We start from the raw sequence: 54,748 nt of genomic DNA on the forward strand, positions 1-54,748 counted from the left end.
GTCTAGCCCCGCCCCTGCGTGCCCGCCTCCGTGGCGCGCTGCGCCACGACCACCAAGAACGCGTCGGCCTCCAGGTCCATCACGACCTCCGCCGGGCAGCCCTCCGCCCGCCGCGCCAGTGCGAACTCCTCGGCCGGCCAGCTGCCCCTGGGGCCGCCGGCCGGGAACTGCTCCAACACCATGCGACTCATTCGCGCACCCCGCTCCCATGTCTGCCGAACTGCTGCTCCAGTTGCCCCAACGAGCCTCCGCGCGCGTGCGTCACGGTCCCGTCTTCCGCCAGGGCGCCTCTCCCCCTGTTCGACGCCGCCGGTGCCCCCGACCGTTGCCCCTGGCATGCAACAGCATCGGCACGGTTGTGTGCCCAAACGGTCGCGGGCACCATGCGGTGACCCCGGGTTTCCGTGGCACGGTGTCGCGGGCAGGCCACAGGGGGCGACGGAAGAGGGGGAACCGTGATCGTCTGGATCAACGGTGCGTTCAGTGCGGGCAAGACCAGCGCCGCGCGCGAACTGATCGATCTGATCCCGAACAGCACCTTCTACGACCCCGAACTGATCGGCGGGGGACTGCGCAATCTGCTGCCGCAGAAGCGGCTGGCGGAGGTCAGCGACTACCAGGACCTCCCCATCTGGCGCCGGCTGGTCGTGGACACCGCGGCCGCGCTGCTCGCCGAGGTGGGCGGCATGCTGGTGGTACCCATGACGCTCCTGCGCCAGGAGTACCGCGACGAGATATTCGGCGGGTTCGCCGCGCGTCGCATCCCGGTGTGCCACGTACTGCTCTCGGCCGACGAAACGATCCTTCGTGAACGGATCGCGGCCCGCGAGGAGATGCCGGACGACCCCGAGGGAAGCGAGCGCGTACGGCAATGGGCGTACGAGCACATCGAGCCGTACCGCGCCGCGCTCAGCTGGCTGGCGGGCGACGCGCACCTCGTCGACACCAGCGCGCTGACACCGGCCGAGACGGCCGTACGGATCGCCGAGGCGGTACGGTCCGGGGCGGCCGGGAGCTGCGAGATCGTGCAGACGCCCGAGCCGACCGCCGAGACCGTCGCCGCGGGCGTCCTGCTCTTCGACGAGGCGGACAGGGTGCTCCTCGTCGATCCCACCTACAAGCCCGGCTGGGAGTTCCCCGGCGGGGTCGTGGAGCGGGGGGAGGCGCCCGCGCGCGCCGGGATGCGCGAGGTCGAGGAGGAGATCGGGATAGAACTCGCCGAGGTGCCGAGGCTGCTGGTCGTCGACTGGGAGCCGCCGAGACCGCCGGCGTTCGGCGGTCTGCGCCTGATCTTCGACGGCGGCCGGCTCGACAGCGCGGCGGCGGGCCGGCTGGTCCTGCCCGGCTCGGAACTGCGCGGCTGGCGCTTCGTCACCGAGGAGGAGGCCGCCGGCATGCTGCCGCCCAACCGCTACGAGCGGCTGCGCTGGGCGCTGCGGGCCCGCGAGCGGTCAGCCGTGCTCAACCTGGAAGCCGGAGTCCCGGTCGGCTGATGCCCGCAGAACGGCAGCCGTGTCCTCGGTCAGCGGGTCGCCGTGACCGAAGCAGGCGACGGCGGGGGCGAGCGCCGCCAGGCGGCGGAACGAGTCCAGGGCGCGCTCGCGGTCGGTGTTGAACACGCCCAGCATCACCTGGCCGACACCCGCCACGCAGTCGCCCGTGAACAGCACACCGTGCCGCGGCAGGTGCACGCCGATGCTCCCGTCCGTGTGGCCGGGGGCATGGACGACCCGCGCGCCGTCGCCGAACCCGAGCAGGTCGCCGTCCTCGGCCTCCCGGTCCACCCGGGTGGGCGGGGCCGGCGGCACGGTCAGCCCGTGGGCGTACAGCGGGCGCTCCCAGTCCAGCAGTACGGGCTCCGGCACCGGCCGCTCGCCGCGGATCACGGGGGCGTCGAGCCGGTGCGCGATCACCTCGGCGCCGTACCGCCCGGCCAGCTCGCCGGCGGCGCCGACGTGGTCGCGGTGGCAGTGGGTGAGGACGATCCGGCGGATGTTCTCCGGGCGCAGGCCGAGGCTCCGTATCGCCTCTTCGACGTCGGCCGCCGCGTCCTTGTCGCCGGCGTCGATCAGGGTCAGCTCCGCACCGTCGCACCAGAGGTACGCCTGGCCGATACGGAAGCGGAACATGTACAGGCGGTCGGGGAGCACTTCGACGAGATCCATGCGGCGAACGTACGACGGGCGGCCCGCCCGCCGCACGGATCTACGCTTTCGGCGATCTCAGCCGAGAGCTCAACCCTGCTTCGAGTGGGCGTAGTTGCGGAGGAACAGTGCCTCGGCCACGGACAGCCGCTCCAGCTCCTCGGGCGAGACGCTCTCGTTCACCGCGTGGATCTGGGCCTCGGGCTCGCTCAGCCCGATGAGCAGGATCTCGGCCTTCGGATAGAGCGCGGCCAGCGTGTTGCACAGCGGGATCGAGCCGCCCATGCCGGACGTCTGCATCTCCTCGCCCGGGTACGCGACGCGCATGGCCTCCGCCATCGAGGTGTACGCCGGACTGGTCACGTCCGCCTTGAACGGCTGGCCCTGGCCCACCTGCTCCACCGAGACCCGCGCGCCCCACGGGGCGTGCGCCAGCAGGTGCGCGGTGAGCAGCTTCGTCGCCTCGGCGGCGTCCTGGCCCGGCGGCACCCGCAGGCTGATCTGCGCCCGCGCGCTCGCCTGGAGGGACGGCGTGGCGCCGACCACCGGCGGGCAGTCGATGCCGACGACGGTGACGGCGGGACGGGCCCAGATGCGGTCGGCGACCGTGCCGTCGCCGATCAGGCCGACTCCGTCGAGCACCCGCGCGTCCTTGCGGAACTCCTCCTCGGGGTAGTCGAGGCCGTCCCACGCGGAGTCGGCGGTCAGCCCGTCCACGGTCGTCGAACCGTCCTCGGCGCGCAGCGAGGCCAGCAGCTGGATGAGCGCCGCCAGCGCGTCGGGGGCCGCTCCGCCGAACTGGCCCGAGTGGAGGTTGCCTTCGAGGGTGTCGACCCGCACGCGCAGCATGGTCATGCCACGCAGCGTCGCGGTGACCGTCGGCAGGCCGACGCGGAAGTTGCCGGTGTCGCCGATGACGATGGTGTCGGCGGCGAGCAGCTCGGGGTGCGCCTCGGCGTACTGCTCCAGACCGCCCGTGCCCTGCTCCTCGGAGCCCTCCAGGACGACCTTCACCGAGACGGGCACGCCGCCGTTCTCCCTGAGGGCGCGCAGCGCGAGCAGGTGCATGATGAAGCCGCCCTTGCAGTCGGCGGCGCCGCGCCCGTACCAGCGGCCGTCGCGCTCCGTCAGCTCGAACGGCGGCGACACCCACGCGGTCTCGTCCAGCGGCGGCTGCACGTCGTAGTGCGCGTACAGCAGGACGGTCGGCGCGCCCGCCGGGCCCGGCAGGAAGCCGTACACCGACTGGGTGCCGTCGGGGGTCTCGAGCAGCGCGACGTCCTGGAAACCCTCGGTCCGCAGGGTGTCGGCGCACCAGACGGCGGCCGCCTCGCACTCGCTCTTGGGGAACTGCGCGGGATCCGCCACCGACTGGAAGGCCACCAGCTCGGCGAGCTCCGTCTTCGCGCGGGGCATCAGCGAGGCGACGGTCTCGGCGATCGGTTCGGCGGTCATGGGCACGCTCCTCGTGAGTGCGACGTTGTAGTGCGAGTGGGTGTTCGTACGGGGTGGCCGACAAGCACCGCCCGATCCTCCCACAGAGAGATCGGCGGCTCCTGCGCCGTAGGATGCGACAGCAGTACGGATCACCGGGCGGATCAGGAGCAGAAGCACATCGTGAGCAGCGAGAACGCAGACGCCGGACGTGAGCGTGAAGAGCCGGTGTGGGACGTGGTCGTGGTCGGTGCCGGGCCCGCCGGGGCGTCGGCGGCATATGCGGCAGCGGCCGCGGGACGGCGTGTGCTCCTCCTGGAGAAGGCGGAGCTCCCTCGGTACAAGACCTGTGGCGGCGGCATCATCGGGCCTTCGCGCGACGCGCTGCCGCCCGGTTTCGAACTGCCGTTCAGAGACCGGGTGCACGCCGTCACGTTCTCGCTGGGCGGCAAGCTGTCCCGGACACGCCGTTCGAAGACGATGCTCTTCGGGCTCATCAACCGGCCGGAGTTCGACGCCGCGCTGGTCGAGGAGGCGCGGAAGGCGGGCGCCGTGGTCCGTACCGGAGTGACGGTGGCGCGGGTCGAGCAGCACGGCGCGGCCGTGCCGGACCGGCGCACGGTCGCCGTCGTCCTGGCGGACGGCGAGACGGTGCTGGCGCGGGCGGTGGTCGGAGCGGACGGCAGCGCGAGCCGCATAGGGGCGCACGTCGGGGTGAAGCTCGACCAGGTGGACCTCGGCCTGGAGGCGGAGATCCCGGTGCCCGAGACGGTCGCCGAGGACTGGGCCGGGCGGGTGCTCATCGACTGGGGGCCGCTCCCGGGCAGTTACGGCTGGGTGTTCCCCAAGGGCGAGACACTGACGGTGGGAGTCATCTCGGCCCGCGGCGACGGCGCGGCCACCAAGCGGTACCTGGAGGACTTCATCGCCCGGCTGGGGCTGGCCGGTTTCGAGCCGGCCGTCTCCTCCGGGCACCTGACGCGGTGCCGCAGCGACGACTCGCCGCTGTCGCGCGGGCGGGTGCTGGTGTGCGGCGACGCGGCCGGGCTGCTGGAGCCGTGGACCCGGGAGGGCATCTCGTTCGCGCTGCGGTCCGGGCGGCTCGCGGGGGAGTGGGCGGTGCGGATCGCGGAGGCGCAGGACGCCGTGGACGCCCGACGGCAGGCGCTCAACTACGCCTTCGCCATCAAGGCGGGCCTCGGCGTGGAGATGGGCGTCGGACGGCGGATGCTCGCCCTGTTCGAGCGGCGGCCGGGACTGCTGCACGCGGCCATAACCGGATTCCGCCCGGCCTGGAAGATGTTCGCCGGGATCACGCGCGGGTCGACGACGCTGGGCGAGATCGTCCGTACGCGCCCGGTCGTCCAGCGCGCTCTGAGCGCGCTGGACAAGGCGTAGCCGGGGCGGTCCGCGTCACTTCTCGACGGTGATGCGGAAGACGGGGTGGTCGGGGGCGGCTGCCAGGAGTTCCTCGTCGGAGGACCTGGCGGTCACCCCCTTGAAGTACTGGTTGACCTCCCAGCCCCAGCGCTCCAGGTAGGTGCGGAGCACCAGCGGCTTCTCGTGGTCGGGGATCTCGGCGGCGGTGAAGGGGCGGACCGTGCGGCCGACCTTGAGCTCGCCCCGGCCGGCGGCGCGCATGTTGCGGACCCACTGGGAGTGGCCGCGGGCCGAGACCAGGTACTGGGCTCCGTCGTGGGTGTGCGGGTTGACGGGGATGCGCTGCATCTGGCCGCTCTTGCGGCCGCGGACGGACATCTCGGCGGTCCCCAGCAGGCTGAACCCGTGGCGGGCGAGCCATCCGACGGCGTTGTTCAGCCTGATGGCCATGGGGCTGCCTTTGAGGTAGTACGGCTGGGGCTCCGGCATGACGGCCTCCATCGACGATAGGGAGAGCACGGCTCTCGCTTGAGAGCAGTGTGCACGGGATCGGTGATCCAAGGCAAGAGCAGTGCTCTCGTTATTGGGCAGTGCTCTCTTTCATGGCAGACTGCTCTCCTATGAGCACCACGCGCGGAGCAAGAGAACGGGCCCGGGCCGAAGTCACGGCGGCCATCAAGGACGAGGCCCGCAGACAACTCGCCGCCGAAGGCGCCGCGAAGCTGTCCCTGCGCGCCGTCGCCCGCGAGCTCGGCATGGTCTCCTCGGCGCTCTACCGCTACTTCCCCAGCCGCGACGACCTGCTGACCGCGCTGATCGTCGACGCGTACGACGCCGTGGGCGCCGCCGCCGAGACCGCCCTCGCCCGGCAGCCCGCCCACGCCCCGCAGCCGGCCCGCTGGACCGCCGTCTGCCGGGCCGTACGCACCTGGGCGCTGGCGCACCCCCATGAGTACGCCCTCATCTACGGCTCGCCCGTGCCCGGCTACACCGCCCCCATGGCGACCGTCGGTCCCGCGTCCCGGGTGGGCCGCGCCCTCGTCTCCGTCGCGCGCGACGCCCACCGGGGCAACGGCCTCGCCGTCCCGCCGCTGCCGGCCGCCCTCAGCGACGAGGCCCGGCGGATCACCGAGGACGTGGCTCCGGACCTGCCCCCGCCGGTCGTCGCCGCCCTGGTCGCCGCCTGGTCGCAGCTCTTCGGCCTGGTCTCCTTCGAGCTCTTCGGCCAGTTCAACCGGGTCGTCGAGGAACGCGAAGCGTTCTTCGACCACGCCGCCACCACCCTGGCCCATGCCGTGGGCCTGATCGACGGCCGGCCCGCGGGCCCCGCCCCCGGCGGCGACAGCACCTGACCCCGGCGGCGCTCCTGGCGCGAAGGCGGACGCTCGTACCGGCCTACGCGCCGGGGCTGGTGCGTCCCGGCTGGCCCGGCCTCGTGCCGGGCGCGCCGCGGTAACCCCGCAGTACGTGCACGACCCGCAGGACGAAGACGACCGAGGCCGGTACGCCGCCCGCGAGCAGCACGGCCGGGCCGAGGCCCGGCGAGGCGAGCAGCCACGGCGCGGTGATCGCGGCGAAGGTGACACCGGCGAGGACCGCGGCGCTCAGCAGGGCGTAACCGATCTCGATCGTCATCGCGTCGCGCTGTGCCCGCGTCCTTGTCCCCATGGCGGCACAGTCTCACAGCGTGTGCGGCCGACGGGCAAGGCGCCCGTCGGCCGCACACGTACCCCCTCGCAGGTCAGTCGCGGGCGCCGACCCGCTCCGGCGCGGGCTCCGTGGTTCCGGGCACCGACTTCATGAGAACGACGCTCCGGCGCGCGCGGGGAGCGCGCAGGCCGGTGAGCGTGATCAGCAGTCCGGCCGCCGCGACCACCGTCACCACGACCAGGCCCGGGCGGAAGCTGTCCAGTACTTCCTGGGGCGTGCCGCCCTCGCCGCCGCCCGCCGTGATCACGGCGGTCACCACGGCAAGGAAGACCGCCCCGCCCACTTGGAGCGAGGTGTTGAGCAGGCCCGACACCATGCCCTGCTCATTGTCGGCCACACCGGTGGTGGCCTGGATGTTGAGCGAGGGGAAGACCAGGGCGCAGGCCGCGCCGATGAGCAGCATCGACGGCAGGATCACGGCGGCGTACTGCGGAGTGAGGGTGATGCGCAGGAACAGTACGTACCCGATCACCAGGAGGGCGATGCCCACCGCGATGACGCGCGGCGTGCCGAACCGGTCCACCACGGCGCCGATCGTGGTGGAGGAGAGCGCGACCAGAACTCCCGCGGGCAGGAAGGCGAGCGCGGTCTCCAGCGCCGACCAGCCGAGCAGCGACTGCATGTACTGAACCACCAGGAACTGGAAGCCGACGTAGCTGCCGAAGAAGGTGGCCGCGCCGAGCTGCGCCCTGATCTGGTTGCCGGAGCGCAGTACGCCGAGCCGGATCAGCGGGCTGGCGGTGCGCCGCTCGATGAGTACGAACACGGTGAGCAGTACGGCCGCCGCGAGGAACGACAGGAGGGTGCGGGCGGAGGCCCAGCCGGCCTCGGGCGCCTCGACCACGGTGAAGACGAGCAGCAGCATGGCGGCCGTGCCGGTGACGGCGCCCGGCAGGTCGTAACCGCCGTTGGAGTCGTCGCGGTCGCTGTGCGGGATCATCCTGATGCCCGCGACCAGGGCGATCAGGGCGATGGGAGCGGGCAGCAGCATCGTCCAGCGCCAGCTCAGTTCGGTCAGCAGGCCGGACAGCACGAGGCCCATGGAGAAGCCGGTGGCGGCGCAGGTGGTGTAGATGGCGAGCGCCCGGTTGCGCTGCGGGCCCTCCTTGAACGTCGTGGTGATGATGGACAGGCCGGCCGGGGCGGTGAACGCGGCGCTGAGGCCCTTGATGAAGCGGCTGGCGATCAGCAGCGGGCCGGAGTCGACGAGTCCGCCGAGCAGGGAGGCCAGGGCGAAGACGCCGAGCGCGACGAGGAAGACGCGGCGCCGGCCGAGCAGGTCGGCGGCGCGGCCACCGAGCAGCAGCAGGCCGCCGTAGCCGAGGATGTAGCCGCTGACGATCCACTGCAGCGTCGAGGTGGACAGGTCGAGATCGGCGGCGATGGACGGCAGGGCGACGCCGACCATCGACACGTCGAGGGCGTCGAGGAACATCGCGGCGCAGAGTACGAGCAGGGTGCCCCACAGGCGGGGGCTCCAACGCTCCTGCGGCTGGGGGACGTTGAGCGGAGAAGTCATGCGCAGCACAGTACATGCACGTGCATTGAATGCAAGCGCATTTAATTCCGATGCAACAATGAGGTGGGTTCTGGTAACGTGCGGCCATGGTGCGGAAGAAGTCCGAGCGGGCGCTCGTCGACGAGTGGCGGGGGATCCTCGCCCTGCATGCCAGCACGCTCTGCGAGCTGGACCGCGCGCTGCATCCGCACGGTTTGGGCGCCAGCGACTTCGAGGTGCTGGACGTGCTGGCCGAAGGCGCCGCCGAGGACGGCGGCAGCGCTTACCGCGTCCAGGAACTGGCGGACCGGGTCCATCTGAGCCAGAGCGCCCTGTCCCGGCTGGTCGGCAGGCTGGAGAAGGACGGCCTGGTCCACCGCGGCATGTGCAGCGAGGACCGCCGGGGCGTGCGGGTCGGGCTCACCGACGCGGGGCGGGCGCGGCACACCGAGGTCCGGCCCCTCCAGCGCGCTGTGCTGGCGCGGATGCTGGCGGACCGGACCGGGGAGTGAGGCACTGCGGGAGGTGACCGTCGCGGGCGGTGGTTCCCGCCGCGGCCGCCCCGGCCGCGACGCTCAGACGACCTGCGACGTCTCCCGCCACAGGCGCGCGAGCGCCTCGTCACCCGACACGGCGATCGCGGAGTGCGGCAGCCGGTTCCACAGGGTCAGGTAGAGGCGCTCGGCGGGGCCGCTCAGCTCGCAGTCGGCGGCGGCCTGCGGGGAGCCGTCCACGTCGAGTTCGGTGCGCGGCGGCCCCTCGGAGAGGCGTACCGTCCACGCCTGCTCGTAGTCCGTCGGCCGTACGCGCAGGACGCGCGGCTCCCCGGTGCGCACCCGGCTGCGGTCCCGGGCGTGGAAGCCGCGCAGCAGCTCGTCGACGCCGTCCGCGGCGAACTCCACCGGCAGCGCGGTGACTTCGGGGCCGAGCGCCGCCTCGGCGTCCACCCGGTGGATCGCCGTCTCGTGCGCCTGCCGCCGCGCCCAGAAGGCGAGCGGAGACGGCGCCGCGAAAAAGGTCCAGCAGTCCAGGTCCTCGGGCGCGGCTCTCAGCGCGGCCACCAGCAGGGTGTGGCCCTCGCGGAACCATGCCGTCAGCGCGTCGCCGTCGAGGTCGGGTTGGTCCGGCTCGGGGTGGAACTCCTTGTGCCCCGCCGTGACGAACGCCGTAGCCCACCGGTGGACGACGCCGGTGTGCCGCAGCAGATCGCGGACCTGCCAGCCGGGGCAGGTCGGCACCTCGGCGTCCGGACCCGCCTTCTCGGCGGCCGCCGCCATCAACTGGCCCTGGAGGTCGAGCGATTCTATGAATTCGGCTGTGTTCATACGGCAGATTGTGACAGCGGCGGCGCGGACGATCACGCGCCCTGCGGGCGGGCCGTACGGGCCGAGGTGCGGCCGAGGAGCCGGACGAACCAGCCGAGCGCGAACGACTGGACGAGCACGGACAGCGGCAGGGCCGTGTAGAAGAACACCTCGGAGTCGACCACGTCCACCCCGAGCGCGTCGCCGCCGACGAAGAAAGCGATGATCGTCGGCGCGCTGACGAGCAGCAGTGACACCCCGGCGAACGAGGCGTCCTCGTGGGCCACGAAGAGGGTGTCGACGGTGACGAACACCGCCGTGGCCGCGACCAGTCCCAGGTACGCCAGCGAGGCGGGGTTGCGGAACGTCAGGCGGGCGATGGTGCGCAGGCGTCGGGCGGCCATGGTGATCACTCCTCCGGTGTGGTGCCTCCAGCGTGCGGCGGGGGAGCCGGGTGCGCCTGAGTACGCCTACTCAGGTACGCCCCGCCGGCGACGCGTTGCGCGCCGAGTACCCCAGCAGGGCGGCGGCCCCGGCCAGCGCCGCCACTGTTGTCAGCGCGACGGGGAGCGAGAACCAGTCGGCGAGGAAGCCGATGACGGGCGGCCCGACCAGCATGCCGCCGTATCCGAGCGTGGAGGCCGCCGCTACGCCGCTCGGGCCCGCGATCGCGCCCGCCCTCGCGACGGCGACGGGGAAGATGTTCGCCAGGCCGAGCCCGGTCACGGCGAATCCGAGGAGCGCCGCCCAGGGGGCGGGCGCGAGGGCGCCCAGCAGCATGCCGGCGGCGGCGAGCACCCCGCCGGTGACGAGCGTGCGGGTCTGGCCCAGCCGTTCGAGCAGCGCGGTGCCGCTGAGCCGGCCCACCGCCATGGCCAGCGCGAAGAGGGAGTATCCGGCGGCCGCGACACCCGGGTGGGCGTGGAGGTCCTCCTGGAGGTGCAGGGTGCCCCATTCGGCGAGCGCGCCTTCGCCGTACGCCGTGCACAGGGCGATCACGCCGAACAGGGCGACGGCGTTGCGGGCCGTTCGCGGGAGCGGTCCGGGAGCGTTCCCCGGTGCCGTCGCGGAGCGTTCCCGCGAACGCTCGGGAACGGGTGCGCGGTGGCGCAGCAGCGCCGGTCCGGCCAGGGCGGTGACGACGAGGCCGATGACCGTCAGAGTCAGCAGATGAGTGGGGGCCGACAGGCGCGCCGCGACGAGGCCGCCGAGGCCGGCCCCCGCCATGGCGCCGAGGCTGAAGGCGGCGTGGAAGCTCGGCATGACGGGGCGCCGCAGCGCGGCGACCAGGTCCACTGCGGCGCTGTTCATCGCGACGTTGATGCCGCCGTACGCGGCGCCGAACACCAGCAGGACGAGACCGAGCGCGAGCGTCGTGTGGGTGCGCGCGGGCAGTGCGATGCTCAGCGACAGCAGCACGCCGCACGCCACGGTCACCGGATGGCTCCCGAACCGCCGGCACAGCCGTCCGGTGAGCGTCATGGTGACCACCGCGCCGCCGGACACGCCCAGCAGAGCGAGTCCGAGGTCGCTCGCGGACGCCCCGGTCTGCTCCTTGATGGCGGGGATACGGACCACCCACCCGGCGAAGAGGAAGCCGTCGAGGGCGAAGAACACGGTCAGGGCGGTGCGGAGGCGGGACAGGGAGGCGGTGGCGATGTTCGCGCCCGGACCTCCCGGAGCGGCCGTCCTTAGTTTGTTTAGTAGCGGCACAAACTCAGCATAGGGGCCCGCCCCCGATCCGTCCAAGACAGGTGGTCAGCGCCCGGGGCAACCGGAGCCGGGCCCGGACGATCTTCCCCGGCATGGGAGACTCGCCCCCATGAACGGCAAGGCGACCACCATCAGAACGCGGCTGGAGAGAGGCCGGAGCGCGCTCGGGCCCGCCCTGGAACTGGTGCACACGGGACGGGCGCCGACCCGCGCGGTCCTCACCGCCGAACTCGGCGTCACGCGGGCCACCGCCGGTGCGGTCGCCGCCGAACTGGAGGCCCTCGGACTGATCCAGGTCGACTCCCGGCCGGGAGCGGCGGCCGGTTCGCAGGGCCGCCCCTCGCACCGCCTGGCCGTCAACGACTCCGGCCCCGTCGTCCTCGCCGCCCAGATCCACGCCGACGGCTACCGGGCGGCGCTCGTCGGCCTCGGCGGCCGGATCGTCGCGACCGCCCCCGGCCGCAAGACGGTGTCCGCCGACCCGGCGCAGGTCCTCGGCGCCGTGGTCGACGCCGGGGCGCGACTGCTGCGCGAGAGCGGCCGCCGCTGCGTGGGCGCGGGCCTCGCCGTGCCGTCCGCCGTGGCGGAGCCGGAGGGCACGGCACTCAACCCACTGCACCTCGCCTGGCCCGCGGGCTCCCCGGTCCGCGACATCTTCGCCGAGCAGGTACGCGAGGCGGGCATCACGGGCCCCGCCTTCGCGGGCAACGACGTCAACCTCGCCGCGCTCGCCGAGCACCGCCATGGCGCCGGACGCGGCGCGCAGCACCTCCTGTGCGTCGCCACGGGCCACCGCGGCGTCGGCGGCGCGCTGGTCGTCGACGGGCGGCTGCACACCGGAAGTTCGGGCCTCGCCCTCGAAGTCGGTCACCTCACAGTCAACCCCGACGGCCGCCCCTGCTACTGCGGCGGCCGAGGCTGCCTCGACGTCGAGACCGACCCGCTGGCCTTCCTCACCGCGGCAGGTCTCGCCCCGGGCCCCGAGACCTCGCTCCTCCAGCAGTCGCGCGAGCTGCTGCGCGGACAGTACGGCGATCCGGCGGTCCGGGCCGCGTGCGAGGAGCTGATCGACCGGCTGGGCCTCGGCCTCGCCGGGCTCGTGAACATCCTCAACCCCGACCGCATCGTCCTCGGCGGCCTCCACCGCGAACTGCTCGACGCCGACCCGCAGCGGCTGCGCGCCGTGGTGGCCGACCGCAGCCTGTGGGGGCGCAGTGGCGGCGTACCCATCCTGCCGTCCACTCTGGACCACAACAGCCTGGTCGGGGCGGCCGAGTTGGCGTGGCAGCCGGTGCTCGACGATCCGCTGGCCGCGCTCGCCGCCTCGCAGACGCCCGCGTGAGCGGGGGAACGGACGCTCACCGGAACGTGTGTAGCCGGAAGTGGCCGCCGGAAAGGTCCCGTACGACGAAGGGCTTCGTACGACGACGGGCGCCGTACGACGACGGGCGCCGTACGACGACGGGCGCCGTACGACGAAAAGACCCCGGCCCGCGGCTGACGCCGCGGCCCGGGGCCCCTGGTGGCGGAAGGCCGGCGTCCGGTCAGCCCGCTACGGCGGACCGGACGGCGGCGGGAACGTGCGTCGCCGGGATGACCTCGTGACCGGTCCCGTCGTGCGCGAACGGTCCGTCGGTCGTCGCTCCGTACACGGGGTACGGCGGCAGTGTCACCGCGGGAGCCGGGGTGGGAAGCGTGAACCACACGACCTTCCCGGCATCGCCCTGCGGGCGTACGCCCCAGCTCTCGCTGACCGCCTCGATGAGAGCGAGACCGCGCCCGCTCGTCTCGGACGCGCCGGCCGCACGAACGGTGGGCAGACGCGGATCGTGGTCGTGGACGGACACCGTCAGGCGGTCGAGGAGCAGCTCGATCTCCACGGTGCACATCTTGTCCGGCTCTGCGTGCCGGTGGACGTTGGTCAGCAATTCGGTGACGCCGAGCGCCGCCGGGTCTATCAAGGGATCCAAATGCCAGTAGCGCAATTGGGCCGAAATGATTCTGCGGACCTGACCGATCCGCGACGGCAGGGCCTGGAGCTCCACCGTGCAGTGCCTGCTTGGCTCGCTGATCACGGCTGCGACTCCCCGAATAGGTCCGGAAGAAGACGAAGAACGGATCCAGCAGTGGCTGTCTGCTGTTTGGTCCGGCGGGGCTGGTTCGCAGCGTCACCGCCGTTGCACCCTGAGTGATGTGAGACCAGGGTCACCCAGGCGGTGCGGCCGCGCAACTCGCGCCGCATCAGTCCCGCGCGTCCTGTACGCCCCGAAGGCCGCACGCGTCCTGCGCCGCGCGGACCGTCTCCAGGAATCGCCCGGCCAGCTCCTCACCCTCCTTGGCCTGGCCGCGCTGCCCCATGGTGAGCCGGTACCGGGTGCCGTTGACCGTCGCCACGGTGCTGTCCTCCCCGGCGAACCACGGCCGGGCCGCGGTCACGGAGCCCAGCGGCGCGCTGTCGATCTCCAGCCCGTTGCTCGTCAGCAGGACCAGCCTGCCGTCCGTGACGAGCACCTGGCCGGCCCTGGTCAGTGAGCGGGGCCAGCGCCCTATCCGTACGCCCGTAGCGCTGAACTCGGGCTCCGCCATTCCACTTCGCCCCCTTCGCGCACGTGTGCCCTTCGCGAGGACGTCCCTGCCACGCGCCGCATGCCGCTTCGCGCGGATGTCCTTTTCGCGCGGATGCCTTCGTGCGCAGTCTGCACAAGCCCGGGCCCGCGCACCAGAGCACCTCGATGATCGGCCGGCGGGGTGAGCGGTCGCGTCCAGGTCCGTACCACTGCGCCCCACAAGCGATCCCTATGGCTGCCCAAAGTCAACGTTTGTGCAGGTGAGAGCCTTAGAGTGGCAGCTGGGGACCGGAGTTTCCGGGCAGAACCAGCTGCCCCGGGAGCGCTACGACGAGGAGTGGCCCGCATGAGCACCACGGACCAGGAACGTACCGGCAGCGAAGCCATGGCGACGATCGACGTGGACCGCAGCGACCCGGAGTACCGGGCCTGGCTGAAAGAGGCCGTCCGCAAGGTCCAGGCGGACGCCAACCGCTCCGCGGACACGCACCTGCTGCGCTTCCCGCTGCCGGACGCGTGGGGGATCGACCTGTACCTCAAGGACGAGTCGACCCACCCGACCGGCAGCCTCAAGCACCGGCTCGCCCGCTCCCTCTTCCTGTACGGCCTGTGCAACGGCTGGGTCAGGCCCGGCAAGCCCGTCATCGAGGCGTCCAGCGGATCGACCGCCGTCTCGGAGGCGTACTTCGCGAAGCTGATCGGCGTCCCGTTCATCGCGGTGATGCCGCGCACCACCAGCCCGGAGAAGATCCGGCTCATCCAGTTCCACGGCGGGCAGTGCCACTTCGTCGACGACTCCCGGAAGATGTACGAGGAGTCGGCCGCCCTCGCGGCCAGGACCGGCGGCCACTACATGGACCAGTTCACCTATGCGGAACGCGCCACCGACTGGCGCGGCAACAACAACATCGCCGAGTCCGTCTACCAGCAACTCAGGCTGGAGCGGTACCCGGAACCGGCCTGGATCGTCGCCACCGCCGGGACCGGCGGCACGTCCGCGACCATCGCGCGCTACGTCCATTACATGCAGCACGACACGCGCATCTGCGTACCCGACCCGGAGAACTCCTGTTTCTTCGACGGCTGGACCCGGGGCGACGCGGGCGCGACGAGCGACTGCGGTTCGCGCATCGAGGGCATCGGCAGGCCCCGCATGGAACCGAGCTTCGTGCCCGGTGCCATCGACCGGATGATGAAGGTCCCCGACGCGGCGAGCGTGGCGGCCGTACGGGCGCTGGAACGGGCCATCGGCCGCAAGGCGGGCGGCTCCACCGGAACCGGACTGTGGAGCGCGCTGAAGATCATCTCGGAGATGGTCGCCGAGGGGCGCGGGGGGAGCGTCGTCACGCTGATCTGCGACCCCGGCGACCGCTACCTCGACAAGTACTACTCCGACGCCTGGCTCGCCGAACAGGGCCTGGACATCGCTCCGTACAGCGCCGCGATCGACCGGTTCCTGGCGACGGGCCAGTGGCCCTGCTGAGGGAGTGGCCGACGGCCCGCCGGCAGGTGCGTACGGCTGCCGGCGGGGTGGCCGCCGTTCTCGACGGGCCGGTCGCCGACGCGGTTCCCGACCGCGTGGCCGCCTAGGCGTCCGCGGAAGCCAGCCGCCGGTCGAGGTCGCGTACCGCGTCCCGGAAGGCCCGTCCCAGACCGGGCCGGACCAGGCGCAGCACCGTCCCGAACGGTGCCGGTCCCGCCGCCGCGAACGTCCAGCGCACCCGGGTGCCGGTACCGGCCGGGGCGAGCCGCCACTCCTCCACCAGGGCGCGCACGCCGGGGGCGTTGGTCACGTCGACGCGGTACGCGTACCGCTCGGCGGGCTCCGCGGCCAGGACCGTCTCCTGGAAGCGGACGCCGCCTTTGAGGCGCACCTCGCGCCCCGCTCCGCCCGCGGTGGGCCGGCACATCGTCACCGCGCCGAACCAGGCGGGCCAGCCGGTGACGTCCTCGGCGAGCGCCTCGTAGACGGCCTGCGGAGGTGCGAGGGCCTCGGCCGCGAAGACCAGGCGCGTCGGAGCGGTCTCGACGAAGTCGAGTGCGACAGGGCGGAGTCGGCGTGCCATGGGACCTGTACCCCCAGCGGTTTCGTCGGTGGCGCGACGGGGCCCGGGGCCCTCGCCGGCCAAGACCGGACACGATAACTGGCGGTCCGTCAGTTGTCTGCCGGACCGCTGTCCGCCGGACCGCCGTCCACGCCCGTGCCGTGCTGGGCCTCGACGGCCCCGGACTCGCCGGCCACCACGAGTCCCGGCAGGTGCTCGGCCATCTCCTCACGGGCCCCGGCGGACAGCCCCCGGTCCGTCACCAGGGTGTCGACCTCTTCGAGCGTGGCGAACGAACTCAGCCCCACCGTGCCCCACTTGGTGTGGTCCGCGACCACGACGACCCGCCGCGCCGACCGCACCAGGCGCCGGTTCGTCTCCGCCTCCGCCAGATTCGGAGTCGAGAGCCCCGCCTCGACGGAAATGCCGTGCACCCCGAGGAACAGCACGTCGAAGTGGAGCGAACGGATCGCCTGGTCGGCGACCGGACCCACCAGCGAGTCCGACGGCGTCCGCACGCCGCCGGTGAGCACTACCGTGGCCGCACCGGGACGCGGCCCCTTCCCGCCGCCCGCGCGCTGCGCGGTGTGGAAGACGTCGGCGACCCGCACCGAGTTGGTCACCACCGTCAGGTCCGGCACCTCCAGCAGGTGCTGGGCGAGCGCGTACGTCGTCGTGCCGCCGGACAGCGCGATCGCGCTGCCGCGCACCGCCATCGCCGCCGCCGCCCGCGCGATGTCCTCCTTGGCGCTCAGTTCGAGACCCGACTTCGCCTCGAAACCGGGCTCGTGCGTACTCGCCTCGACCACCGGGACCGCGCCGCCGTGCACCTTCTCCACGACGCCCTGGCGCGCCAGGGCGTCGAGGTCCCGCCGGACCGTCATGTCGGAGACGTTGAGCTTCCTGGTCAGCTCTTGGACCCGGACCCCGCCGCGTCGCCTGACCTCGTCGAGGATCAAGGCACGACGCTGCTCCGCGAGCAGGTTCTGACTGTCGGTCACGGGCGGTCCGGTCCCTTCGTTTCGGGGTACAGGTCGGGGTACGGGCATGGAGGGGTTGCTCATCCTCGCACGGGTGCCCGGCGGCCGGACCTCGGGGAGATTCCGTGAGATTCGGCGAGAGCCGTGCCGCGGCCGTCCATGATCCGGGATCCTTGAGCGGCCGCGCCGTGCGCGGAAGACGATCCTCCCGATCCTCCCACCACGAGAGCGAGCCACAGAAGTGCCCCGTGTCACACCACCTCGCGACGACGACGGCGGCCCCGCGCTCGAACTGCTGGTCCACGGGGTCGGCGGCACCACGCCCCAGGACATGCTCGGTGACCCGCGCACGGTCCGGATCACCGGCGACGAGACCGCGGCCGTCTACCGCCGCGCCGAGGACGTCGAAGCGGACCGGGCCACGGGCCCCGGCGGACAGGTGCCCGACGGGGACGAGACCCGCGACCGGCCGGTCCCCGAGGCGTACGTCTGGTGCAACCTCACCTCCGGCAACGGCGCCCGCGCCCTGTGGCTGCTCCTGCTGCCCTTCATGGTCGCCAACCTCGCCCACTGGATGCAGCCCACCACTCGCGGCCTCACCAGAACCGTGCGCACGTACGGCGTGCTGGTGCGGCTCCTCGCACTGAGCCTCACCGTGCTGCTGATCGCCGCCGCCTGCGAGGTCGCACTGGACCTCACCGCCTGGCAGTGCGCGGGCTCGCCCCGATGCTCCGGTGACAAGTCGTGGCTCGGTTTCCTGTCCACCGAGCGGGGCGGCTGGTGGTCCCAGCCGGGCCGGCGCCTCGCCGTGGCCGCCCTGGTGCCCGCCGCCGTGACCGGCCTGCTCTGGTACCTCTCCAACCGCACCTGGAGCGCGTACGAGTCCCAGCGCCCCCTGCCCGCCGGCGCGGAGCCCGACCCCGACGAGCCGACCGCCCGCCCCGCCCTCGGCATGCCCGGCTTCTGGTACGGCCGCCGCCTCGTCGCCCGGTTGCGCGCCGCCCACACCGCCGCCGGGTTCCTCACCGTCGCCGCCGCCCTCGCCGGAGCGGCCGCACGCCACGACCGCCGCGCCGCCGTGCCCCTGCTGGAAGCGACCGGCCGGTTACTGGAGGGGGCGCTGCTCGCCGGGGCGGTCGTCGTGGTGTGGGTGGTGTGCCGCAGGGGGCGCAGCGAGAGCCGCCTCGACGTCAAGCTGGACAGGGCCGTCACCACCCTGCTGCCCGGCTCGGCGCTGATCCTGCTGGCGCTGACGGTCCTGTACGCCGCGTGGTCGCGCCCCGGCTGGGTCTCGGCGGGCCGGCTCCCGGGCGATCGCGCCTTCGGCATCATCGCCCTCGCCGAGGGCGGCCTGGTCGTCGCGCTCGCCGTCGTCGCGCTGACCATGTACCGGCGCGTGCCCGACGCCCGTACGGCGATGCGCGGACTCGGTGGTCCCGCCACCGCCATGCTCGCCTGCGCGCTGGGCGGGGTCATGACCGGCGGCGTCGCCCAGCGGGTCGCGGACTGGCTCGACGGAGCGGGTACGCCGGGAGAGCCCGGCGGCGTCATCGCGGGCCCCCCGGTGCTGCTCACCTGGCAGGCCTCCGTGATCCCGCCGCTGCTCGTCGTCCTGCTGGCGCTGGGCGCCTTCCTCGCCGTACACACCTGGCGCGCCCGCCGTGCCCTGGCCGGCGGCATCGAGGCGGAGTACCCGGACGCCGATCCCGACGTGGTCCGCACCCGCCGGATCGCCCGCGTCCGGGCGATGGCCGCGCTCACCGACCGCGCCCCCACGCTCCTCGGCGTCACCGCGGCCACCACCCTGGTGTTCGGCGCCGCCGCGCTCGTGGGGGCGTGGGTGACCGGGAAGGTGCCGGGCCGGGCCGCCGCGGGCACCGCCGACTTCGTCGCGTCGGCGGCTCAGGCCGCGCAGGCGCTCGGATCGTGGCTGATCGGCGTCGGATTCATACTGTTCGTCACCTGGGGCCGGCGGGCCTACCGCGACCCCGCGGCCCGCCGCACCATCGGCATCCTGTGGGACGTCGGCACGTTCTGGCCGCGCGCCTCCCACCCCTTCGCGCCGCCGTGCTACGCGGAGCGCGCGGTGCCCGACCTGACGTGGCGGATGGCCGGCTGGACCGACCGCACCGGCGGACGGCTCGTCATCTCCGGCCACTCGCAGGGCAGCGTCCTCGCCGCGGCGTCCGTCTGGCAGCTGCCGCCGCGCGCACGACGGCGGGTCGCCCTGCTCACGTACGGATCACCCCTGGAGCGGTTGTACGCGCGCTGGTTCCCGGCGTTCTTCGGAACGGCCTGTCTGGAAGCCCTCAGCGACGAGGTGCACTGCTGGCGCAACCTGTGGCGCCGTACCGATCCCATCGGGGGACCGGTGCGCGTGAAGAGCGACCAGGCGCCCGGTGTGGACACGGAAGCGCTCAAGGACCCGCTCGCTTACGGACGCACCAGGGAACAGCCGTTGCCCGCTCCCGTGCTCGGTCATTCCGACTACCAGGCCGATCCCGCGTTCGACCGGGAGAGGACCGCGCTGCTGGACCGGCTGCCGCCGTGCGCGGTGCCCGGGCAGCGGCCGGACACCCCGCTCGGTCAGGGGAGTTCCGGCAGGTCCTCGGGGTAGAGGAGGGTCAGGTCGTCCGTGTTCATCTCGGTGAGCTGGGCGACCCGGCCCGCGTGCCGTTCCACCATCGACTCGAAGGTCTGCCGCGCGGTACGGCCGTTGCCGAACGCCGGCCCCTTGGGCAGCGCGGTGAAGTACTTGAGAAGCGCTTCGGCCGTTCCCGCACCCAGCCGGTACTCGTGCTCCTCGGCCTGCTGTTCCACGATGCGCAGCAGTTCCTCCGGGGCGTAGTCGGAGAAGGTGATCGTGCGGGAGAAGCGCGAGGCGACACCGGGGTTGACGTTCAGGAAGCGCTCCATCTCCGCCGTGTAGCCGGCGACGATGACGACGACCGCGTCCCGGTGGTCCTCCATGAGCTTCACCAGGGTGTCGATGGCCTCCTTGCCGAAGTCGCGCCCCGAGTCCTCGGGGGACAGGGCGTACGCCTCGTCGATGAACAGCACACCGCCGCGCGCCCGGTCGAACGCCTCCTGCGTACGGATGGCCGTGGAACCGATGTGCTCGCCGACGAGGTCCACCCGGGACACCTCGACGAGGTGACCGCGCTCCAGCACCGCCAGCGAGGCGAGGATCTCGCCGTACAGGCGCGCCACCGTCGTCTTGCCGGTGCCGGGGGAGCCGGTGAACACCAGGTGCCGGCGGACCGAGGCGGCCTTCAGGCCGGCCTCCTGGCGGCGGCGGCCGATCTCGATCATGTCGGTGAGCGCGCGCACCTCGCGCTTGACGCTCTCCAGGCCCACCAGGGCGTCCAGTTCGCCGAGCACGGCCGCGGACGTCCGGGCGGGCTCCGCCGCCGGCACAGGGGCGGCCACGGGCTCCGTCGCCCGCTGTCCCGGGACCGCGCCGAGCAGCCCGGTGGTCTGCGTGGCCGTCAGCACGGCGGTGGCCTCGGGGACGGTCGCCCGGACGCCGCTCTCGTCGCTGGTGCAGTCCTCGACGAGCGGCCCGTCCTCGGCGAACTCGTAACCGCCGCGCGCGCAGCGCTCGGTGCGGCAGCCGGTCAGCGTCGTACGGCAGCCGTCGATCACGTGGAAGCCGTATCCGCTGCTCCCCGTCACCCGGCAGCCGTGGAAGGTGCCGCGGCCCTCCGCCGAGACGTAGAAGCCCGCCTCCGCCGGCGAGGTCACCGTGCAGCGCTCCATGCGCGGGTCGGCGCCCTTGGTGACGATGACACCCGTCTGCGCCCCGTCGATGGTGCAGCCGGAGAGCGTGCCGCCGCTGCCGTGGTCGCGGAACCACGCACCGGTCGACGCCTCACGGATCCGGCAGTCGTCCAGCTGCGCGGTCGCGCCGTCGCTCACGGACACGGCCGTGTTACGCACCTGGGACAGGTCGCTGTCCACCACGTCCACCCGCGAGCCCCGGTCGAGGACGAACAGCGCGTCCGGTACATCGTGCACCCGGCAGCCCTCCAGCACGGCGGTCGCGCCGTCGCTGATCCACACCGCGGGATAGTCGCCCGTACTGTCGTGGATCTCGCACTGGTTGGCGTCCACGCGCGTGCCGGGGTCCCAGACGGACAGCCCGTTGCGGCCGAAGCGGCGCACTGTGGAACGGGTCAGAGTGAGGACCGCGCGCGAGCGCAGGTCGATGGCGTTCTCGGGAACGTCGTGGATGTCGCAGTCGGAGAGCGTCAGTACGGCGTCGGTGTCGAGCGTGACCCCGTCGGCAGAGGTGCGGTGCACGGTGCAGTCGGTGAGGTGGGCCGAGGCGCGGGCGGCGACCTGCACGCCGCTGCCCTTGACCTCGTACACCTCGCACCCGACGGCCTCGAGGCCGCTGCCCTCACCGGTCACGGACAGGCCCGCACCCGAGGTGTGGTGGACCCGGCAGCGGTCCAGACGGGGGTGCGCGCCGCCGCGCACCGAGATGCCCGACTGCCCTGCCGCGACCACCTCGCACTCCTCGAACACCCCGCCCGCGCCGTCTATGACGCCGATGCCGACCCCCGCCGGATTGTCGACCGTGCAGCGGCGCACGGTCGGCCGGGCGGCGCCGCGCACCTCGATGCCGACGGCGGAGCGTGTCACGACGCGCAGGTCGACGAGTTCGGGAGCGCCGTCCTCGACGAGCAGCGCGGGCGAGGCGGTGTCCTGACCCTCGACGTGGAGGTCCTGGATCACGGCGGAGGCGCGCAGGGTCAGGGCCACCCCGTCCACCGGTGCGATCCGCACCGAGCCGACCGTCCCCTCGGGGCCGCGCAGGGTCACGGCGTGCTCGACGACGAGGTTCTCCCGGTAGGTACCAGGGGCGACGGTGAGCACGTCACCGTCGCCCGCGGCCTCCAGAGCCGCGGCGAGGGAGGCGTATTCGCCTGTGCGGCGCCGCCACCGCGATGTGCCGGTGTGCGTCACCTGGACCGTGCCCTGTGCCATGGCGTTGCTGTGCCCCCACCTTGTGCCGACGTGCTGACGAACTGGCCGCTCCACCGTAGCGCGCGCCAGGGAGCGGAGTTGACCGGTCAGCCGTGCTCGTGGACGGTCCGCCGACCGGCCGGAGAGCGGCTGTCAGCTGCCGGCGCCGGTGCGTCCCCAGTCGGGACCGGCTTCGGCCCACGCCCGGTCGAGCCGGGCGTACCGACGCTGTGTGAGCCGCCATACGAACAGGCGCCTGCCGCCCTCGAACAGTCCGGCCGCCGCTGCCGCCGCGCCGATGCCGGCGATGGTGGCGTGGGTGTCGGCGGTGGCGTCACGCAGGGGGCGGCCGACGGGACGCCCCCGGTCGTCTGTCCACATCCGGAAGCGGTCGCCGGGCCGGGCGACCCGCTGGGTGGTCGTCACCGCTCCGGTGCGCCCCGTCCCGTCGTGCGCCGTCCAGCGGGCCACGACTCCGATGTACGCGGCGCTCTCCGAAGGGTTCTCCGGATCGGGGAGCAGGACCGGCCCGGTGGTGGTACGGACGACGTACGCCGTCGTCCGGTGACGCTCCTTGTTCTGTGCGCGCACCGAGTCCCGCAGCGTCTCGTGGGTGAGCGTGCCGCAGAGCCACCCCGCCGCGGGGGCGGCGAACACGATCAGGAGGGCGACGGCGAACGTCACCCACGCCTCGACGAGATCGGTCGTACGGCACAGCGGGCTGTGCCGCCGGCGCCACACCGTCAACGCTGTGCGCACCGTCCGCACCCCCTTCCGCGCCCCGCCGCACGCCCGACCGCCCCGGGCGCTTCTTCAACGGGTGTGCCGCCCCGGCGGGTTCCCACGCCCCGCCGGCCTATTCGAGGATTCTCACCGGATCACCGACGCGGATGGTCCCGGTCCCCTCGGGCACGAGATTCTGCCCGAAGAGCAGCTTCTCGCCGGAGCGCCGGTGCCGGGCGAGCGTGCGCAGCGGCTCCTTGCCGCGCTCGGCCGTCCGCTGGTCGGTGGTGGTGACGACACAGCGGGCGCAGGGCTCGGTGACCCGGAAGGTCACCTCACCGATGGCGACGCGCTTCCAGTCGTCCTCCGCCCACGGCGCGGTGCCGTCCACGACGACGTTCGGCCGGAAGCGGCTCATCGGGAGCGGCCCCTCGTCGGCGTGGTCCCCCTGCGCGACGAGGGAGTTGAGCGCGTCGAGCGAGGAGAGCGTGGCCACCAGCAGGGGGTAGGCGTCGGCGAGGCTCACCGTCTCGCCGGGCTTCCCGTACTTCGGCGCGACCGGACGGCGGCGCGCCGGGTCGTCGAGATGGACCAGGCGCACCTCGGTGCCCAGGTACGCGCTGAACCAGGCGTGCGCCCCCGCGCCCGCCTCGACCGCCTCCACCTTGTCCTTCCAGAGCTGCACACCCGTCGTGCCCGCGGGCGCCGGCACGGCCACGGTCAGCGGCTCACAGCCGGGCGCGGTCATCCGTATCCCACCGTCCGGCAGGGGCTCGGCACGTGCCAGGGCGAGACGCGGCTGAGGGCGTTGGGTGACCACCTTGCCGGCCGGGTCGACCAGCATCCATCTGCGGTCCGCTGCCGGGCCCCACGGCTCGATCTCCACCTCGCCCGGCGCGCACCCCGCCGCGGACTTGACCGGATAGACGTGGACCGCGTGGAGCAGCGAGTTCGGCATGCGGCCAATCCTGCCAGCCGGGTCCGACACTCGGCCGCCCGGTCAGTACCCCCGGCCCTGGTACTGGTGGTTGTACGGGTCGTCGTACGGCGTCACGGCGGGCACCGGACGCGGCGCCGCGGGACGCATGGCCTCGTACCCGGTGGCGGCGGCCTGACGCGGCGGCTGCTGCTGGTACTGCTGCGGCCCCGGGTAACCGCGCGGGCCCGAGGCCTGTTGCGGGATGTACGGCGCGGGCGCTTGCTGCAGCGGCATCGGCTGGGGCGCGGCCTGCTGCGGATAACCGTAGGAAGGGGCGGGGGAGTAGTAGGAGGGTGCGGCGGGAAGTGCGGGAAGCGCCGCCGGGAGGGCCGGCAGATAGCTGTTTCCGGTGTCGTACGCGGCAGGTACCCGGATGGGAGCGATCTGGGGCGTGCCCCGCTCTGCGACGAGGGAGTCGTAGATGGGGGTGTCCGGGAAGGACGGGGCGGAGTAGTAACCGCCGCCGTAGGTGGCGCGGGGGGAGGTCATGGCACCTAAGTTAAGCCGAAGATGTTCTGGTTGGGGAGCCCGATAAGAGGGTTGTTTTACGGGTTGCGAGTGGCGGCGGATCCCTAATCCGAGCGAACTTGGGAAAAACGGTCGCCGTTCGGCGTTGGGATCATGTAAAGAGCGCCCTGGCCATGGGTTACCCGAGGTCTCCCGGCGATCTTGAGCCCGTCGCTCGCAGGGCTGGGAGAAGCCGGGGAATAGGTTGGCTCCACGGAAATCCTCAGACACCCGCACTCGCGATCGGGGCGATCATGTCCATGCTTAAAGGAACCAATGTGCCGGTGCCGGCACAGGCTGTGCGCGTCGAATTGGGATGGCGTTCAGGCGCCGGTGTGCCGGACGTCGACGCCTCAGCCCTCCTGCTGGTGTCGGGGAAGGTCCGTGACGACGCGGACTTCGTCTTCTACAACCAGCCCGCCCACGCGTCCGGCGCGGTGCGCCACGACGGCAAGACACCCGCCGGGGACAGCGTGACGGACACGCTCCACGTCGACCTCGCCCGGGTGGAGGCGGCCGTGGAGACCGTGGTCGTGGCGGCCTCTGCGGACGGCGGCAACTTCGGCCGGGTGCCGGGGCTTTACGTCCGGGTGCTGGACGCCGCGAACGGCAGGGAGATCGCGCGGTTCGACAGCCAGGACGCGAGCGTCGAGACGGCCTTCGTCCTCGGTGAGCTCTACCGGCGCCAGGGCGCGTGGAAGTTCCGGGCCGTGGGCCAGGGCTACGACACTGGACTGGAGGGACTGGCCAGGGACTTCGGCATCAGCGTCGACGAGCCGCAGCAGTCCGACGTGCAGGCCCGGGCCCAGGCCCGGACCCAGACACCGGCCTCGGGGCCGTCCCCGGTGGCCGCTCGGGCCGAGGCCCCGGCCGCCGCGTCCGCACCGCCCCCGGCCGCGCCCCCGGCCTCTCCTTCCGCTCCCGTACGTCTCACCAAGATCACGCTAACCAAGGAAGCCCCCTCGGTCTCCCTCACCAAGCGAGGCGGCACCACGGGCATGATGCGCGTGAACCTCAACTGGGAGGTGCGCAAACAGTTCACGGGATGGGCCGCGAAGCTCGGCAGGGCCGTCGCCATGCACGGCGACCTCGATCTCGACCTGTGCGCCCTCTACGAACTCACCGACGGCCGCAAGGGCGTCGTCCAGGCGCTCGGCAACGCCTTCGGCTCCCTCCAGCAGCCGCCGTACATCCATCTCGACGGCGACGACCGCACCGGATCCGTGAGCACCGGCGAGAACCTGACCATCAACCTCGACCATCAGGACAAGCTCCGTCGTGTCGTCATCTTCGTGGCCGTCTACGAAGGGGCCCGTTCCTTCGCCGACCTGCACGCCACGGTCACGCTGACGCCGCAGAACGGCGCGCCCATCGACTTCTCGCTCGACGAGTGCACCGTGCCGTCCACCGTCGCGGCGCTCGCCCTCATCACCAACGAGGACGGCGATCTGACCGTGCGCCGCGAAGCGCGCTACCTCGTACCGGAGCGCGGTGTCAGCCCGCAGCGCACCATCGACCACGCCTACGGGTGGGGCATGAACTGGTCGCCCGGAAGGAAGTGACCCTCCCGTCGCGGCTCAGCGCTCGGGCGCGGCCTCGGGACGTGCGTAGGTACGCCCCTTCCAGGCCGCACCCCGCCCCCGGTAGTGCTGTACGGCGGAGTCGACGGTCATCAGCAGATAGAGCACGGCGGTGAACGGCAGCAGCGGAGCGAGCCACAAAGGCTGGCCGTAGTAACGCAGTACAGGAAGGTACGTAGCGGTCATTACGGCCCATGCCAGGCCGCCCGCCCAGGCCGCCGCCCCGTCAACCGACAGCACACCGGCGCACAGAGTGAGCGGGGGCGCGAGATACACCAGCGCGAGCCCCGCGACCGTTCCCGCGAGCAGCGCCGGACTGTGCCGCAGTTGCGCGTAGGCGCTGCGCGAGACCATCCGCCACAGATCACCGAGCCGCGGATACGGGCGCACGCTGTCCACCCGGTCGGCGAGCCCCAGCCAGATCGTGCCGCCACCGCGCCGCACCGCTCTCGCGAGGGACACGTCGTCGATGACCGCCTGGTGGATCGAGTCGGGCACGCGCGCGCGTGCGGCGGCCTCGGTCCGCAGCAGCACGCAGCCGCCGGCGGCCGCGGCGGTCCGCGCCCCCGCCCTGTTGACCCACCGATACGGGTAGAGCTGTCCGAAGAAGTACACGAACGCGGGAACGATCAACCGCTCCCACATGCTGACGACCCGCAGCCGCGCCATCTGGGACACCAGGTCGAGGTCGTTGGTACGGGCTGCGGCCACCAGCTCGCGCAGGCTGTCCGGCGCGTGCGCGATGTCCGCGTCCGTGAGAAGCAGGTACTCCGGTTCCGTCTCGTACTCCTGCCTTCCCCGCGTGCGGGCCAGCGCGATGCCGTGCCGCAGGGCCCACAGCTTTCCCGTCCACCCGGGATCGGGATCGCCCGGCGAGACCACGGTCAGCGGCAGGCCCCCGTGCAGGGCGCTCAGCTCGCGCGCCAGGGCGCCCGTACCGTCGGTGCTGCCGTCATCGACGAGGACGATCTCGGCGCGCCCCGGATAGTCCTGGGCGAGCAGCGGCGGCAGGCTCAGCGGAAGCATCTCGGCCTCGTCGCGCGCCGGCACCACCACCGCGACATCAGGCCATGTGCCGGGCTCCTCGCGGCGCGGCAGTCGCTGGTCCGTACGCCAGAAGAAGCCCTGGCCCAGCAGCAGCCACACCCAGGCGACCAGCGAAACGACCGCAATCCACGCAACAGCACTCATTCGCCGCAGTCTGCCCCACCCCGAGGGCCGCTGGAGGGCGGTCGACTATGGTGACCGGGTGAAGATCGCGCTTATGGACTCGGGAATCGGCCTGCTGCCGACGGCCGCCGCGGTGCGCCGGTTGCGGCCCGACGCCGATCTGGTCCTCTCCTCCGACCCCGAAGGCATGCCCTGGGGGCCGCGTACGCCGGCCGACATCACCGAGCACGCGCTCGCCGTGGCGCGGGCCGCCGCGGCCCACCGGCCCGACGCGCTGATCGTCGCCTGCAACACCGCTTCCGTGCACGCGCTGCCCGCCCTCCGCGCGGAGCTGGAGCCCGGGATCCCGGTCATCGGCACCGTCCCCGCGATCAAGCCGGCCGCCGCCGGGGGCGGCTCCGTCGCCATCTGGGCCACGCCCGCCACCACGGGCAGCCCCTACCAGCGCGGCCTCATTCGCGACTTCGCCGACGGCGCCGCCGTCACCGAGGTGCCCTGCCCCGGCCTCGCCGACGCCGTGCAGCGCGCCGACGAAGAGGCGATCGACCGCGCCATCGCCGCGGCCGCCGCCCTCACGCCGCGCGATGTAAGGGCCGTCGTCCTGGGCTGCACCCATTACGAGCTGCTCGTCGAGCGCATCGGGGCCGCCGTCCAGCCGCCCGGCCTCCCGCCCGTCGTGCTCCACGGGTCCGCCGAAGCCGTGGCCGCGCAGGCCCTGCGCCGCATCGGTGCGAGCCCGGCCCCTGCGGCCACCCCCGGAGCGGACCTCACCGTACTGCTGAGCGGCCGGGGCTCCGCGCTGCCGGCCGAGGCGCTCGCGTACGCGGAGGGCCGCCTCCTGGAGACGGTCGACCAGACGGTCGACGCCGCGCGCTGACCACCGTCCGGCCGAAGGCGGCCCCGCCCGGCGCTGCCCGGGACGCGGATCGTGCGTACGCTGCTACGCATGAGGGACCACCCCCACAGCGAGGGGCGCATCACGGAGCCCCTTCCCGTGATCTGGACCGGACGCGCGACGAACCGCGCGCAGTGGCTGCTCGCGGCAGTCGGCGCGGGATGCCTCGCTCTCGGTGTGAAGCTCGCCGTCGACTCGACGTGGACCTCCGGCGTCGCCCCGCTCCTGATGTCGGTCGTCGGCTGCCTCGCGGCCGGCCTGCTGATCCTCTTCGGGACACTCGCGTTCGTCCACGTGGCGGTCAAGGTCGACAACGACGCGCTGGAGGTCCGGTGCGGCCACATGGGGCTGCCCCGCCGGCGCATCCCGCTCGCCCATGTGGTGCGGGCGGAGTTCGCGCCCCGGGTCACGCCTCGGCACTGGGGCGGCTGGGGATACCGCTGGCGCCCGGGGAAGGGGATGGCGGTGATCGTCCGCAGAGGCGAGGGAGTCGTCCTGCGGCTGGGCGACGGCCGGATCTTCACCGTGACCGTGGACGACGCGGAGACGGCGGTACGCATCATCCGCGCCCGCCTGCACGCGGCCGCGACACGCGGAACGGCCGGGAGCTGACCCCTGTCTGTTCGTGCGCAGGTGTTCGCGCCTACGCGATCCGACCGTTCTGATGAACAGGCCGTGCCTGGGAAGAGCGTGTCGTTTGCCATCTGCCATCTGCCATCTGCCATCGGCCATCGGCCGTCTGCCATCGGCCGCGCTCCGGTCGATACTCTGCTGTGCTCGTGAACGCGCCGAAGCGTTCCCGAGAAGGCACCCTCCTGGGAACGGTGCGTTCCCGGGAACGCCGCGCTGCCGAGGAGAGAGCGTTCCCGGGAACGCACCTTTCACCGGGAGGGCCGTTCCCGCGAACGGTCCTCCGCCGCGGGAACGGCCCGGGCGGAGCCCGGTCACGGGAACGGGCGGGCCGTCGGCACCCGGGGCCGTCGACCGCGTGCCGGCGCCTTCGCCGTAGCGACGCCGGGGGCCCGCGTGTCGCCGTCGTCGGACAGCCGCCGAGCGGTGGCCAAGCCCGCCAGCGCCCCGGCGCCCGCCGTCACCGCCGTGAAGCTGAGCGCGTTGCCGACGCCCGCCAGCGCCGCGACGGCGGTGAGCGCCGCCCCCGCGGTCAGGACCACAGGGGTGTCGCGGGGCGAGCGCCACAGCCCGTACAGCATCCAGCCGAAGGCCGCACCGAGGAGGGCGACCCCCACGACGCCCTGCTCGGCCGCGAGCTGCATCGGCGCCGAGTGGGGCTTGCCGACGGAGTGCGGTGTCTGCTGCGCGGTGGGGCTGAGTCTGCCGAACCGGTCGGGCCCCGCGCCCCGCACCGGATGCGCCTCGGCGAGGTCGAGCGCGTCCCGCCACAGCAGCACCCGGTTCACCGTGAGCTGCCCTTCCAGCGAGACCGTGAGGCCATGCGGCAGGGCGTCCTCGGCCACCGCCCACGAACCGCCCACCACGAGCCCCGTCGCCAGGGCGAAGCCCGCCAGACCCGCCGCCCTGCGGCGCATCCGCGCCGCCGCCAGTGAACACAGCAGTACGCCGAGCGCCGCGGCGAACCCCGCGACGGAACCGAGCACCAGACCCGTCGCCGCCACGAGCAGGGCCAGCAGCCGCAGAGCGACCCGCGGCCCGCGCGGCCGGGCCACCCACGCCGCGCAGCAGGCCGCGCCCGCGGCGAGCGCCAGCAGTGCGGCCGTGGCACCCGTACTGCCGAAGCTCCGGCTCGCGGCCGCACCGGGCAGGTCGCCCGGCAAGCCGTGGTCCGGGTGCAGCAGGACGGCGAGGGCGAGCGCGCCGCACGCGGCGGCGGAAGCGGCGGCGACCGGCAGCAGCGAGCCGCAGATCCGGCCGCACGCGTAGCTCCCGGCGACGGCGAGCACGGCCAGCAGTACGCCCTCCGGCCTGGCCTCCCGCCCGGCAGCGGCGACCAGCGACCACACGGCGCAGCCGCCGAGGACCACGACGCCGGCGGCGTCGGTGAGCGCGCCGCGTTCGCGCGCGCCGGACCGTACGGCCGGTGCGGCCATCCCGTCCACCCCCCGAGCTGAGACGGGCCCCGCCGACCGCGGCCGGGCGGGCCGGGCGTCGGGGACTGGCGCACACGGTAACGGGAGGGACGGTGCTTTGGGCACAGATTGCGCAGGAACATTGCTGCTCCTGCCGGAACCGCCCTCTCCGGGCCGCCCCCCGGCCACCGTAGACTCCGCCGTGTGAGCGCCACCCCCACCGCAACGGACCAGCCCGCGCAGCAGCTGGACCCGCACCCCGCCGCCCCGTCACGCGGGAGAAGCATGCTGACCCGGCTCGCGGCCCCCGCGGCCGCCGTCCTCGCCGGTCTGCTCCTCTACGCGAGCTTCCCGCCGCGCCCACTGTGGTGGCTGGTGCTGCCCGGCTTCGGGCTGCTGAGCGCGTGTCTGTACGGGCGGCGGGCGCGGGCCGCCTTCGGGCTCGGCCTGCTCGCCGGGCTCGGCTTCCTGCTGCCGCTGCTCAGCTGGACGGGCGAAGAGGTGGGGCCGGTGCCGTGGCTGGCACTCGCGACCGCCGAGGCGCTGTTCGTCGCGGTGTCCTGCGTCGGTGTCGCCATGGTGACCCGGTTGCCGCTCTGGCCGGTGTGGGGCGCGGCCGTGTGGATCCTGGGCGAGGCCGTGCGGGCACGCGTGCCGTTCGGCGGCTTCCCCTGGGGGAAGATCGCTTTCGGGCAGGCGGACAGTCTCTTCCTGCCCCTGGCGGCGGTCGGCGGCACGCCCGTGCTCGGGTTCGCGGTCGTGCTGTGCGGGTTCGGCCTCTTCGAAGCAGTGCGTCAGTTCCGTGCGTACCGCTCGACGCGTGAAGTGCCGCGCCGGGGAGCGGCACTCGCCGCCCTGACGGTGGTCGTGCCCGTGACGGCCGCTCTGGCGGCCCTGCCGCTCGTGGACGATTCCGCGCAGGACGGCACCGCCACGGCCGCCGCGATCCAGGGGAACGTGCCGCGGCTCGGCCTCGACTTCAACGAACAGCGCCGCGCCGTGCTGGACAACCACGCACGGCGCACCGAGCAGCTGGCCGCTGACGTCGAAGCCGGTAAGGTCCCCCGGCCCGACTTCGTCCTGTGGCCGGAGAACTCCTCCGACCTCGACCCCTACCGCAACAGCGACGCCCGCGAGGTCATCGACCGCGCCGTTCGCGCGATCGGCGCCCCGACGGTCGTCGGAGCGGTCCTCACGCCGGACACGGGAAAGCTCCGCAACACGCTCATCGAGTGGGACCCGGAACGCGGCCCGGTGGCGACGTACGACAAGAGGCACGTCCAGCCGTTCGGTGAGTACATCCCGATGCGTTCCTTCGTACGGCTCTTCAGCTCGGACGTCGACCGGGTGCGCCGGGACTTCGGCCCGGGCGACAAGGTGGGCGTCTTCGACCTCGCGGGCACGAAGGTCGGACTCGCCACGTGCTACGAGGCGGCCTTCGACTGGGCGGTGCGCGACACCGTGACGGGCGGGGCCCAGATGATCACCGTACCCAGCAACAACGCCACCTTCGGGCGCAGCGAGATGACGTACCAGCAGCTGGCCATGTCGAGGGTGCGGGCCGTGGAGCACAGCCGGGCGGTCGTCGTTCCCGTGACCAGTGGCGTCAGCGCCGTCATCGGGCCGGACGGCAGGGTCGTACAGAAGACGGGGATGTTCACGCCGGACGCACTCGTCGCCGAGGTGCCGCTGCGTTCCTCGCTGACCCCCGCGACGCGCCTCGGCACGATTCCCGAGGGCGTACTGGTGGTGCTCGCCGGGGCCGGTCTGGGGTGGGCCGCCTTCCGCTCCGAACGGGCCCGCCGGGGAACGTCCGCATGACCGCACCCGGCGTTTCGGCGTGAGATCGCTCCCGGGAACGGCCGTTAGGGTCTGACCATGGCAACTCCCGATTTCATCCGCGAGCTCCGGGCCACCGCGGGCCACCAGCTTCTCTTCCTGCCGGGCGTCAGCGCCATCGTCTTCGACGACGAGGGCCGAGTGCTCCTCGGCCGCCGCGCCGACACGGGGAAGTGGTCGGTCATCGGCGGCATCCCGGAGCCCGGCGAGCAGCCGGCGACGGCAGCCGTGCGGGAGGTGTACGAGGAGACGGCCGTGGAGTGCGTGGCCGAACGCGTCGTTCTCGTACAGGCCCTGAAGCCGGTCGAGTACCCGAACGGCGATCGGTGCCAGTACATGGACATCACGTTCCGCTGCCGTGCCGTCGGCGGCGACGCACGGGTCAACGACGACGAGTCGCTGGACGTCGGCTGGTTCTCGGTGGACGCGCTGCCCGACCTGCACGAGTTCGCCCTCCTGCGGATCAAGCAGGCCCTCACCGACGAACCCACATGGTTCGAGCCCACCGCCCAGCCGTGAAGTGTGGGTGGTGACCACATCGGTACCGGTACGGGCGCTGCCTAGGGTCGGGACATGACCGCGCCCACCACACATCCCACGTACGCATCCGGACCGGACCTCGGCGGCCGCACCGCGCTCGTCACGGGCGCGGCGGGCGGCATCGGCCGCGCCTGCGTGCTGCGGCTCGCGGCCGCCGGAGCCAAGGTCAGAGCCGTCGACCGGGACGCGGAAGGGCTCGAAGCCCTCGCCGGCCAGGCGCACGGCCTCGCCGGCGCGGTGGAGCCGCAGACCCTTGACCTCACCGACCTCGACGCGGCCGAGCAGGTGGCAGCGGGCACCGACATCCTGGTCAACAACGCCGGACTGCAACTGGTCCGCCCCTTGGAGGAATTCCCGCCGGACGTCTTCCACACCGTCCTGACGGTGATGCTCGAAGCGCCGTTCCGGCTGATCCGGGGAGCGCTTCCGCACATGTACGGGCAGGGCTGGGGGCGCATCGTCAACATCTCCTCCGTGCACGGGCTGCGCGCCTCCCCGTACAAGTCGGCGTACGTCGCCGCCAAGCACGGGCTCGAAGGACTCTCCAAGACCGCCGCCCTGGAAGGCGCCGAGCACGGCGTCACGTCGAACTGCGTCAGTCCCGGGTACGTGCGCACCCCGCTCGTGGAGCGGCAGATCGCCGACCAGGCGGCCGCGCACGGGCTGCCGGAGGAACGCGTACTCGCCGACGTCCTGCTCAAGGACTCCGCGCTCAAGCGCCTCCTCGAACCGGACGAGGTGGCCGAGGCGGTCGCGTACCTGTGCGGCCCGCAAGCGTCCTTCATCACGGGAACCTCACTGCCCCTCGACGGCGGCTGGACCGCTCACTAGCTGGTTGAGTGATCCCATGTCCCACGATCAGCAGCACAGCGGCAGCGAAGTCCCCTACCTGGAACTTCTCGCGCGCGGGGCCGCCGCCGACGGCTACGAGCGGCCCGTGCTGGTCGCCCGCGCGGACGGGGCGACGCCGCAGACGCTCGCCGCCCTGGAAACCGCCAAGATGCACGCGCTGCGGGTGCGCGCCGAACTGGAGGGGCGGCGCCGGCGCGAGGCGGAGCTGTCCGCGCTGTACGAGACGGCCCACGACCTCGCCGGGCTGCGCGACCTCGACGCCGTCCTGGCGGCCATCGTGCAGCGGGCGCGGTCGCTGCTGGGCACGGAGGTCGCGTACCTGAGCCTCAACGACCCGGCGGCCGGCGACACGTACATGCGGGTCACCGAGGGCTCCGTGTCGGCGCGGTTCCAGCAGCTGCGGCTCGGCATGGGGGAGGGGCTCGGCGGGCTCGTCGCCCAGACCGCCCGCCCGTACGCGACCGAGAGCTACTTCGACGACCCGCGTTTCCAGCACACCTGGACCATCGACTCCGGTGTGCGCGACGAGGGGCTCGTCGCGATCCTCGGCGTACCCCTCACGCTCGGCAGCCAGGTGATCGGCGTCCTCTTCGCCGCCGACCGGCGGGCCCGGGTGTTCGAGCGCGAACAGATAGCGCTCCTCGGGTCGTTCGCCGCCCACGCGGCCGTCGCGATCGACACCGCCAACCTCTTGGCGGAGACCCGTTCCGCGCTGGCCGAACTGGAGCGCGCCAACGAGATCATCCGCGACCGCAGCGGTGTCATCGAACGTGCCTCGGACGTGCACGACCGGCTGACCGAACTGGTGCTGCGCGGCGGCGGCGTGCACGACGTGGCGAACGCGGTGTCCGAGGTGCTGCACGGGAACGTCGAGTTCACGGAGGCCGACGGGGAGCCCGAGGGCGCGGACGGCCACGCCGTGCGTCGCGGCGACGACTGGGTGGTGAGCGTCTCGGCCGGAGGCGAGCACCTGGGCGCGCTCGTACTGCACGGCCAGCCCGCGCTGGACCCCGTCGACCAGCGGACGCTGGAACGCGCCGCCATGGTGACGTCGTTGCTGCTGCTGGCCAGACGCTCGGCCGGCGAGGCCGAGCAGCGCGTACGGGGTGAGCTCCTCGACGACCTCCTCGACGCTCCCGACCGCGACCCCCGGCTGCTGCGCGAACGCGCCGCCCGGCTGAGCGCCGACCTGGACGCGCCTCACGTGGTGCTCGCCGCCCGCATCGAGGCCCCCCGTGCGGCGAGCGTCGAACGGGAGAGCGCGGACCGCGGCCGGCTCTGGTCCGCGGCCTCGCACCTGGCGGCCACCGGGCACGGCCTCGCTGCGGCCCGCGACGGCGGCACCGTGCTGCTGCTGCCGCTGGGCAGCGGTGACAGCGCCGCCGCCCTCGCCCGCCAGACGGCGAAGCACCTGGGCGGCGCGCTGCGCGAGCCCGTCACCGTCGGCGCCTCGGGTCCTGTGGACGCCCCCGCCGCGCGGCCCGGCGCGGTTGCGGGGGCGTACGAGGAGGCTCGCCGCTGCGTCGACACCCTGCGGCTGCTGGGCCGTACCGGAGAAGGCGCGGCCGCGGAGGACTTCGGGTTCCTCGGGCTGCTGCTCGCGGACAGCCGGGACGGCCGTTCCGGCGGCGCCATCGAAGCGTTCGTACGCCGCACGATCGGCGAGGTCGTCGCGTACGACCGGCGTCGGGGAACCGACCTCGTGCGCACCCTGGACGCGTACTTCGCGTGCGGGATGAGCCCCGCCCGTACGAAGGACGCCCTTCACGTGCACGTCAACACGGTGGCGCAGCGCCTGGAGCGGATCGGCAGGCTGCTGGGGGCCGACTGGCAGTCGCCGGAGCGGGCCCTGGAGGTGCAGCTCGCGCTGCGGCTGCACGGTCTGTCGTCGGCGATGCGGCACTGACAAGAGCCGTTCCCGGGAACGTCCGCAGAACGTTCCCGGGAACGTCCGCAGAACGTTCCCGGGAACGTCCGCAGAACGTTCCCGGGAACGGCTCCTCGCGCGCGTCCGCTCAGACGGCGCGAGCGCCGTCACCGGCCCGTACGACCGCGTCCTCCTGCACCTCCCGCCGCCCCTCGATGTCGCCGAGGTCCCGGTGCCGGGTCTCCTTCGCGCATCCGACGGCGACCACGGTGATCAGCGCGGCGGCGATCACGTACAGGGCGATCGGTGTGGAGCTGTCGTAGTCCGCCAGGAGGGCCGTGGCGATCAGCGGCGCCGGGGCGCCTGCCGCGACGGACGAGAACTGCGCGCCGATCGACGCGCCGGAGTAGCGCATGCGGGTCGCGAACATCTCGGAGAAGAAGGCCGCCTGCGGCGCGTACATCGCCCCGTGGAAGACGAGCCCGACCGTCACGGCGAGGAGCAGGTTCCCGAAGCTGCTGGTGTCGATGAGCATGAAGAACGGGAACATCCACAGGCCCACACCGACCGCTCCCACCAGATAGACGGGCCGGCGCCCGATCCGGTCGGACAGGGCGCCCCACGCGGGGATCACCGCGAAGTGGACCGCCGAGGCGATCAGTACCGCGTTGAGCGCCGTCTGCTTGCTCAACTGCGCCTCGGTCGTGGCGTAGACGAGGATGAAGGCGGTGATGACGTAGTAGCTGATGTTCTCGGCCATACGGGCGCCCATCGCGATCAGGACATCGCGCCAGTGGTGACGCAGGACGGCGACCAGCGGCATCTTCTCGGCGATGGCCGACGCGCTCTTGCGGGCCTCGGCCTGGGCCAACGCCGCCTTGAAGACCGGTGATTCATCGACAGAGAGACGAATCCACAAACCGACGATCACCAGCACACCGGACAGCAGGAACGGTATGCGCCAGCCCCACGCGAGGAAGGCGGACTCCGACAGCAGCGCGGTCAGGGCGGACAGCACCCCGGTGGCGAGCAACTGCCCGGCCGGCGCCCCGGTCTGCGGCCAGGAGGCCCAGAACCCGCGCCGCCCGGCGTCCCCGTGTTCGGACACCAGCAGGACGGCGCCGCCCCACTCGCCCCCGAGCGCGAAGCCCTGGACGAGGCGCAGCACGGTGAGCAGAACGGGCGCGGCGGAACCGATGGCGGCGTGCGTCGGCAGCAGACCGATGGCGAAGGTGGCACCGCCCATCAGCAGCAGGCTCAGCACCAGCAGCTTCTTGCGGCCGAGCCGGTCGCCGTAGTGCCCGAAGACGAGCGCTCCGATCGGCCTGGCGGCGAAGCCGACCGCGTACGTCAGGAAGGCGAGCAGGGTGCCGACGAGAGGGTCGGAGCCGGGAAAGAACAGCTTGTTGAAGACGAGCGCGGCGGCGGATCCGTACAAGAAGAAGTCGTACCACTCGATAGTTGTCCCGATGAGGCTCGCGGCGACGATGCGCTTGAGGGAACTGGGCGTTGGGGGAGCGGTTGCTGGGGCGGCCATGAGTACCACTTCCGGACAGTTGGCGGGGACGTTTCCGTGTCGCCACACCGTAGAAATACGCAGGTCAGCGTCCCATGTGGTGGGACACCATAGTTCCGGGAGCGGCTGTGCGCGCGACCACCATGAAAGGCGCTCGGACGCTGCCGGCGAGCACCGTCCGGGAGGGCCGGAGAACGCCTGCCCGCGTCACGCCTTCCAGCCCGTCCGGCCCGGCGCCGGCCCCGGTGCGGGTGCGGGTGGCGGTGCGGTGCTGACGCGTTGACGGCGTCGCCGGTGGCCGAGAATAACGCGTGGACCGTCCGAACGCCGTAGCGGGACACTGCGATCCCTGGCCCTCGTACTCGCGCGGACGCGTCGCCGCGAGCCGCGGGCTCCGCCTCGTGCCCCTGTCGGACGGACGATCCGGCCGAGGGCGCGCAACCGAACCGAATCGCCCCGCGGCCGGTACCGCCACGACGCCTCCCCGTAGACGCGTGGAGCGGGCTCGCCGCACGACCACACAGGGTGGCCATGGGATTGCCTGAAGCGCGTAAGGAATCGCAGGGCAGGGGCCCGGTGCTCCTGGCACTGCGTTACTACGGCGGGGAGTTGGTCCGGCTCCGGTGGCTGACGGCGCCCGCCATGCTGTCGCCGGCCCTGGGCAACATCGGCATCAACTACATCGCGCCGCTGATCGTCGCCAAGCTCGTCGGACACATCGCCGACGGCGGGGGGTCCACCGTCGGTTCCGTGCTGCCGTACGTGCTCGGCTTCGCCGGGGTCCTGCTGCTCGCGGAGGCGCTGTGGCGCGTCGGCCTGCACTTCCTGAACCGCCTGGACGCCCGGGGCATCGAGCACCTGTACGTGATCGGGATGGACGAGCTGTTCGCCAAGGACGCCACGTTCTTCCACGACAACTTCGCCGGGTCATTGACCAAGCGGGTCCTCAGTTTCGCCTCCCGCTTCGAGGACTTCGTCGACACGCTGACCTTCTCCGTCGTGGGCAGCTTCGTGCCGCTGCTGTTCGGGTCGGTCGTGCTGTGGAGTTACGAACCGCTGCTCGTCGTAGGTCTCCTGGCGATGATCGCGCTGACCGCGGTGTGTGTGACGCCGCTCATCCGACGGCGCCAGGCCCTCGTCAACCAGCGCGAGGAAGCGATCGCGCGGGTGTCGGGTCACGTCGCCGACAGCCTGATGAACATGGACACCGTCCGGGCCTTCGGCGCCGAGGAGCGCGAGGCCGCCGAGCACCGGTCCCGCGTCGCGGAGTCACGGCGGCTCACGTTGCGGTCCTGGGACTACGGCAACCTGCGCATCGACACGCTGGTCGCTCCGATGTCCGTGCTGACCAACGTCATGGGCCTGCTGCTCGCCGTCACCCTCGGCGGGGGCGGGCACGGCGTGGAGGCGGTCGTCGTCGCCTTCACGTACTACTCCAACGCGACGCGGATCATGTTCGAGTTCAACCAGATCTACCGCCGCCTGGAAAGCTCGATGACGGAGGCCGGACAGTTCACCGAACTGCTACTGACCCGGCCGACCGTGCTCGACCCCGCGTCGCCCCAGCCGCTGCTGTCCACCGCGGCCGATGTCCGCTTCGAGCAGGTGACCTTCGCCCACGCGGGCGCCGAGCCGCTCTTCGAGGGCCTCGACCTGGAGGTGAGCAGTGGCGCGAAGATCGGCCTCGTCGGCCGGTCCGGCGGGGGCAAGACCACGCTCAGCCGCCTGCTGCTGCGGATGACCGACATCGACGCCGGCCGGATTCTCATCGGCGGGCAGGACATCAGCACGCTGCGCCAGGCTGACCTGCGCGGCCTGATCGCCTATGTGCCGCAGGACCCGGCGATGTTCCACCGCACGCTGCGGGACAACATCGCGTTCGCCCGGCCGGACGCCACCGACGCCGAGATCCGCCGCGCGGCCGAGGCGGCTCATGTCACGGAGTTCGCCGACACGCTGGCGGACGGCTTCGACACCATGGTGGGGGAGCGGGGCGTCAAGCTGTCCGGCGGACAGCGGCAGCGGGTCGCCCTCGCCAGGGCGATCCTGCGCGACGCACCGATCCTGCTGCTGGACGAGGCGACCAGCGCCCTGGACTCCGAGAGCGAAGTCCTCGTACAAAAGGCGTTGTGGAACCTCATGGAGGGACGGACCGCACTGGTGGTGGCGCACCGGCTCAGCACGGTCGCCACCATGGACCGGCTCGTCGTCCTGGACCGGGGGCGGATCGTCGAGGAGGGGACGCACCAGCAGCTGCTGGCGGCGGAGGGCGCCTACGCGAAGCTGTGGCAGCACCAGTCGGGCGGCTTCCTGGACGACGCCCCCGCCCAGGCCGAACCTGACCTGACCTGACCGACCCCAACGAGCCGCGGACGTTCACAGCATCACGTGCTTGACCTGCGTGTAGTCCAGCAGGCCCGCCATCGACAGGTCGCTGCCGTACCCCGAGTGCTTCACCCCGCCGTGCGGCATCTCCGACACCGTCGTCCCGTGCGTGTTCACCCAGACGATGCCCGTGTGCAGCGCCCGCGTCGCCCGCATGGCGCGGTCGTGGTCGGCGGTCCAGACGCTCGCCGCGAGGCCGTGGCGGACGTCGTTCGCCAGCCGCAGCGCCTCCTGTTCGCCGGTGAAGGACTGGACGGTCACCACCGGACCGAAGATCTCCTCCTGCACGATCTCGTCGCCCTGCTCCACCCCGGTGACCACCGTCGCCTCGTGGAAGCAGCCGGGCCCCGCGAGCCTCGCGCCGCCCACCGGGACCTTCGCACGGCCCGGCAGACGGGGCAGCAGGCCCTCCACGGCGGCGAGCTGCCCCACGCTGTTGAGCGGGCCGAAGTCCGCGCCGGGCCGCAGCGCCGACGCGTGGGCGGCGAACGCGTCCACGAAGGCGTCGTGGAGATCCGCGTGCACCAGGAGCCGCGTCGGCGCCGTGCACTCCTGGCCGGCGTTGTAGTACGCGACGGCGCCAGCTGCGCGGCCGCCGACTCCACATCGGCGTCGTCGTGGACGACGACCGGGGCGTTCCCGCCCAGTTCCAGATGTACGCGCTTCAGACCGGCCGCCGCGGCGGTGCGACCCCCGGGTCACCGTCGAGTCGGCGCAGGCCGTGATCTGGGCCACGGCGGCCCGGGACCTCAAGGTCGCTCCGGAGTTCCCCCAGTTGTGACACCGGCCGGGGTGCCCCCCGCCGCACGAGCGCGGGGCCGGCGCCCGCTGCAAGGGCCCGGCCGGAGCCGCGGTGAACGGGCCCGGCCGGAGCCGCGGGGTGCCGGGGCGGCCGCTGGTAAAATGGGTGCACGCTCGAACACCGCCAGGGCCCGTACCGAGGGGTACGGGCCCTGGCGCGTTGCGGGCGCCAGACCCAGGAAGGTTCCCCATGAACGCGAAGCCGCCGGCTCCCGCATCCTCCCGTGCCGGCAGGACCCAGCGGGCGACAGCGCCGCAGTGCGAACTGTCGACGCCGCCGCCGGTGGCCCCGGGCCTGCCGCCGGCCGCGTCCTTCGACGCACTCGGGCTGCCTCCCGAGCTGCTGGAGACGATGACCGGCCTCGGCGTGACGGAACCCTTCCCGATCCAGGCGGCCACCCTGCCCGACGCCCTGGCCGGCCGCGACGTCCTCGGCCGCGCACGGACCGGTTCCGGCAAGACGCTCGCTTTCGGCCTCGCGCTCCTGGCCCGTACGGCGGGCAGGCGCGCGGAGTCCAAGCGGCCGCTCGCCCTGGTCCTGGTGCCGACCCGGGAGCTCGCGCAGCAGGTGAGCGACGCGCTGGCGCCGTACGCCCAGGCCCTGCGCGTGCGCCTGGCCACGGTGGTCGGCGGGCTGTCGATCAACCGGCAGACGGCGCTGCTGCGGACCGGCGTGGACGTGCTGATCGCGACCCCGGGCCGGCTGGCGGACCTGGTGTCGCGCCGGGACTGCCACCTGAACCACGTGCGGATCACGGTGCTGGACGAGGCGGACCAGATGTGCGACCTGGGGTTCCTCCCGCAGGTCTCCGAGATCCTCGACCAGGTGCGCCCCGACGGCCAGCGGCTGCTGTTCTCGGCCACGCTCGACCGCAACGTCGACCAGCTGGTGCGCGGCTACCTGAACGACCCGGTGCTCGCCTCGGTCGACCGGCTCGCGGGCTCGGTCACCACGATGGAGCACCACGTCCTGAACATCCACGCCGCCGACAAGTACGCGATCGCGACCGAGATCGCCGCGCGTGACGGCCGGGTCCTGATGTTCCTGGACACCAAGGCCGGCGTGGACCAGTTCACCCGCCACCTGCGGGCCAGTGGCGTCCAGGCCGCCGCCCTGCACAGCGGGAAGTCGCAGCCGCAGCGCACGCACACGCTCGGCCGGTTCAAGGACGGTGAGATCACCGTGCTGGTGGCCACCAACGTGGCCGCGCGGGGCATCCACATCGACGCGCTCGACCTCGTCGTCAACGTCGACCCGCCGGCCGACGCCAAGGACTACCTGCACCGCGGCGGGCGCACCGCACGCGCCGGGGAGTCCGGGAACGTGGTCACGCTGGTCACCCCCGGCCAGCGGCGCGAGGTGAACCGGATGATGACCGACGCCCGCATCCGGCCGACCGTCACCCAGGTCCGCTCCGGCGAGGAGAAGCTGACCGCCATCACGGGGGCGAAGCGCCCGCCGGCCACGGTGGGGGCCGCCGGCGGAAACGCCCCATTCCGCGGCATCGGTACGCGCCCGGGCCGCCCCGCGAAGGAGTCCCGCAAGGCCGCCGAGGCCCGCAAGGCGGCGGAGGCCCGCGCGGCGGCCCGGGTGCGCAAGGGCCGCTGACGCCGGGCTGACCCGCGACCGCGTGAACGGGCGCCGGGCCGGCGGGGCGCGTACGACACGGAGGCCAGCACCCGGGCGGCGGGCCCGGCCGGCCGCGAGCCGTTCCGGCGGCGCCGTGTCAGGCGCCGAGCTTGCCGACGGCGTCGCGCAACGACGCCGCCACCCGCGACACGTCCTCGCGCGTGGGCGTCGCGGTGCCCATGCGGTCGACGAGCTCCGCCCGGGACACGAGGACCGCCGCGCCGCGGAAGTCCTCACTGCCCTGTGCGGCCCCGCCGACGACCTGGGCCCGTCCTTCCAGCAGCACCAGGACGGCGCCGTCCTCGGTCGTGTCCAGGAGCTCGTGGACCAGATTCTCGTCGATCATGTGTGCCGTCCTCGCGCTCGTGCGGGCTGCCTCACTCGGAGTTCTTCTGTACCAGGCAGTCGTATCCCAGTTGCATGGCGTCGGCGACCGCCAGGGCGGTCAGGCCGCCCGTCACGGTGCGCGTGGCACGCGGCCACAGCAGGTGGGCGCCGGCGAGCGTGGTCGTCAGCCAGACGCTCAGGCAGAACGGGCAGGTGACGAGCTCGCCCACGGTCGACCTGACGTCCCCTCCGCGCGCGCTCTCGCTCACCTCCGCCGGGCCCGTCGCCTTCTCGTAGCGCGTGAACGGCGCCCGCAGGGGGCTGGTGACGGAGCCCTTGCTGAGCAGTCGGCCCAGCCGGAAGGTGGCCGCCGCCGTGAACAGGACGTCCAACGGGTCGTGGCGGTCCGGCAGTTTCGCCTTCCGCGCGCCGACCGCCGCGCCCCAGGCCGCTGTGTACGCGCCGAACGCGACCACGGCCCCCAGATGCCCGCCCAGCCGGCGTTCCTCCTGCGGAGAGTAGGCCCTGCTCGCCCGCCGGAACGCTTCCCTGACCCGTCGCATGTTCCTGCCTTCCGTACGCACGCCGTGATCGGCGGCGTCTTCGCCGCCCGGCGTTGATGGTCGTCTGTGGACGGTGCGTCCAGCGGCCGCCGCACGGCTCCACCCCGCGGGCACGCGACCGGCGAGGTCCCGGCGATTCGGTCACGCACCACAGGTAACCGTTCGGCGGGAACGGAAACGACCCGGTCGACGGTTCGGCGGCGGACGGGCCGTTCGAGGAGCGGCGCAGGGGGAGTGGCCGGGCACGGGCCCGCGCGGTCCGAACATCCGTTCCGAGGTCCGTGTCCCGCGCGTTCACACGATCGAATGCGGCGTCGACCGCGTTGACTTCCGCGCCTAGTGCAGATTCACTAGACGAACACTGGTGTATGCGCACTATCTTGAGGTAGGAATGCGACAGCTCGCCACAGGGCGCCCGCCCGCGGGAAGGGCTCGTCGATCGACGCCGCGCCGCTCGGCCGGCCGTGAGCGGCGGGGGAGGTGCGGCCCGCCGTGACCCTGCGCAGATTCGAGTCGTACGCCGTCGCACGGGCCGGCGTGGCCCGAGTGGCCTTCGGCGGTGAGCTCGACTGGGACAGCGCCCCTTACATCCGCAAGGCGGTCGCGGCCTGCCTGGAGGAGCGGCCGAAGACCTTGTGTCTCGACCTGTCCGATGTCTCCTTCTGCGACTGCGCCGGAGTCAACGCGCTGCTGGAGGCGCGGATCGCCGTGAGCGCGGCGGGCGCCGGCCTGGTGGTGGAGGGGATCGGAGCGCAACTGGGACGGCTGCTGGCACTGATCGGGGCGAGTGACGTCCTCACCGGGGAGACCGCGGCGGAGGCGACGGAACCGGCGCGCCGCGCCTGAGGAGCGACGGCGGCCGCCGGGCCGCCGCCCGTAACCCTTCTGGCATGATCGTGCAGTCCGCCACCAGCAAGGATGCTCCGATGCCTTCACCGCCCCCGCGCGACCGACCGGTCCGGGTTCTGTTGGTCGAGGACCACGACATGGTGGCCGAGGCCATATCCCTGGCCCTGGAACGCTCGCCGGGCCTGGAGATCGTGGGACGTTCGGCGACCGTGGCCTCGGGGCTGGCAGACGCCGGGCGGCACCGGCCCGACGTCGTGGTGATGGACCGGCGGCTGCCGGACGGTGACGGTGTCAGCGCCATCGCGGACCTGGAGGCGCTGGTGCCGCGGGTACGCGTGCTGGTCCTCGCGGGGGAGGCCACCGCGTCGGTCGCGGCACGCGTGGCGGAGGCGGGCGGAGCCGGTCTGATCCTCAAGGCCGACGGACTGCGCGAGCTGGAGGACGCCGTACGTCGCGTGGCGGCGGGCGAGATGGTGTTCAGCCAGGACCTGCTGGGCGACGTGCTGGGGCGGCTGTCCGGCAGGGAGCCGGGACCCGGTGCCAAGCTGACGCCCCGGGAGCGGGAGACACTCGACCTGCTCGGGGAGGGCTTCACCACCGCGGAGATCAGCGGCCGGCTGGGCGTCGCTCTCAACACGGGACGCAACCACGTCCAGCGGGTGCTGGAGAAGCTGGGGGCCCGCTCCCAGCTGGAGGCCGTGACGATCGCACGACGCGAAGGGCTCCTCGGGTGACCCACCAGCCGCCACCGCAGGAGTACGCGCGCAAGCAGACGGGTCCGCTGTCGGAGGCGGCCTTCACCCTCCTGGTGCAAGGGGTGCTGGACTACGGCATCTTCATGCTCGATCCGCAGGGCTACGTGATCAGCTGGAACGCGGGCGCGGAGCGGATCAAGGGATACAGCGCCGCCGAGATCCTGGGGCGGCACTTCTCGGTCTTCTACCCGACCGAGGACAAGGAGGCCGGCAAGCCGCAGTGGGAGCTGGAGACCGCCGTGGCCGACGGCAGGCTGGAGGACGAGGGCTGGCGCCTGCGCGCCGACGGTTCCCGGTTCTGGGCGAACGTCGTGATCACCGCCCTGTGGGGCGAGAACGGCGAGCTGCGCGGCTTCGGCAAGGTCACCCGTGACATGTCCGAACGCCGGGCCGCGCAGCACGCGCTCAGCGAGCGGCGCCGGTTGTTCGACCACCTGGTCCAGGCGCAGGAGACGGAACGCCGCCGCATCGCGTGGGACGTCCACGACGACTCCATCCAGGCCATGGTCGCTGTGGGCATGCGGCTCGAACTGCTGGCGGAGCGGGTGCCCGAGTCGTGTGCCGCCGAACTGGAGCGCCTCGAAGCCTCGGTGCGCGGGGCGATCAACCGCCTGCGCAACCTGACGTTCCGCCTGAACCCGCCCGGCATCGACCGGCACGGGCTGATCGAAGGGCTCTCCAACCACCTCGACGACGTGGTGGGCGCCTGGGGGCTCACCCGTTCGTTCGAGCACCGGCTGGACAAAGAGCCCACGCCCGAGACGGCCATCACCGTTTTCCGCATCGTCCAGGAGGCGTTGCTGAACGTGCGCAAGCACGCGCACGCGACCGCGGTGACCCTGCGCGTCGAGTCGGCCGACGGTGGCATCCTGACGCGTGTGATCGACGACGGAACCGGCGCGCCGATGTCGCGCGACGTCGTGCACGAGCATTTCGGAATCATCGAGATGCGGGAGAGAGCCGAGACGGCGGGGGGATGGTGGTCGATGCGCAGCGAACCGGGAACGGGGACGACCGTGGAGTTCTGGGTGCCGAGCCCCGAGCCGACGCCGCCGCTCACGGACGATCTGCCGTGACCGCGCGGCCGTCGGGCGACTCCACCGGTTCGCCGTGGCGTGTGATCCTCTGCGACGACAACCCGATGCTCCTGGAAGCCCTGTGCGAGGTCGTGACGGCACAGCCCGACCTGGAGGTCGTGGGCACCGCACTCAACGCCGATCAGGCGATCGCACTCGCTCGCCGCCACGAACCGGACCTCGTGGTCCTCGACGTCCGGTTCCCCGGCGGCGGCCACTTCGTCGCCAAGGAGATCGCACGCTGCTCGCCGGACAGCCGCGTCGTGGCGTTCTCCGCGTACGGCGACAAGGGCTCCGTCGACGAGATGCGGAACGCCGGCGTCGCGGAGTACGTACTCAAGGGCGCCACCAACCGGGAGTTCCTGGCGGCTCTGCGCCGGGTGGCGAGCCCCTAGGCGATCGCCCGTCGCGCACGCGGACACGCTGTGCCCGTCACGACCGGGTGGCAGGAGCGGCGCCCCCGTGCTCTGCTCGGACCGACGGGCGAAACCACCGGGCAAAGGGGAGCCGTGACCGCGAAGGATGCCACTCGGCAGGAGACCATCTCCGAGTTCCGGGACACGGTGAACCTCACCGCCGCCGAACTGGAGCGCTGGCTGGAGAGCGACGAGTCGCGCGGCGTCGGCCAGAAGAAGGACGGCGACGACGAGAGCGTCGGTCACGAGTCGGGCCGACGCATCGTCGAACTGCTCCGCACCAAGGAGTCGGAACTCGACGACGACGACGTCGCCCACATGCGCAAGGTCGTCGGCTATGTCCGGCGCCATCTCGCCCAGCGTCCCGACGGAGACGTCGCACAAAGCCCGTGGCGGTACTCCCTCAAGAACTGGGGCCACGACCCGCAGAAGAAGTGACCGCCGCGCGGCCTACGACCGGCCGGTCTACGCGCCGGTGGAGGATTCCGTGCCGCGGTCTTCCGACCGGTCCGCGGAATCGACGACGTCCGCACTGCTGAGGGCGTCGTCATGGGTGGACGCCTCGGCGGAGGAGGGCGCGGGGCTGAGGGCGGCGATCGCCGCCCCCACCGCGAGGGACGCGACGGCGAGCATGCTGCGCTTCTTCATACCCGGTTCAACTCCCCGGCCCGGCCGGGGTCACGCCGCGGACCGCTCGAACGTACGTCGCCCTACGGTCCGGCCCCGGCCACGGGCCCGCACGGCCGGCGCCCCGGGACGCTCGCCGACGGGCGCCGGATCACGTCCGGGCCATGAGCCGCAGCATCGCCGTGTCGTACCGCGCCCGCAGGCCCACGTCCTCCGACACCCGCAGCAGCGCGCCCAGCGCCCGTACCGCGCCCTCGTCGTAGCCGGACGACTCCGCCTCGCGGGCCGCGTCCTCGAGGCGGCGTACCCCCTCGGCCTCGTCGCCCATCCCCAGCAGCGCCTCGCCCGCCACCGTGAGCAACAGCGTGCGGGACGCCGCCGACGCGTCCGGGGCGCCGTCCAGCGCGAGCGCGTCGACGGACGTGCCGAGGGCCGCCCGCCACTGCCCGGCGGCCAGCCGGTGCCGGGCGAGGTGGTACAGGGCCAGCCGCTCGGTGTGCGGGGCGCCGGCCTCGCGGGCCAGCAGGGCCGCCCGCTCGCACCCCTCGGCCGCCTCCTGGGGGCTGCCGAGCGCCGCCTGGGCCAGCGAGAGGTTGACCAGCGCGGTCGCCTCGCCGCGCCGGTCGTCCGCCCGGGCGGCCAGTGCCGGGGCGGCCTCCAGATGGTCCAACGCCTCCTCGGTCCGGCCCTCTTCGGTCAGGACCCATCCGAGCAGGGCCCGCACCCGCGACTCGGCGCGCTCGTCGCCATCGGCCCGGGCGGCTTCGAGGGCGGTCTCCAGCAGCGGAGACCAGCCGTCGAGCACCCGCCACACCATCTGCGGCCACTGGGCCAGCACGACGCGCCACGTCCTGCCGTGCAGTCCGGCGGCGCGGGCCGCGGCCGCCGCCAGGGCGAGGTCGTCGCGCTCGGCCGCGTACCAGGCCATGGCCCGGTCCCGGTCCGGGAACTCCCGTACCGCCTTCGGCGCACGGAAGTCGGCGGGCAGCTCGAAGCAGGGCTCGTCGCCCGGTTCCGCCGCGCCGGCCGCGGCCAGGGCGGTGGCCACGCTGTGGTCGAGCACCCGGACCAGCGCGTCGGGGCCGGCGTCCAGACCGCGCGCGTACAGCCGTACGAGATCGTGCAGGGTCCAGCGGCCGGGCGCGGTACGGGTGACCAGGTGCGCCGCGGTCAGCTTGTCGAGGGCCGCCTCGGCCGTGACCGGGTCCGTCCCGGCCAGGGCGGCCGCCGTGTACCGGTCCACGCGCGTGCCCGGGTGGCGGCCGAGATGCGCGAAGTGGTGCGCCACGTCCTCGGGCAGCCGGCGCACGGTGAGCCGCAGCGCCGCCCGTACGCCCGTGTCCTCCACGTCCAGCAGGCTCAGGCGGCGCGACTCGTCCGACAGTTCGGCGGTCATCGCGCTCAGGGACCAGTCCGGCTGATCGGCGAGCCGGGCGGCCGCCACCCGCAGCGCGAGGGGCAGCCCGCCGCACAGCTCGGCGAGGCGCCGGGCGGCCACCGCCTCCGCCAGGACCCGCTCCTCGCCGAGCACCGCGGCGAGCAGGGCCGTGCCGTCCTCAGGTTCGAGTACGTCCACGGGGACCGGACGGGCGGCGTCGGACGCGATCAGCCCGCGCAGCCGGTACCGGCTGGTCACCACGGTCACGCAGCGGGCGCCGCCCGGCAGCAGCTCCCTGACCTGATCGGAGCCGCGGGCGTTGTCCAGTACGACGAGGAGCCGGCGGCCGGCGGCGAGGGACCGGAACAGCGCGGACGCGCCGGTCGTGGTCTCGGGGACACGGCGCGGAGCGACCCCCAGGGCCAGCAGGAACTCGCGCAGCACTTCGAGGTGGGCCGGCTCGCCGGTGTCGCTGAACCCGCGCAGATCGGCGTAGAGCAGGCCGCCGGGGAACGCGGCGCGGTTGCGGTGGGCCCAGTGCACGACGAGCGCCGTCTTGCCCACGCCCGCGGGCCCGGTGACCAGGCAGACCGGTGCTTCGCCGGCCGCCGCCCGGGACAGCGCGGTGAGTTCGGCCGCGCGCCCGTGGAACCCGCGCGGCACACGGGGCAGCAGGTCGGCCGTGCCGGCGGTCGGGGCGGCGGACGGCCCGTGGGCGGCGGTGGGCACGGCCGGCGGCGCGGGCGCCTCCTCGGCCTCGTCGCCCTCTCCGCGCAGCGCCACCGCGTAGGCGTCGGCCAGCTCCCGGCCCGGGTCCACCCCGAGTTCGTCCGCGAGCAGCCGCCGGGTGCGGTGGAACCAGTCGAGCGCCTCGGAGCGCCGCCCCGCCCGCTGGAGCGCCCGCATGAGCGCGGCGGACAGCGATTCGCGCAGCGGATGGTTACCGGCCTCGGCGCGCAGCACCGCCGCCGCGCGGGCGTGCTCGCCCAGCCGTGCGTACGCCGAGGCCAGTGACTCCACGGTGGTTAGCCGGAGTTCCTCCAGCGCGTGCGCGGCGGCCTGCAGCGGCGGGCTCGGATACGCGCCGGTCAGCGCGGGCCCCTGCCACAGCGACAGCGCCTCCTGGTACATCGCCACGGCGTCCGCCGGCGGGCGCCGGCCACGCGCCAGCGTCACGAGCTCCTCGAAGCGGTGGGCGTCCAGCAGGGTCTCCGGCATCCGCAGAACGTACGCGGCTCCCTGGGTGACCAGTTCCACGCCGTACATCCCGGCGTCGGCGCCGGCGAACAGCACGCGCAGGCGCGACACATGGCCCTGGATGACGCTGCGGGCGCGCGGCGGCGGTTCGCAGTCCCACAGGGACCGCGTCAACTGCTCCAGCGGAACGGGGCAGTTGGGCCTCAGCAGGAGTGCGGCGAGGAGGCTGCGCCGCTTGGCGGGGCCGAGCGGCAGTTCGCCGGCCTCGGTGGCGACACAGACCGCTCCGAGCAGCCGGAACTCCACTGGCACAACTCCTTCGGGGGAAAGATCCAGGTTAACGGACGGTTCCGACGGTCCCGGCGGTCGGCCGCCCGCCTGGCCGAAAAGGGTCTCAGCGGTCCGCGGGCCACTCGGCCGGCACAGAAACTGCCCCGCCGTGTTCCGGATATCGAACGAGTCGCGGGGGTAGGCCGGTCGAGGGGCGGAGGGGCCCATTCCACCGGGTGCCGGCCGCCTCACCCCTGTGCTTTTCGCCGGTCACCGGGCCGGCCACCGCGAACGAACCTTCTGGAGCCAGCAGATGAAACACGAGACCCGCCCCGTCGTCATCGACCCCTCCGGTGCCGACATCCACGCAGAGGGAGCCCGTATCCGCGAACAGGGACCGGTGGCGCTGGTGGAGCTGCCCGGCGGAGTGATGGCATGGGCGGCCGGCGATCACGCGTTACTCAAGGAACTGCTCACCGACCCCCGGGTCTCGAAGGACCCCCGCCGGCACTGGCCCGCGTGGATCGACGGGGACATAACGCCGGACTGGCCGCTGTTCACCTGGGTGGCCGTGACCAACATGTTCACCGCGTACGGAAGCGACCACAGGCGCCTGCGGAAGCTGGTCTCCACGGCGTTCACCGCGCGCGCCACCGAGGCCCTGCGCCCCCGGATCGAGCGGATGACCGCCGACCTGCTCGACGGCCTCGCCGCGACACCCGAGGGGCAGGTGGTGGACCTGCGCGAGGAGTACTGCTACCCGATACCCATCCAGGTGATCTGCGAGCTGTTCGGCGTCGATGACGAAGGGACGCGCAAGGAGCTGCGCCGGCTGGTGGACAGCATCTTCAACACCGCCGCCACGCCCGAGGAGGCGGCCGCCACCTTCCGGGGCATCCACCAGGTGCTCTGCGACCTCGTCGCCCTCAAGCGGGAAACCCCGGGCGACGACATGACCAGCGTCCTCATCGCGGCCCGCGAGGAGGACGGCGAGCGGCTCACCGAAGCCGAACTGGTCGACACCCTGCTCCTGGTGATCAGCGCCGGGCACGAGACGACGGTCAACCTGCTGGACAACGCCATCCACGCCCTGCTGACCCACCCCGAGCAGCTCGCCCTGGTCCGCGCGGGCCGGGCCACCTGGAACGACGTGATCGAGGAGACGCTGCGCGTCCAGGCGCCGGTGGCCAGCCTGCCGTTGCGCTACGCGGTGGAGGACATCGAGGCCGGGGGCGTGACCATCGAGCGGGGCGACGCGATCCTCGCCGCGTACGCCGCCGCCGGGCGCAACCCCGCGCACCACGGCGACGACGCGGACCGCTTCGACGTCACCCGGGTGAACAAGGAACATCTCGCGTTCGGACACGGCGTCCACTTCTGCCTGGGAGCGCCACTGGCCCGGCTCGAAGCACAGATCGCGCTGCCCGCCCTCTTCGAGCGCTTCCCCGGTCTGGTGCCGGCCGTGCCGGCACAGGGGCTGCGGCCGGTGGCGTCGTTCATCTCCAACGGCCACCGCACCCTCCCGGCCCGCCTGACCGGCGGAACGCGCCAGGCCGGCTGACCCCGGCCGCGGCCCGCCGGGCGCGGGGGAGGGCTGCCGGGAAGCACCTCAGCCACGGCGAAGGGCGGGCCGCCGTCCGGGCAGCGGCCCGGACGCGGTGGCCGGCCGTGCCGGAGCCCGGACGGGCCTTGCCGGGGGCCCGGGCCGACGCACGCCGCTCGCCGCTGGCCGCTCGCGGCTCGCGGCGAGGACAGGTGAGGGAGACCGGTGATTCCACCGATGCCCCCGCGCCGGACGTACGGCGACAGTGGCACCCGCCAGCCAAAACGGCGGTGCCCGCCCCCCCCGTACGACCAGACGCAGTCCTCGCGAAGAGCGCCGCGTCGGGCCCGGCGGCCCCGCCACGACCGAGAGGACGACTCAGTCGTGCAGCAGTACACCAGCGAGACCAGCAAGGGCGCTCCCGGCGCCGCCCCGCTCCGCCGCCACGGCCGCCTGCGGTCGGCGATGGCCGGCCTCGCGGCGCTCCTCGCCGTCGGCGGACTCGGCACCGCCCTCACCCCCACCGCCCAGGCGGCGGACAACCCGTACGAGCGCGGCCCCGCCCCCACCACGGCGAGCATCGAAGCGAGCACCGGCCCCTACGCGGTCTCGCGGACCACCGTCTCCTCCCTGGCCGTCACCGGCTTCGGCGGCGGGACCATCTACTACCCGACCTCCACCAGCGACGGCACCTTCGGCGCGGTGGCGGTCTCGCCCGGCTTCACCGCCGACCAGTCGTCCATCGCCTGGCTCGGTCCGAGGCTCGCCTCCCAGGGCTTCGTCGTCTTCACCATCGACACCCTCACGCGGTACGACCAGCCCGACAGCCGGGGCCGCCAACTGCTCGCCGCGCTCGACCACCTGACCGAGCGCAGTACGGTGCGCGGCCGGATCGACAGCTCAAGACTCGGCGTCATGGGCCACTCGATGGGCGGCGGCGGTTCGCTGGAGGCGGCCAAGAGCCGGCCCTCCCTCCAGGCCGCGATTCCGCTCACCGGGTGGAACACCGACAAGTCCTGGCCCGAGATCCAGACCCCGACACTGATCGTGGGAGCCGACGGCGACACCGTCGCCCCGGTCGGCACGCACTCCGAGCCCTTCTACGAGAGCCTGCCGTCCTCGCTCGACAAGGCGTACCTGGAACTCAACGGCGCGTCCCACTTCACGCCGAACACGTCCAACACCACCATCGCGAAGTACAGCCTCTCCTGGCTCAAGCGGTTCATCGACAACGACACCCGCTACGAGCAGTTCCTCTGCCCGCTGCCCCGGCCCGGCCTGACCATCGAGGAGTACCGGGGCAACTGCCCGCACGCCTCCTGACGGCCACCCCCGTCGGTGCCGGTGCCGGTCGCGTCGCTCTGCGCGCGCCGGCACCGGCACACCGCGTCCCGCGCTGCGCCGGCACCGGCACACCGCGTCCCGCGCCCGTGTGCGCGGGCACAGACTTCGCCCGCCGGCACTGGGCGCGCGCCCAGCGCCGCCCTCCCAACTCGCCCTTTCCCCAGGTCAGATGGGTGGGCAGGTCTCCCCGCCCGTACTGGACGCGAGGCTTCCGTCACCGTCCGCGCGGACGTAACGTGACGGGCGTGAGCGGAGGACGACCGTGAGGGGTACGGTCCGGCTGTACGGCCGGCGCACCGAGCTGGAAGCCGTGGCAGCCCTGTCGGGCCGGGTACGCTCCGGCCGCGGCGGCGCTCTGCTGATCGCCGCGGAGCCCGGACTCGGCCGCACCGCCCTGCTCCGCCGGGCCGCGGCGGACTTCGGCGCCGGCCCCGTCCTGCACACCCGGGCGGTCCCGGCCGAGAGCCGCCTCCCGTACAGCGCGCTGCACGCGCTGCTGTGCGCGGCGGGCGGCGCGGGGCCCGCCGGTGTGCCGCGCTCCGGCCTCGCGCCGGGCGCCCTGCTGGAGCTGCTGCGCACCCGCGCCGCCGGGCGGCCCCTGCTCGTCTGCGTCGACGACGCGCACCTGTGGGACGACCGGTCGCGCGCCGCCCTCGGCTTCGCCGCCCGCCGCCCGGACGCCCTGAGCGCCGTCGGGCTGCTGCTGACCGCGGCCGCGCACCAGGCGCACGACCCCGACCTCGCGGGGCTGCCCGTCGTCCGCCCGGGGCCGCTTCCCGAGCACGCCGCCGGGGACCTGCTCGACGAACTGACGGGGGAAGGGGTGGACCCCGCCGTACGGCAGGCGCTGCTGCACGAGGCCGAGGGCAACCCGGCCCTGCTGAAGGCCCTGCTCGGCCGCCTCTCGCCGGCTCAGCTCTCCGGACACGCGCCGCTGCCCCGGCCGCTCGCCGACGGCGACGCCCTGCTGCGTACCGTCGGCGAGCGGCTGGCCGCCCTGCCACCGGACACCGGGTTCGTGCTGCTGCTGGCCGCCGCCGCGCAGGAGCAGACGCCCGAAACCGGGGGAGCGGACGCGGCCCTGGTGGCGCGGGCCGCCCGCGCCGCGGGCATCGGCACGCGGGCGCTGGACGCCGGGCAGTGGGCGGGCGTGGCGCGCTGCGACGGGGACCTCATCCGCTTCGCGACCCCGCTGCTGCGACGGGCCGTGCACGCGGGCGCCCCCGCCGCCCGGCGGCGGGCCGCCCACCACCTCCTCGCGACGGCCCTCACGGGTGACCGGCACCGCTTGGCGCGCCTCCTGCATCGCGCCCTGGCGGCCGAGGCTCCCGACCCGCGCCTCGCCGCCGGCCTGGCCGCCGCCGCCTCGGCCCCGGGGGTCCGCGGCCCCCAGCGCTCCCTCGCCCTCGCCCGGGCCGCCGAGCACACCCCGGCGGACGACGGCGCCCGTACGTCGCGCCTGACCGCCGCCGCCGAACTCGCCCGCCTCGCCGGCCATCCGCACCGGGCGCGGGAGCTGCTGGCCGCCGCCCGTGCGGGGGGCGGGGTCCACGACGCCGTACGCGGCCGGGCCGAACTCGCCGCGGGCCTGCTGGGCCTGGGCGACGGCCCGGCGGGGGACGCCCAGGCGGCGCTGCTGGTGGCCGCCGGACTGCTCGGCCCGTACGACCCGCGCCACGCCCTCGCTGCCCGCCTCGCCGCGATGGAGGCGGCCTGGGCCGCCGGTGACGCGGCGGGCTGCGTCACCGCGCTCGGCGGCGCCGATCCGGCGCCGGCCGGGTCCGCTACGTACCCCGCGGGGCAGGGCGTGTGCCCGCACGCGCCGCCGGGGCGGGCGACGCCGTACGCACCGGGCGGGAGCGGCGCGTCGTACGACGACTACCGCGGCGGCATGCTCGCCGCCCTGCGCGCACGGCCCGCCGAAGCGCGCGGACCGCTGCGGCGGGTGCTGGAACGGGCCGCGGACGACGACGATCCGCAGCGGCTGCTGCGCGCCGGGTCCGCCGCGCTCGTCCTCGGCGACATCGCGGCCGCCCTGCGCGTCACCGCCCGGGGCCTCGCCCTGGGCCGGGCCCGCGACCACGTCGCTCTCGTGCCCCAGCTCCTGGAGCACCTGGCCTACGCCGAGTTACGGGCCGGGCGGCACGCCAGGGCCGGAGCGCACGCCCGCGAGGGACTGACCGCCGGCCACCGCGCCGGCCGGCGCAACACGCTCGCGCACCTGCACGCGGTCCTCGCCCTCGTCGCCTCGGTCGAGAGCGACGCGGCGGCCGTGGCCGGACACGTCGGGGCCGCCATGGCGATCGCCGGCCCGCACGGCCTCGCCCAGGCCGCCACCCTGGCCGAATGGGCCTCGGCCCGCGTCGATCTGGGGCGCGGCCGGGCCGCCGAGGCCGCCGCGCGGCTCGGTCCGCTCGTACGGGAGGGGCCGCGCCGGGGGCACTTCGCCGTCCGCATGCTGGCCGTTCCCTGCTTTGTCGAGGCCGCCGTGCTCGCCGGACGACCGGACGACGCGCCCGCCGTGGTCGAGGAGTTCGCCGCCTGGGCGGCCCACGGCGGCGATCCGCAGGCGCCCGCGCTGCTCGCCCGCTGCCGGGCGCTGCTCGCGGGCCCCGACGAGGCCGACACCCTGTTCGCGCACGCCCTGGCCCTGCACGCACCGGCCGGCGGCGACTTCGAGTGGGCCCGCACCCAGTTGCTGTACGGGAAGTGGCTGCGGCGCCGGCGCCGTCCGCGCGAGGCGCGCGGACGCCTGCGGGACGCGCTGGTCGCCTTCGAGCGTTCCGAGGCGCTCGCCTGGGTGGACCAGACCCGCGCGGAGCTGCGGGCCACCGGGGACGTGGCCGCCGGCGAACCGGCCGGGGCACTGTCCTGCCTGACGCCGCAACAACTGCGCATCGCACACTGCGTCGCCGAGGGGGCGACCAACCGCGAAGTGGCGCAGCGCCTGTCCGTCAGCCACCGGACCGTCGACCACCACTTGCGCAACGTCTTCGCGCAACTGGGCGTGCGGTCGCGGGTGGAGCTGTCCCGGCTGGTGGAGCGCGCCGGGCGGACCGGCTGAACTCCGGTACGGGACCCGCCGCACGAGGCGCGTTACCACGTACGGAACAGGGAGGCAACCACTCCCATTCCCCGCGTGGCTGGTTATGATCTGCATCCCCCACGTCCTGTCTCCTATACACATCTCCGAGCCCACGAGACTAGCGCTCATATCGTATGCCGTCTTCTGCTTGAAAAAAAAAGAAGAATATGAAGTTACGGGAGGAACGGCTGAGTCCAAAGGCACAGATATGCTTGCACTGTCGCCGGAAGATCGAGCAGGCGA

Annotated in this window: 48 protein-coding genes and 1 pseudogene; 24 read left to right on the forward strand and 25 right to left on the reverse strand. The window is 73.3% G+C overall.

Annotation, left to right across the window (positions count from 1 at the left end; all coding sequences use genetic code 11):
- Window positions 1-2: 2 nt before the first annotated feature.
- On the reverse strand, window positions 3-191 hold the full coding sequence (locus E2E34_RS01585) for a DUF8839 family protein (protein ID WP_138900092.1): 189 nt from the start codon (window positions 189-191) through the stop codon (window positions 3-5).
- Window positions 192-455: 264 nt separating this feature from the next.
- Here E2E34_RS01585 and E2E34_RS01590 point away from each other — a divergent pair, with 264 nt between their 5' ends.
- Window positions 456-1,493, forward strand: coding sequence for an NUDIX hydrolase (locus E2E34_RS01590; RefSeq protein ID WP_138900093.1), 1,038 nt, complete (start codon window positions 456-458; stop codon window positions 1,491-1,493).
- Here E2E34_RS01590 and E2E34_RS01595 read toward each other — a convergent pair.
- Together E2E34_RS01595 and E2E34_RS01600 are read right to left on the reverse strand one after the other, a co-directional pair.
- Complete coding sequence (locus E2E34_RS01595) at window positions 1,452-2,165, reverse strand: MBL fold metallo-hydrolase (RefSeq protein WP_138900094.1); 714 nt, start codon at window positions 2,163-2,165, stop codon at window positions 1,452-1,454. The two genes, E2E34_RS01590 and E2E34_RS01595, sit on opposite strands and share 42 nt — an antisense overlap.
- 69 nt (window positions 2,166-2,234) lie before the next feature.
- Window positions 2,235-3,599, reverse strand: a complete 1,365-nt coding sequence (locus E2E34_RS01600; protein ID WP_138900095.1) for a dipeptidase — start codon at window positions 3,597-3,599, stop codon at window positions 2,235-2,237.
- A gap of 162 nt (window positions 3,600-3,761) precedes the next feature.
- On the opposite strand from E2E34_RS01600, the gene E2E34_RS01605 reads away from it, so the two are divergent.
- A complete protein-coding gene (locus E2E34_RS01605; protein ID WP_138900096.1) occupies window positions 3,762-4,976 on the forward strand; it encodes a geranylgeranyl reductase family protein in 1,215 nt (404 codons plus the stop codon).
- Window positions 4,977-4,991: 15 nt separating this feature from the next.
- Here the strand turns inward: E2E34_RS01605 and E2E34_RS01610 are convergent, their stop codons facing one another.
- On the reverse strand, window positions 4,992-5,447 hold the full coding sequence (locus tag E2E34_RS01610) for a nitroreductase family deazaflavin-dependent oxidoreductase (RefSeq protein ID WP_138900097.1): 456 nt from the start codon (window positions 5,445-5,447) through the stop codon (window positions 4,992-4,994).
- A gap of 131 nt (window positions 5,448-5,578) precedes the next feature.
- Between E2E34_RS01610 and E2E34_RS01615 the strand changes: the two genes are divergently transcribed.
- A complete protein-coding gene (locus tag E2E34_RS01615) occupies window positions 5,579-6,310 on the forward strand; it encodes a TetR/AcrR family transcriptional regulator (RefSeq protein ID WP_138900098.1) in 732 nt (243 codons plus the stop codon).
- A 43-nt stretch (window positions 6,311-6,353) separates the two neighbouring features.
- Here E2E34_RS01615 and E2E34_RS01620 read toward each other — a convergent pair whose 3' ends face one another.
- Together E2E34_RS01620 and E2E34_RS01625 are read right to left on the reverse strand one after the other, a co-directional pair.
- Window positions 6,354-6,626 carry a DUF6332 family protein gene (locus tag E2E34_RS01620; RefSeq protein ID WP_138900099.1) on the reverse strand — a complete coding sequence of 91 codons (273 nt, stop codon included), beginning with the start codon at window positions 6,624-6,626 and terminating at the stop codon, window positions 6,354-6,356.
- A gap of 73 nt (window positions 6,627-6,699) precedes the next feature.
- On the reverse strand, window positions 6,700-8,187 hold the full coding sequence (locus E2E34_RS01625; RefSeq protein ID WP_138900100.1) for an MFS transporter: 1,488 nt from the start codon (window positions 8,185-8,187) through the stop codon (window positions 6,700-6,702).
- 86 nt (window positions 8,188-8,273) lie between these two features.
- Between E2E34_RS01625 and E2E34_RS01630 the strand changes: the two genes are divergently transcribed.
- The gene (locus E2E34_RS01630; protein WP_138900101.1) at window positions 8,274-8,678 is read left to right on the forward strand and encodes a MarR family winged helix-turn-helix transcriptional regulator; all 405 of its coding nucleotides are present in this window, start codon (window positions 8,274-8,276) and stop codon (window positions 8,676-8,678) included.
- A gap of 63 nt (window positions 8,679-8,741) precedes the next feature.
- Here E2E34_RS01630 and E2E34_RS01635 read toward each other — a convergent pair whose 3' ends face one another.
- The 3 genes from E2E34_RS01635 to E2E34_RS01645 all read right to left on the reverse strand — a co-directional run bounded on the left by E2E34_RS01635 (window position 8,742) and on the right by E2E34_RS01645 (window position 11,183).
- Window positions 8,742-9,491 (reverse strand): maleylpyruvate isomerase family mycothiol-dependent enzyme, encoded by a 750-nt coding sequence (locus E2E34_RS01635; RefSeq protein ID WP_138900102.1) that lies wholly within the window; start codon window positions 9,489-9,491, stop codon window positions 8,742-8,744.
- Between the two features lie 32 nt (window positions 9,492-9,523).
- On the reverse strand, window positions 9,524-9,874 hold the full coding sequence (locus E2E34_RS01640; RefSeq protein WP_138900103.1) for an SCO4225 family membrane protein: 351 nt from the start codon (window positions 9,872-9,874) through the stop codon (window positions 9,524-9,526).
- A gap of 70 nt (window positions 9,875-9,944) precedes the next feature.
- Window positions 9,945-11,183 carry an MFS transporter gene (locus E2E34_RS01645; protein ID WP_138900104.1) on the reverse strand — a complete coding sequence of 413 codons (1,239 nt, stop codon included), beginning with the start codon at window positions 11,181-11,183 and terminating at the stop codon, window positions 9,945-9,947.
- 109 nt (window positions 11,184-11,292) lie between these two features.
- On the opposite strand from E2E34_RS01645, the gene E2E34_RS01650 reads away from it, so the two are divergent.
- Window positions 11,293-12,525 carry an ROK family protein gene (locus E2E34_RS01650; protein ID WP_138900105.1) on the forward strand — a complete coding sequence of 411 codons (1,233 nt, stop codon included), beginning with the start codon at window positions 11,293-11,295 and terminating at the stop codon, window positions 12,523-12,525.
- Between the two features lie 202 nt (window positions 12,526-12,727).
- Here the strand turns inward: E2E34_RS01650 and E2E34_RS01655 are convergent, their stop codons facing one another.
- Window positions 12,728-13,258 carry an ATP-binding protein gene (locus E2E34_RS01655; RefSeq protein WP_189715172.1) on the reverse strand — a complete coding sequence of 177 codons (531 nt, stop codon included), beginning with the start codon at window positions 13,256-13,258 and terminating at the stop codon, window positions 12,728-12,730.
- 166 nt (window positions 13,259-13,424) lie between these two features.
- A complete protein-coding gene (locus tag E2E34_RS01660; protein ID WP_138900106.1) occupies window positions 13,425-13,769 on the reverse strand; it encodes a hypothetical protein in 345 nt (114 codons plus the stop codon).
- Between the two features lie 327 nt (window positions 13,770-14,096).
- On the opposite strand from E2E34_RS01660, the gene cds1 reads away from it, so the two are divergent.
- Window positions 14,097-15,233, forward strand: a complete 1,137-nt coding sequence (gene cds1, locus E2E34_RS01665; RefSeq protein ID WP_138900107.1) for an L-cysteine desulfhydrase Cds1 — start codon at window positions 14,097-14,099, stop codon at window positions 15,231-15,233.
- A gap of 103 nt (window positions 15,234-15,336) precedes the next feature.
- On the opposite strand, the gene E2E34_RS01670 is transcribed toward cds1, so the two are convergent.
- Both E2E34_RS01670 and E2E34_RS01675 read right to left on the reverse strand, forming a co-directional pair.
- Entirely contained in the window at window positions 15,337-15,816 is a 480-nt protein-coding gene (locus E2E34_RS01670) for an SRPBCC family protein (RefSeq protein ID WP_138900108.1), read from the reverse strand.
- Between the two features lie 89 nt (window positions 15,817-15,905).
- Complete coding sequence (locus E2E34_RS01675; protein WP_138900109.1) at window positions 15,906-16,796, reverse strand: DeoR/GlpR family DNA-binding transcription regulator; 891 nt, start codon at window positions 16,794-16,796, stop codon at window positions 15,906-15,908.
- Between the two features lie 220 nt (window positions 16,797-17,016).
- Here E2E34_RS01675 and E2E34_RS01680 point away from each other — a divergent pair, with 220 nt between their 5' ends.
- Complete coding sequence (locus tag E2E34_RS01680) at window positions 17,017-19,392, forward strand: TMEM165/GDT1 family protein (protein ID WP_138900110.1); 2,376 nt, start codon at window positions 17,017-17,019, stop codon at window positions 19,390-19,392.
- Here the strand turns inward: E2E34_RS01680 and E2E34_RS01685 are convergent.
- The 4 genes from E2E34_RS01685 to E2E34_RS01700 all read right to left on the reverse strand — a co-directional run bounded on the left by E2E34_RS01685 (window position 19,362) and on the right by E2E34_RS01700 (window position 23,937).
- Complete coding sequence (locus E2E34_RS01685; protein ID WP_138900111.1) at window positions 19,362-21,767, reverse strand: right-handed parallel beta-helix repeat-containing protein; 2,406 nt, start codon at window positions 21,765-21,767, stop codon at window positions 19,362-19,364. The genes E2E34_RS01680 and E2E34_RS01685 overlap by 31 nt on opposite strands.
- Window positions 21,768-21,899: 132 nt before the next feature.
- On the reverse strand, window positions 21,900-22,505 hold the full coding sequence (locus tag E2E34_RS01690) for an Rv1733c family protein (RefSeq protein WP_208765114.1): 606 nt from the start codon (window positions 22,503-22,505) through the stop codon (window positions 21,900-21,902).
- Between the two features lie 97 nt (window positions 22,506-22,602).
- The gene (locus E2E34_RS01695; RefSeq protein WP_138900113.1) at window positions 22,603-23,427 is read right to left on the reverse strand and encodes an MOSC domain-containing protein; all 825 of its coding nucleotides are present in this window, start codon (window positions 23,425-23,427) and stop codon (window positions 22,603-22,605) included.
- 42 nt (window positions 23,428-23,469) lie between these two features.
- On the reverse strand, window positions 23,470-23,937 hold the full coding sequence (locus tag E2E34_RS01700) for a DUF6643 family protein (protein WP_138900114.1): 468 nt from the start codon (window positions 23,935-23,937) through the stop codon (window positions 23,470-23,472).
- A 272-nt stretch (window positions 23,938-24,209) separates the two neighbouring features.
- Here E2E34_RS01700 and E2E34_RS01705 point away from each other — a divergent pair, with 272 nt between their 5' ends.
- Complete coding sequence (locus tag E2E34_RS01705) at window positions 24,210-25,517, forward strand: TerD family protein (RefSeq protein WP_138900115.1); 1,308 nt, start codon at window positions 24,210-24,212, stop codon at window positions 25,515-25,517.
- Window positions 25,518-25,532: 15 nt separating this feature from the next.
- Here the strand turns inward: E2E34_RS01705 and E2E34_RS01710 are convergent, their stop codons facing one another.
- Window positions 25,533-26,726 carry a glycosyltransferase gene (locus tag E2E34_RS01710; RefSeq protein ID WP_138900116.1) on the reverse strand — a complete coding sequence of 398 codons (1,194 nt, stop codon included), beginning with the start codon at window positions 26,724-26,726 and terminating at the stop codon, window positions 25,533-25,535.
- Window positions 26,727-26,784: 58 nt separating this feature from the next.
- Between E2E34_RS01710 and E2E34_RS01715 the strand changes: the two genes are divergently transcribed.
- Together E2E34_RS01715 and E2E34_RS01720 are read left to right on the forward strand one after the other, a co-directional pair.
- Window positions 26,785-27,582, forward strand: coding sequence for a glutamate racemase (locus E2E34_RS01715; RefSeq protein WP_167518175.1), 798 nt, complete (start codon window positions 26,785-26,787; stop codon window positions 27,580-27,582).
- Window positions 27,583-27,651: 69 nt separating this feature from the next.
- Window positions 27,652-28,212 carry a hypothetical protein gene (locus E2E34_RS01720; protein WP_138900117.1) on the forward strand — a complete coding sequence of 187 codons (561 nt, stop codon included), beginning with the start codon at window positions 27,652-27,654 and terminating at the stop codon, window positions 28,210-28,212.
- A 332-nt stretch (window positions 28,213-28,544) separates the two neighbouring features.
- On the opposite strand, the gene E2E34_RS01725 is transcribed toward E2E34_RS01720, so the two are convergent.
- Window positions 28,545-29,666, reverse strand: coding sequence for an O-antigen ligase family protein (locus E2E34_RS01725; protein ID WP_138900118.1), 1,122 nt, complete (start codon window positions 29,664-29,666; stop codon window positions 28,545-28,547).
- Window positions 29,667-29,849: 183 nt separating this feature from the next.
- On the opposite strand from E2E34_RS01725, the gene lnt reads away from it, so the two are divergent.
- From lnt to E2E34_RS01745, 4 genes are read left to right on the forward strand one after another with little or no spacing between them, the layout of a single operon-like run.
- A complete protein-coding gene (gene lnt / locus E2E34_RS01730) occupies window positions 29,850-31,466 on the forward strand; it encodes an apolipoprotein N-acyltransferase (RefSeq protein ID WP_425573360.1) in 1,617 nt (538 codons plus the stop codon).
- A 57-nt stretch (window positions 31,467-31,523) separates the two neighbouring features.
- Entirely contained in the window at window positions 31,524-32,003 is a 480-nt protein-coding gene (locus E2E34_RS01735; RefSeq protein WP_138900119.1) for an NUDIX hydrolase, read from the forward strand.
- Between the two features lie 54 nt (window positions 32,004-32,057).
- The gene (locus tag E2E34_RS01740) at window positions 32,058-32,855 is read left to right on the forward strand and encodes a 3-hydroxybutyrate dehydrogenase (RefSeq protein WP_138900120.1); all 798 of its coding nucleotides are present in this window, start codon (window positions 32,058-32,060) and stop codon (window positions 32,853-32,855) included.
- A gap of 16 nt (window positions 32,856-32,871) precedes the next feature.
- A complete protein-coding gene (locus E2E34_RS01745) occupies window positions 32,872-34,782 on the forward strand; it encodes a helix-turn-helix domain-containing protein (protein ID WP_138900121.1) in 1,911 nt (636 codons plus the stop codon).
- Between the two features lie 109 nt (window positions 34,783-34,891).
- Here E2E34_RS01745 and E2E34_RS01750 read toward each other — a convergent pair whose 3' ends face one another.
- Entirely contained in the window at window positions 34,892-36,280 is a 1,389-nt protein-coding gene (locus E2E34_RS01750; RefSeq protein ID WP_138900122.1) for an MFS transporter, read from the reverse strand.
- Between the two features lie 510 nt (window positions 36,281-36,790).
- On the opposite strand from E2E34_RS01750, the gene E2E34_RS01755 reads away from it, so the two are divergent.
- Window positions 36,791-38,611 carry an ABC transporter ATP-binding protein gene (locus E2E34_RS01755; protein ID WP_138900123.1) on the forward strand — a complete coding sequence of 607 codons (1,821 nt, stop codon included), beginning with the start codon at window positions 36,791-36,793 and terminating at the stop codon, window positions 38,609-38,611.
- A gap of 24 nt (window positions 38,612-38,635) precedes the next feature.
- On the opposite strand, the pseudogene E2E34_RS01760 reads toward E2E34_RS01755, so the two are convergent.
- A pseudogene (locus E2E34_RS01760) lies at window positions 38,636-39,312 on the reverse strand (aldehyde dehydrogenase family protein).
- Between the two features lie 323 nt (window positions 39,313-39,635).
- On the opposite strand from E2E34_RS01760, the gene E2E34_RS01765 reads away from it, so the two are divergent.
- On the forward strand, window positions 39,636-41,054 hold the full coding sequence (locus tag E2E34_RS01765) for a DEAD/DEAH box helicase (protein ID WP_138900124.1): 1,419 nt from the start codon (window positions 39,636-39,638) through the stop codon (window positions 41,052-41,054).
- A gap of 118 nt (window positions 41,055-41,172) precedes the next feature.
- Here E2E34_RS01765 and E2E34_RS01770 read toward each other — a convergent pair whose 3' ends face one another.
- Together E2E34_RS01770 and E2E34_RS01775 are read right to left on the reverse strand one after the other, a co-directional pair.
- Window positions 41,173-41,421, reverse strand: coding sequence for a hypothetical protein (locus E2E34_RS01770; protein WP_138900125.1), 249 nt, complete (start codon window positions 41,419-41,421; stop codon window positions 41,173-41,175).
- Window positions 41,422-41,452: 31 nt separating this feature from the next.
- Window positions 41,453-41,965 carry a DUF1360 domain-containing protein gene (locus E2E34_RS01775; protein WP_138900126.1) on the reverse strand — a complete coding sequence of 171 codons (513 nt, stop codon included), beginning with the start codon at window positions 41,963-41,965 and terminating at the stop codon, window positions 41,453-41,455.
- A 492-nt stretch (window positions 41,966-42,457) separates the two neighbouring features.
- Between E2E34_RS01775 and E2E34_RS01780 the strand changes: the two genes are divergently transcribed.
- The 5 genes from E2E34_RS01780 (at window position 42,458) to E2E34_RS01800 (ending at window position 45,499) form a co-directional block, all read left to right on the forward strand.
- On the forward strand, window positions 42,458-42,811 hold the full coding sequence (locus tag E2E34_RS01780; protein ID WP_138900127.1) for an STAS domain-containing protein: 354 nt from the start codon (window positions 42,458-42,460) through the stop codon (window positions 42,809-42,811).
- 80 nt (window positions 42,812-42,891) lie between these two features.
- A complete protein-coding gene (locus E2E34_RS01785; protein ID WP_138900128.1) occupies window positions 42,892-43,548 on the forward strand; it encodes a response regulator transcription factor in 657 nt (218 codons plus the stop codon).
- Window positions 43,545-44,645 (forward strand): PAS domain-containing sensor histidine kinase, encoded by a 1,101-nt coding sequence (locus E2E34_RS01790; protein WP_208765115.1) that lies wholly within the window; start codon window positions 43,545-43,547, stop codon window positions 44,643-44,645. The genes E2E34_RS01785 and E2E34_RS01790 overlap by 4 nt, the downstream gene beginning before the upstream one ends.
- Window positions 44,642-45,040 carry a response regulator gene (locus E2E34_RS01795; protein WP_167518176.1) on the forward strand — a complete coding sequence of 133 codons (399 nt, stop codon included), beginning with the start codon at window positions 44,642-44,644 and terminating at the stop codon, window positions 45,038-45,040. The genes E2E34_RS01790 and E2E34_RS01795 overlap by 4 nt, the downstream gene beginning before the upstream one ends.
- A gap of 114 nt (window positions 45,041-45,154) precedes the next feature.
- A complete protein-coding gene (locus E2E34_RS01800) occupies window positions 45,155-45,499 on the forward strand; it encodes a DUF3140 domain-containing protein (protein ID WP_138900130.1) in 345 nt (114 codons plus the stop codon).
- Window positions 45,500-45,526: 27 nt separating this feature from the next.
- Here E2E34_RS01800 and E2E34_RS01805 read toward each other — a convergent pair whose 3' ends face one another.
- Together E2E34_RS01805 and E2E34_RS01810 are read right to left on the reverse strand one after the other, a co-directional pair.
- The gene (locus tag E2E34_RS01805; protein ID WP_138900131.1) at window positions 45,527-45,709 is read right to left on the reverse strand and encodes a hypothetical protein; all 183 of its coding nucleotides are present in this window, start codon (window positions 45,707-45,709) and stop codon (window positions 45,527-45,529) included.
- A 130-nt stretch (window positions 45,710-45,839) separates the two neighbouring features.
- The gene (locus E2E34_RS01810) at window positions 45,840-48,569 is read right to left on the reverse strand and encodes an AfsR/SARP family transcriptional regulator (RefSeq protein ID WP_138900132.1); all 2,730 of its coding nucleotides are present in this window, start codon (window positions 48,567-48,569) and stop codon (window positions 45,840-45,842) included.
- A gap of 277 nt (window positions 48,570-48,846) precedes the next feature.
- On the opposite strand from E2E34_RS01810, the gene E2E34_RS01815 reads away from it, so the two are divergent.
- The 3 genes from E2E34_RS01815 (at window position 48,847) to E2E34_RS01825 (ending at window position 54,484) form a co-directional block, all read left to right on the forward strand.
- Window positions 48,847-50,094, forward strand: coding sequence for a cytochrome P450 family protein (locus tag E2E34_RS01815; RefSeq protein WP_138900133.1), 1,248 nt, complete (start codon window positions 48,847-48,849; stop codon window positions 50,092-50,094).
- 366 nt (window positions 50,095-50,460) lie between these two features.
- Window positions 50,461-51,399, forward strand: coding sequence for a bis(hydroxyethyl) terephthalate hydrolase (gene bdeA, locus E2E34_RS01820; RefSeq protein WP_439333671.1), 939 nt, complete (start codon window positions 50,461-50,463; stop codon window positions 51,397-51,399).
- A gap of 283 nt (window positions 51,400-51,682) precedes the next feature.
- On the forward strand, window positions 51,683-54,484 hold the full coding sequence (locus tag E2E34_RS01825) for a helix-turn-helix transcriptional regulator (protein ID WP_138900134.1): 2,802 nt from the start codon (window positions 51,683-51,685) through the stop codon (window positions 54,482-54,484).
- Window positions 54,485-54,748 lie beyond the last annotated feature (264 nt).

Origin of the sequence: Streptomyces albidochromogenes (assembly GCF_005981925.1) — a bacterium.
GTDB lineage: Bacteria > Actinomycetota > Actinomycetes > Streptomycetales > Streptomycetaceae > Streptomyces > Streptomyces albidochromogenes.

Bases quoted from the DNA above. Each gene is read 5' to 3' on its own strand.
- E2E34_RS01805 (WP_138900131.1), bottom strand. From the start codon at position 45,709: ATGAAGAAGCGCAGCATGCTCGCCGTCGCGTCCCTCGCGGTGGGGGCG.
- E2E34_RS01740 (WP_138900120.1), top strand. From the start codon at position 32,058: ATGACCGCGCCCACCACACATCCCACGTACGCATCCGGACCGGACCTC.
- E2E34_RS01770 (WP_138900125.1), bottom strand. From the start codon at position 41,421: ATGATCGACGAGAATCTGGTCCACGAGCTCCTGGACACGACCGAGGAC.
- E2E34_RS01660 (WP_138900106.1), bottom strand. From the start codon at position 13,769: ATGGCGGAGCCCGAGTTCAGCGCTACGGGCGTACGGATAGGGCGCTGG.
- E2E34_RS01685 (WP_138900111.1), bottom strand. From the start codon at position 21,767: ATGGCACAGGGCACGGTCCAGGTGACGCACACCGGCACATCGCGGTGG.
- E2E34_RS01765 (WP_138900124.1), top strand. From the start codon at position 39,636: ATGAACGCGAAGCCGCCGGCTCCCGCATCCTCCCGTGCCGGCAGGACC.
- E2E34_RS01720 (WP_138900117.1), top strand. From the start codon at position 27,652: ATGAGGGACCACCCCCACAGCGAGGGGCGCATCACGGAGCCCCTTCCC.
- E2E34_RS01610 (WP_138900097.1), bottom strand. From the start codon at position 5,447: ATGCCGGAGCCCCAGCCGTACTACCTCAAAGGCAGCCCCATGGCCATC.
- E2E34_RS01705 (WP_138900115.1), top strand. From the start codon at position 24,210: ATGTCCATGCTTAAAGGAACCAATGTGCCGGTGCCGGCACAGGCTGTG.
- E2E34_RS01815 (WP_138900133.1), top strand. From the start codon at position 48,847: ATGAAACACGAGACCCGCCCCGTCGTCATCGACCCCTCCGGTGCCGAC.
- E2E34_RS01750 (WP_138900122.1), bottom strand. From the start codon at position 36,280: ATGGCCGCCCCAGCAACCGCTCCCCCAACGCCCAGTTCCCTCAAGCGC.
- E2E34_RS01620 (WP_138900099.1), bottom strand. From the start codon at position 6,626: ATGGGGACAAGGACGCGGGCACAGCGCGACGCGATGACGATCGAGATC.
- E2E34_RS01670 (WP_138900108.1), bottom strand. From the start codon at position 15,816: ATGGCACGCCGACTCCGCCCTGTCGCACTCGACTTCGTCGAGACCGCT.
- E2E34_RS01775 (WP_138900126.1), bottom strand. From the start codon at position 41,965: ATGCGACGGGTCAGGGAAGCGTTCCGGCGGGCGAGCAGGGCCTACTCT.
- E2E34_RS01745 (WP_138900121.1), top strand. From the start codon at position 32,872: ATGTCCCACGATCAGCAGCACAGCGGCAGCGAAGTCCCCTACCTGGAA.
- E2E34_RS01625 (WP_138900100.1), bottom strand. From the start codon at position 8,187: ATGACTTCTCCGCTCAACGTCCCCCAGCCGCAGGAGCGTTGGAGCCCC.
- E2E34_RS01600 (WP_138900095.1), bottom strand. From the start codon at position 3,599: ATGACCGCCGAACCGATCGCCGAGACCGTCGCCTCGCTGATGCCCCGC.
- cds1 (WP_138900107.1), top strand. From the start codon at position 14,097: ATGAGCACCACGGACCAGGAACGTACCGGCAGCGAAGCCATGGCGACG.
- E2E34_RS01785 (WP_138900128.1), top strand. From the start codon at position 42,892: ATGCCTTCACCGCCCCCGCGCGACCGACCGGTCCGGGTTCTGTTGGTC.
- E2E34_RS01695 (WP_138900113.1), bottom strand. From the start codon at position 23,427: ATGCCGAACTCGCTGCTCCACGCGGTCCACGTCTATCCGGTCAAGTCC.
- E2E34_RS01615 (WP_138900098.1), top strand. From the start codon at position 5,579: ATGAGCACCACGCGCGGAGCAAGAGAACGGGCCCGGGCCGAAGTCACG.
- E2E34_RS01710 (WP_138900116.1), bottom strand. From the start codon at position 26,726: ATGAGTGCTGTTGCGTGGATTGCGGTCGTTTCGCTGGTCGCCTGGGTG.
- E2E34_RS01755 (WP_138900123.1), top strand. From the start codon at position 36,791: ATGGGATTGCCTGAAGCGCGTAAGGAATCGCAGGGCAGGGGCCCGGTG.
- E2E34_RS01640 (WP_138900103.1), bottom strand. From the start codon at position 9,874: ATGGCCGCCCGACGCCTGCGCACCATCGCCCGCCTGACGTTCCGCAAC.
- E2E34_RS01585 (WP_138900092.1), bottom strand. From the start codon at position 191: ATGAGTCGCATGGTGTTGGAGCAGTTCCCGGCCGGCGGCCCCAGGGGC.
- E2E34_RS01725 (WP_138900118.1), bottom strand. From the start codon at position 29,666: ATGGCCGCACCGGCCGTACGGTCCGGCGCGCGCGAACGCGGCGCGCTC.
- E2E34_RS01630 (WP_138900101.1), top strand. From the start codon at position 8,274: ATGGTGCGGAAGAAGTCCGAGCGGGCGCTCGTCGACGAGTGGCGGGGG.
- E2E34_RS01700 (WP_138900114.1), bottom strand. From the start codon at position 23,937: ATGACCTCCCCCCGCGCCACCTACGGCGGCGGTTACTACTCCGCCCCG.
- E2E34_RS01735 (WP_138900119.1), top strand. From the start codon at position 31,524: ATGGCAACTCCCGATTTCATCCGCGAGCTCCGGGCCACCGCGGGCCAC.
- E2E34_RS01595 (WP_138900094.1), bottom strand. From the start codon at position 2,165: ATGGATCTCGTCGAAGTGCTCCCCGACCGCCTGTACATGTTCCGCTTC.
- E2E34_RS01635 (WP_138900102.1), bottom strand. From the start codon at position 9,491: ATGAACACAGCCGAATTCATAGAATCGCTCGACCTCCAGGGCCAGTTG.
- E2E34_RS01650 (WP_138900105.1), top strand. From the start codon at position 11,293: ATGAACGGCAAGGCGACCACCATCAGAACGCGGCTGGAGAGAGGCCGG.